The sequence below is a fragment of the Staphylococcus sp. HMSC14D10 genome (assembly GCF_001808125.1).
In the GTDB taxonomy this organism is placed as follows: Bacteria; Bacillota; Bacilli; order Staphylococcales; family Staphylococcaceae; genus Staphylococcus; species Staphylococcus haemolyticus.
Genome location: NZ_KV792255.1, coordinates 57,672 through 115,342, shown reverse-complemented (window position 1 = coordinate 115,342; position 57,671 = coordinate 57,672). Strand labels below are relative to the sequence as shown.

Annotated in this window: 51 protein-coding genes, 3 pseudogenes and 1 riboswitch (1 of these 55 only partly in view); of the genes and pseudogenes, 37 read left to right on the top strand and 17 right to left on the bottom strand. The window is 32.4% G+C overall.

Translation table 11 applies throughout. From position 1 onward, the window contains the following. On the top strand, positions 1 to 559 hold the 3' portion of the coding sequence (locus HMPREF3134_RS07265; protein ID WP_070441853.1) for a glycosyltransferase family 2 protein. The gene continues 431 nt to the left of window position 1, outside the view; only the last 559 of its 990 coding nucleotides appear in the window; its start codon lies beyond the left edge, outside the window; its stop codon occupies positions 557 to 559. Positions 560 to 609: 50 nt separating this feature from the next. Here the strand turns inward: HMPREF3134_RS07265 and HMPREF3134_RS07260 are convergent, their stop codons facing one another. The 4 genes from HMPREF3134_RS07260 to queC form a co-directional block, all read right to left on the bottom strand. Continuing rightward, positions 610 to 1,221, bottom strand: coding sequence for a DUF2273 domain-containing protein (locus HMPREF3134_RS07260; RefSeq protein WP_070441850.1), 612 nt, complete (start codon positions 1,219 to 1,221; stop codon positions 610 to 612). Between the two features lie 104 nt (positions 1,222 to 1,325). Then, positions 1,326 to 2,042, bottom strand: a complete 717-nt coding sequence (gene queE / locus HMPREF3134_RS07255; RefSeq protein ID WP_070441847.1) for a 7-carboxy-7-deazaguanine synthase QueE — start codon at positions 2,040 to 2,042, stop codon at positions 1,326 to 1,328. Beyond that, positions 2,042 to 2,461 (bottom strand): 6-carboxytetrahydropterin synthase QueD, encoded by a 420-nt coding sequence (queD, locus tag HMPREF3134_RS07250; protein WP_037548465.1) that lies wholly within the window; start codon positions 2,459 to 2,461, stop codon positions 2,042 to 2,044. Before queD ends, queE begins: the two co-directional genes overlap by 1 nt. A gap of 1 nt (position 2,462) precedes the next feature. Then, positions 2,463 to 3,134 (bottom strand): 7-cyano-7-deazaguanine synthase QueC, encoded by a 672-nt coding sequence (gene queC, locus HMPREF3134_RS07245; protein ID WP_070441844.1) that lies wholly within the window; start codon positions 3,132 to 3,134, stop codon positions 2,463 to 2,465. A gap of 159 nt (positions 3,135 to 3,293) precedes the next feature. Next, positions 3,294 to 3,340: riboswitch (PreQ1 riboswitch) on the bottom strand. Positions 3,341 to 3,495: 155 nt separating this feature from the next. Here queC and HMPREF3134_RS07240 point away from each other — a divergent pair. From HMPREF3134_RS07240 to ltaS, 7 genes are all read left to right on the top strand, one after another. After that, positions 3,496 to 4,089: an anthranilate synthase component II gene (locus tag HMPREF3134_RS07240; RefSeq protein ID WP_070441841.1), complete on the top strand. Its 594-nt coding sequence runs from the start codon at positions 3,496 to 3,498 to the stop codon at positions 4,087 to 4,089. Continuing rightward, positions 4,073 to 5,218: a chorismate-binding protein gene (locus HMPREF3134_RS07235; RefSeq protein ID WP_070441838.1), complete on the top strand. Its 1,146-nt coding sequence runs from the start codon at positions 4,073 to 4,075 to the stop codon at positions 5,216 to 5,218. The genes HMPREF3134_RS07240 and HMPREF3134_RS07235 overlap by 17 nt, the downstream gene beginning before the upstream one ends. After that, entirely contained in the window at positions 5,219 to 5,827 is a 609-nt protein-coding gene (locus tag HMPREF3134_RS07230) for an aminotransferase class IV (RefSeq protein ID WP_070441835.1), read from the top strand. Between the two features lie 57 nt (positions 5,828 to 5,884). Further along, a complete protein-coding gene (locus tag HMPREF3134_RS07225) occupies positions 5,885 to 6,091 on the top strand; it encodes a hypothetical protein (protein ID WP_070441832.1) in 207 nt (68 codons plus the stop codon). 24 nt (positions 6,092 to 6,115) lie between these two features. Next, positions 6,116 to 6,832, top strand: coding sequence for a 5-oxoprolinase subunit B family protein (locus HMPREF3134_RS07220; RefSeq protein ID WP_070441830.1), 717 nt, complete (start codon positions 6,116 to 6,118; stop codon positions 6,830 to 6,832). After that, a complete protein-coding gene (locus HMPREF3134_RS07215) occupies positions 6,820 to 7,824 on the top strand; it encodes a 5-oxoprolinase subunit C family protein (protein ID WP_070441827.1) in 1,005 nt (334 codons plus the stop codon). The genes HMPREF3134_RS07220 and HMPREF3134_RS07215 overlap by 13 nt, the downstream gene beginning before the upstream one ends. Positions 7,825 to 8,364: 540 nt before the next feature. Continuing rightward, entirely contained in the window at positions 8,365 to 10,302 is a 1,938-nt protein-coding gene (ltaS, locus tag HMPREF3134_RS07210; RefSeq protein ID WP_070441825.1) for a polyglycerol-phosphate lipoteichoic acid synthase LtaS, read from the top strand. A gap of 218 nt (positions 10,303 to 10,520) precedes the next feature. Here ltaS and HMPREF3134_RS07205 read toward each other — a convergent pair whose 3' ends face one another. Then, a complete protein-coding gene (locus HMPREF3134_RS07205; protein ID WP_070441822.1) occupies positions 10,521 to 11,339 on the bottom strand; it encodes a ZIP family metal transporter in 819 nt (272 codons plus the stop codon). A gap of 119 nt (positions 11,340 to 11,458) precedes the next feature. Between HMPREF3134_RS07205 and HMPREF3134_RS07200 the strand changes: the two genes are divergently transcribed. From HMPREF3134_RS07200 to HMPREF3134_RS07170, 7 genes and pseudogenes are all read left to right on the top strand, one after another. Further along, positions 11,459 to 13,339, top strand: a complete 1,881-nt coding sequence (locus tag HMPREF3134_RS07200) for an ABC-F family ATP-binding cassette domain-containing protein (protein WP_070441819.1) — start codon at positions 11,459 to 11,461, stop codon at positions 13,337 to 13,339. A gap of 14 nt (positions 13,340 to 13,353) precedes the next feature. Beyond that, positions 13,354 to 15,132 carry a DNA helicase RecQ gene (recQ, locus tag HMPREF3134_RS07195; RefSeq protein WP_070441816.1) on the top strand — a complete coding sequence of 593 codons (1,779 nt, stop codon included), beginning with the start codon at positions 13,354 to 13,356 and terminating at the stop codon, positions 15,130 to 15,132. A 184-nt stretch (positions 15,133 to 15,316) separates the two neighbouring features. Beyond that, a pseudogene (locus HMPREF3134_RS07190) lies at positions 15,317 to 16,284 on the top strand (ABC transporter ATP-binding protein). After that, positions 16,281 to 17,795 (top strand): ABC transporter permease/substrate-binding protein, encoded by a 1,515-nt coding sequence (locus HMPREF3134_RS07185; RefSeq protein WP_070441814.1) that lies wholly within the window; start codon positions 16,281 to 16,283, stop codon positions 17,793 to 17,795. The pseudogene HMPREF3134_RS07190 and the gene HMPREF3134_RS07185 overlap by 4 nt, the downstream one beginning before the upstream one ends. Positions 17,796 to 17,962: 167 nt before the next feature. Further along, on the top strand, positions 17,963 to 19,477 hold the full coding sequence (locus HMPREF3134_RS07180) for a peptide MFS transporter (protein ID WP_070441811.1): 1,515 nt from the start codon (positions 17,963 to 17,965) through the stop codon (positions 19,475 to 19,477). A gap of 109 nt (positions 19,478 to 19,586) precedes the next feature. Beyond that, positions 19,587 to 20,642 carry a histidinol-phosphate transaminase gene (hisC, locus tag HMPREF3134_RS07175; protein ID WP_070441808.1) on the top strand — a complete coding sequence of 352 codons (1,056 nt, stop codon included), beginning with the start codon at positions 19,587 to 19,589 and terminating at the stop codon, positions 20,640 to 20,642. 174 nt (positions 20,643 to 20,816) lie between these two features. Beyond that, entirely contained in the window at positions 20,817 to 21,350 is a 534-nt protein-coding gene (locus tag HMPREF3134_RS07170) for a 5' nucleotidase, NT5C type (RefSeq protein ID WP_070441805.1), read from the top strand. 72 nt (positions 21,351 to 21,422) lie between these two features. Here HMPREF3134_RS07170 and HMPREF3134_RS07165 read toward each other — a convergent pair whose 3' ends face one another. From HMPREF3134_RS07165 to HMPREF3134_RS07150, 4 genes are all read right to left on the bottom strand, one after another. Continuing rightward, a complete protein-coding gene (locus HMPREF3134_RS07165) occupies positions 21,423 to 22,349 on the bottom strand; it encodes a diacylglycerol/lipid kinase family protein (RefSeq protein WP_070442012.1) in 927 nt (308 codons plus the stop codon). A gap of 292 nt (positions 22,350 to 22,641) precedes the next feature. After that, positions 22,642 to 24,147: an S-Cys-Gly-3M3SH uptake peptide MFS transporter gene (locus tag HMPREF3134_RS07160; RefSeq protein ID WP_070441802.1), complete on the bottom strand. Its 1,506-nt coding sequence runs from the start codon at positions 24,145 to 24,147 to the stop codon at positions 22,642 to 22,644. A 296-nt stretch (positions 24,148 to 24,443) separates the two neighbouring features. Next, positions 24,444 to 24,944, bottom strand: a complete 501-nt coding sequence (gene queF / locus HMPREF3134_RS07155) for a preQ(1) synthase (RefSeq protein ID WP_011276427.1) — start codon at positions 24,942 to 24,944, stop codon at positions 24,444 to 24,446. A gap of 26 nt (positions 24,945 to 24,970) precedes the next feature. Next, positions 24,971 to 25,834: a DMT family transporter gene (locus HMPREF3134_RS07150; protein WP_070441799.1), complete on the bottom strand. Its 864-nt coding sequence runs from the start codon at positions 25,832 to 25,834 to the stop codon at positions 24,971 to 24,973. Between the two features lie 787 nt (positions 25,835 to 26,621). Here HMPREF3134_RS07150 and nrdI point away from each other — a divergent pair. From nrdI to HMPREF3134_RS07110, 8 genes and pseudogenes are all read left to right on the top strand, one after another. Then, positions 26,622 to 27,020 carry a class Ib ribonucleoside-diphosphate reductase assembly flavoprotein NrdI gene (nrdI, locus tag HMPREF3134_RS07145; RefSeq protein WP_070441796.1) on the top strand — a complete coding sequence of 133 codons (399 nt, stop codon included), beginning with the start codon at positions 26,622 to 26,624 and terminating at the stop codon, positions 27,018 to 27,020. Further along, on the top strand, positions 26,983 to 29,088 hold the full coding sequence (nrdE, locus tag HMPREF3134_RS07140; protein WP_070441793.1) for a class 1b ribonucleoside-diphosphate reductase subunit alpha: 2,106 nt from the start codon (positions 26,983 to 26,985) through the stop codon (positions 29,086 to 29,088). Before nrdI ends, nrdE begins: the two co-directional genes overlap by 38 nt. Before the next feature lie 127 nt (positions 29,089 to 29,215). Continuing rightward, positions 29,216 to 30,184 (top strand): class 1b ribonucleoside-diphosphate reductase subunit beta, encoded by a 969-nt coding sequence (gene nrdF / locus HMPREF3134_RS07135; RefSeq protein ID WP_011276423.1) that lies wholly within the window; start codon positions 29,216 to 29,218, stop codon positions 30,182 to 30,184. A 248-nt stretch (positions 30,185 to 30,432) separates the two neighbouring features. Beyond that, positions 30,433 to 31,401: an ABC transporter permease gene (locus HMPREF3134_RS07130; protein WP_070441790.1), complete on the top strand. Its 969-nt coding sequence runs from the start codon at positions 30,433 to 30,435 to the stop codon at positions 31,399 to 31,401. Continuing rightward, positions 31,391 to 32,350 (top strand): iron chelate uptake ABC transporter family permease subunit, encoded by a 960-nt coding sequence (locus HMPREF3134_RS07125; RefSeq protein WP_070441787.1) that lies wholly within the window; start codon positions 31,391 to 31,393, stop codon positions 32,348 to 32,350. The genes HMPREF3134_RS07130 and HMPREF3134_RS07125 overlap by 11 nt, the downstream gene beginning before the upstream one ends. Further along, the gene (locus HMPREF3134_RS07120) at positions 32,347 to 33,129 is read left to right on the top strand and encodes an iron ABC transporter ATP-binding protein (protein WP_053017746.1); all 783 of its coding nucleotides are present in this window, start codon (positions 32,347 to 32,349) and stop codon (positions 33,127 to 33,129) included. The genes HMPREF3134_RS07125 and HMPREF3134_RS07120 overlap by 4 nt, the downstream gene beginning before the upstream one ends. 115 nt (positions 33,130 to 33,244) lie before the next feature. Continuing rightward, entirely contained in the window at positions 33,245 to 34,282 is a 1,038-nt protein-coding gene (locus HMPREF3134_RS07115) for a ferrated catecholamine ABC transporter substrate-binding lipoprotein SstD (RefSeq protein WP_070441785.1), read from the top strand. A 154-nt stretch (positions 34,283 to 34,436) separates the two neighbouring features. Next, positions 34,437 to 35,472: pseudogene (locus tag HMPREF3134_RS07110) on the top strand (siderophore ABC transporter substrate-binding protein). Between the two features lie 57 nt (positions 35,473 to 35,529). Here the strand turns inward: HMPREF3134_RS07110 and HMPREF3134_RS07105 are convergent. From HMPREF3134_RS07105 to HMPREF3134_RS07095, 3 genes are all read right to left on the bottom strand, one after another. After that, entirely contained in the window at positions 35,530 to 35,844 is a 315-nt protein-coding gene (locus HMPREF3134_RS07105) for a CHY zinc finger protein (protein WP_029376644.1), read from the bottom strand. A 32-nt stretch (positions 35,845 to 35,876) separates the two neighbouring features. Next, positions 35,877 to 36,800: a UDP-N-acetylmuramate dehydrogenase gene (murB, locus tag HMPREF3134_RS07100; RefSeq protein WP_070441782.1), complete on the bottom strand. Its 924-nt coding sequence runs from the start codon at positions 36,798 to 36,800 to the stop codon at positions 35,877 to 35,879. Positions 36,801 to 36,889: 89 nt separating this feature from the next. Beyond that, the gene (locus HMPREF3134_RS07095) at positions 36,890 to 37,405 is read right to left on the bottom strand and encodes a GrpB family protein (RefSeq protein ID WP_070442009.1); all 516 of its coding nucleotides are present in this window, start codon (positions 37,403 to 37,405) and stop codon (positions 36,890 to 36,892) included. A 109-nt stretch (positions 37,406 to 37,514) separates the two neighbouring features. Between HMPREF3134_RS07095 and HMPREF3134_RS07090 the strand changes: the two genes are divergently transcribed. The 3 genes from HMPREF3134_RS07090 to HMPREF3134_RS07080 all read left to right on the top strand — a co-directional run bounded on the left by HMPREF3134_RS07090 (position 37,515) and on the right by HMPREF3134_RS07080 (position 40,275). After that, entirely contained in the window at positions 37,515 to 38,390 is an 876-nt protein-coding gene (locus HMPREF3134_RS07090) for an EMYY motif lipoprotein (protein ID WP_070441779.1), read from the top strand. 132 nt (positions 38,391 to 38,522) lie between these two features. Further along, positions 38,523 to 38,843 (top strand): bacillithiol system redox-active protein YtxJ, encoded by a 321-nt coding sequence (ytxJ, locus tag HMPREF3134_RS07085; RefSeq protein WP_011276412.1) that lies wholly within the window; start codon positions 38,523 to 38,525, stop codon positions 38,841 to 38,843. A gap of 310 nt (positions 38,844 to 39,153) precedes the next feature. Continuing rightward, the gene (locus HMPREF3134_RS07080) at positions 39,154 to 40,275 is read left to right on the top strand and encodes a glycerate kinase (RefSeq protein WP_070441776.1); all 1,122 of its coding nucleotides are present in this window, start codon (positions 39,154 to 39,156) and stop codon (positions 40,273 to 40,275) included. Positions 40,276 to 40,350: 75 nt separating this feature from the next. Here the strand turns inward: HMPREF3134_RS07080 and pepT are convergent, their stop codons facing one another. The 4 genes from pepT to HMPREF3134_RS07060 form a co-directional block, all read right to left on the bottom strand. Beyond that, positions 40,351 to 41,580 carry a peptidase T gene (gene pepT, locus HMPREF3134_RS07075; protein ID WP_049426463.1) on the bottom strand — a complete coding sequence of 410 codons (1,230 nt, stop codon included), beginning with the start codon at positions 41,578 to 41,580 and terminating at the stop codon, positions 40,351 to 40,353. A 14-nt stretch (positions 41,581 to 41,594) separates the two neighbouring features. Further along, on the bottom strand, positions 41,595 to 42,089 hold the full coding sequence (locus HMPREF3134_RS07070; protein ID WP_049426462.1) for a threonine/serine exporter family protein: 495 nt from the start codon (positions 42,087 to 42,089) through the stop codon (positions 41,595 to 41,597). 16 nt (positions 42,090 to 42,105) lie between these two features. After that, positions 42,106 to 42,867: a threonine/serine exporter family protein gene (locus HMPREF3134_RS07065; protein ID WP_049426461.1), complete on the bottom strand. Its 762-nt coding sequence runs from the start codon at positions 42,865 to 42,867 to the stop codon at positions 42,106 to 42,108. 223 nt (positions 42,868 to 43,090) lie between these two features. Continuing rightward, positions 43,091 to 44,161 carry a GGDEF domain-containing protein GdpS gene (locus HMPREF3134_RS07060; protein ID WP_053024242.1) on the bottom strand — a complete coding sequence of 357 codons (1,071 nt, stop codon included), beginning with the start codon at positions 44,159 to 44,161 and terminating at the stop codon, positions 43,091 to 43,093. A gap of 363 nt (positions 44,162 to 44,524) precedes the next feature. Here HMPREF3134_RS07060 and HMPREF3134_RS07055 point away from each other — a divergent pair, with 363 nt between their 5' ends. Next, on the top strand, positions 44,525 to 45,610 hold the full coding sequence (locus tag HMPREF3134_RS07055) for a glycosyltransferase family 4 protein (RefSeq protein WP_070441775.1): 1,086 nt from the start codon (positions 44,525 to 44,527) through the stop codon (positions 45,608 to 45,610). A gap of 60 nt (positions 45,611 to 45,670) precedes the next feature. Here HMPREF3134_RS07055 and HMPREF3134_RS07050 read toward each other — a convergent pair whose 3' ends face one another. Further along, positions 45,671 to 46,312, bottom strand: coding sequence for a YigZ family protein (locus tag HMPREF3134_RS07050; protein WP_070441774.1), 642 nt, complete (start codon positions 46,310 to 46,312; stop codon positions 45,671 to 45,673). Positions 46,313 to 46,455: 143 nt separating this feature from the next. Between HMPREF3134_RS07050 and fakB1 the strand changes: the two genes are divergently transcribed. The 10 genes and pseudogenes from fakB1 (at position 46,456) to HMPREF3134_RS07000 (ending at position 57,636) form a co-directional block, all read left to right on the top strand. Continuing rightward, positions 46,456 to 47,322, top strand: a complete 867-nt coding sequence (gene fakB1, locus HMPREF3134_RS07045) for a fatty acid kinase binding subunit FakB1 (RefSeq protein WP_070441771.1) — start codon at positions 46,456 to 46,458, stop codon at positions 47,320 to 47,322. A 145-nt stretch (positions 47,323 to 47,467) separates the two neighbouring features. Then, entirely contained in the window at positions 47,468 to 48,724 is a 1,257-nt protein-coding gene (locus tag HMPREF3134_RS07040; protein WP_176744134.1) for a DEAD/DEAH box helicase family protein, read from the top strand. Then, the gene (locus tag HMPREF3134_RS07035; protein ID WP_070441766.1) at positions 48,717 to 49,391 is read left to right on the top strand and encodes a ComF family protein; all 675 of its coding nucleotides are present in this window, start codon (positions 48,717 to 48,719) and stop codon (positions 49,389 to 49,391) included. Before HMPREF3134_RS07040 ends, HMPREF3134_RS07035 begins: the two co-directional genes overlap by 8 nt. A gap of 61 nt (positions 49,392 to 49,452) precedes the next feature. After that, the gene (gene hpf / locus HMPREF3134_RS07030) at positions 49,453 to 50,031 is read left to right on the top strand and encodes a ribosome hibernation-promoting factor, HPF/YfiA family (protein WP_011276401.1); all 579 of its coding nucleotides are present in this window, start codon (positions 49,453 to 49,455) and stop codon (positions 50,029 to 50,031) included. Positions 50,032 to 50,461: 430 nt separating this feature from the next. Further along, the gene (gene secA / locus HMPREF3134_RS07025) at positions 50,462 to 52,999 is read left to right on the top strand and encodes a preprotein translocase subunit SecA (RefSeq protein ID WP_070441763.1); all 2,538 of its coding nucleotides are present in this window, start codon (positions 50,462 to 50,464) and stop codon (positions 52,997 to 52,999) included. A gap of 103 nt (positions 53,000 to 53,102) precedes the next feature. Further along, positions 53,103 to 54,219 (top strand): peptide chain release factor 2 gene (prfB, locus tag HMPREF3134_RS07020; protein WP_141738632.1). Its coding sequence is split into 2 segments (ribosomal slippage): positions 53,103 to 53,174 and positions 53,176 to 54,219, totalling 1,116 coding nucleotides; the frame shifts between segments, so codons are not numbered across the junction. Positions 54,220 to 54,475: 256 nt separating this feature from the next. Beyond that, positions 54,476 to 55,336 carry a COG3942 and LysM peptidoglycan-binding domain-containing protein gene (locus HMPREF3134_RS07015; RefSeq protein WP_070441761.1) on the top strand — a complete coding sequence of 287 codons (861 nt, stop codon included), beginning with the start codon at positions 54,476 to 54,478 and terminating at the stop codon, positions 55,334 to 55,336. A gap of 401 nt (positions 55,337 to 55,737) precedes the next feature. Continuing rightward, positions 55,738 to 56,553, top strand: a pseudogene (locus tag HMPREF3134_RS07010) (oxidoreductase). A gap of 208 nt (positions 56,554 to 56,761) precedes the next feature. Then, entirely contained in the window at positions 56,762 to 57,403 is a 642-nt protein-coding gene (locus HMPREF3134_RS07005) for a YfbR-like 5'-deoxynucleotidase (protein WP_011276397.1), read from the top strand. Between the two features lie 5 nt (positions 57,404 to 57,408). Continuing rightward, positions 57,409 to 57,636 (top strand): CsbA family protein, encoded by a 228-nt coding sequence (locus tag HMPREF3134_RS07000; protein WP_011276396.1) that lies wholly within the window; start codon positions 57,409 to 57,411, stop codon positions 57,634 to 57,636. Positions 57,637 to 57,671: the final 35 nt, after the last annotated feature.

Sequence of the window (57,671 nt, the reverse complement as noted above, 5' to 3'; positions counted from 1 at the left end):
GATAAATAGCTTTGTCGAAGACATTGAATTCATAGATGGTGTCGGTGACTTTAGATTATTGAGTCAGCGTGCAGTTAAAGCAATGGCTTCTCTTAAAGAATATAATCGCTTTTCAAAAGGTTTATTTGAATGGATTGGTTATAATACTAAAATCTTTACATATCAAAATGTAGAACGAGAAGCGGGTCATTCTAAATGGACATTCACTAAATTATTAAATTATGGTATTGATGGGCTAATTTCATTTAATAATAAACCTTTACGTGCGATGATTTATCTAGGAATGACGATATTCAGTTTAAGTATCGTTTATATCTTGTATCTGCTGATAGGTATAATGGTCAATGGCATTAATAATCCTGGTTATTTTACAACGATAGCTGCGGTATTACTTATTGGCGGAATTCAATTGATTTCTATTGGTGTAGTAGGTGAATATATTGGACGAATTTACTATGAAGTTAAGCAACGACCTAAATATATTGTGCAAGCATCAAATTTAAAAGAACCAACGCACGATCTCAAAGTAGTAGAGCAAGAGAAAGAAAAAGTACATTAATAAAAATCAAAATAAACGCTTGAAGTTTTAAATGATGAAACTTCAAGCGTTTAATTATTTTCTATATGATGTTTTAAATTAGTATTTTTAAGTTGCCATGCTAGATAGATACCTAAAAGAATATAAATGATTAAGAAGATATACCAGAATGGTGTCAAAATAGTTAATAATACAATCGAAATTATAATAAGCATATAGCCTATAGTAATTGGAAATTTAAGCTTTTTTATAAATTTAAAAATTCCAAGTTCTCCTCTAGAGAAAGTACCTAAAAATATCGCACTAGCACCTATTAAGAATATTGTTGGCGCTAAGTATGGAACAGACATGTAAATGGATTGATCACTTGATTCATAGGTAATAAATAATGAGCAACTTATTATGATAGAAAATATCAAGGCAATCGATTTATACTCATAAATAATAAGTGTATAGTGTTGATGATTCAAGTAATATTGAAGTCCCAACCAACATATAAAAAAAGCGATTGAGCATAATGTTATAAAATTAAATTTGTCGATGACGATAGCATTAATTAAAGCGTTAATCGTTATTGCTATTAATACGGAGCTAAATTTAAGTTGCTTGAATTGGTGCTTATATAAGTCAAAGCCGAGTACACCAAGCACTACGGCGATATTAATCAATACATATATAATCATGCTGTACTCCTATCTCACATAGTTCATTAGAACATTATACCAATTAAAACAAACTTAATCATTTCAAAACACTTAAAAAATATTTTTCATTTATAAAGTAATTATTAAACACCTTTTTTGTTACTCCACAGTAACGTATGCAACTGTGGTAAAACATAAACTTGGTTCATATCATTACTAGCCATCACTCTATCAACCAATGCTTCATAACGACTCAAAAGTTTCTCTGTATGGTTGTCAACATCATCATCTAGGTAGGGGTTACCTACTTGTAAGTAAAAAGGAATGTTTGGGTATCGGTGATGTATCATTTTGGCGAATTCGTAATCATCATCATCAAAAATAACTACCTTTAAATTAAGCGTTGATTCAATGCATTGTTCGATTACACTATCTAATATGTCAATGTTAGTTTTCATATTGGAGCTTGGTGGTTTAGGACTTATAGTTAAATCGTTAATTTGTCTCATCCATGGTTGGAATTTACTTCCTTGAGTTTCTAAAGCAGTGTATATCTGTTTTTCTTCAAATAAATCCACTAAATCTTGTATACCTTTAATTAGTGCTGGGTTACCTCCAGATATCGTAACGTGATCAAAACGGTCACCGCCGATTTTTTTCAGTTGATTATATATTTCTTCAGCTGTCATTAACTGAATGTCTTCTTTAGCACTTCCATCCCAAGTGAAAGCAGAGTCACACCAACTACAACGATAATCACAGCCTGCAGTTCTAACAAACATCGTTTTGCGACCTATAACACGTCCTTCACCTTGAATCGTAGGTCCAAAAATTTCTAGTACTGGAATTTTAGCAGCCATTATTTATACTCCTTTGGGCGATATACGACATAACTAGTCGGCGTTTCACGTAGATAAACTTGAACACATTGAGGTTGATTATCACAGTTTTGTAGATGAGTTTGGACCATTTTATATATTGTTTGAGCTACAACTTCAGTTGAAGGACTCTTATCTTTAAGTTGAGGTAAATCATTTAATAAGTAGTGATCGAATTGGTCGTGGATTAGTTTTTTTAAATCACTAAAATTGATTAAGAAACCATTATGATCGAGTTTATCCCCTGCAATTGTTAAATTAACAAAGTAAGTATGTCCATGTGTTCTCATACATTTACCGGCATCTTCACTTGGAATGTAATGCGCAGCTGAAAAATTAAAATCTTTATTAAGTTCAAAACTATAGGGGTGGGTAACTGACGGATAAAGTTGTTGAATCATTTTAATTCGCTCCTTTTATTTCTAAATAATGTTGTAGACCACGTTGTCTTAATTGACATGCTGGACATTCTCCACAACCATCACCAATAACACCGTTATAGCATGTAAGTGTATTGTGTCGAATATAATCTAGAACACCTAATTCGTCACTAAGTTCCCATGTCTGTGCTTTGTCTAACCACATTAAAGGGGTATGAATAACAAAGTCTTTATCCATAGATAAACTAAGCGTTACATTCATTGATTTAATAAAGCTATCACGACAGTCTGGATAACCTGAAAAGTCCGTTTCACAAACCCCGGTAATAATATGTTTGGCATTGCGTTGATAAGCTAATGCACCAGCAAATGATAAGAATAATAAATTACGTGCTGGTACAAACGTGTTTGGAATACCGTCTTCACCAGTTTCAATGTCCATATCATGTTGTGTTAAGGCGTTTGGAGTTAATTGTGATAATAGTGACATATCTAAAATATGATGTTTTAAATTTTGCTCTTTTGCGATGCGTGTAGCAACTTCAATTTCTGCATCATGTCGTTGACCGTAATTAAATGTTACCAATTCAACATCTTTAAAATGTTTTTTAGCGTAAAATAAACACGTTGTGCTATCTTGCCCTCCGCTAAATACTACAATGGCTTTGTCCTTGTTTAAATTTTGATTTGTCATGAATATTCTCCTTTTTTGAAAAGATTAGATCATACTTTATGCCGTCTCTAACCTAGCCATGAGAACATAAAAAAGTCTATCTCTATAAAAAAGATAGACTTAGAAACATTTCAATTAGTTATATAAAAGTAATGTTACCTTCAAACTAAATATTTCGATTATTGTCTAGTTTTTTATAGAGGGTTTCAGCTAGGAACCTCTTTTGAGTTTTTAGTACGCTAGTTAGCGTAATATATTCACTTCTTAAAATCAAGCTATATTTTAAAGCAATATAAATAGTAAACCCTTACATTTCCAAATAATTATTAATTATAATAAGGTTATAGATGAAGTTATTTAACATAGAGTTGGAGCGACATAAATGATTATAGTTATAGATAATAAAGATTCATTTACATATAATTTAATAGATTATTTTAAGACAGAAACTGATAAAGAGATAGTTGTATACGAGGTAGATGACGTTTCCGTTGATTTATTAAGGTCATCTAACGTAGAGGCAATTGTCATCTCGCCAGGTCCAGGTAAACCTAGTGACTATCCAATTTTAACTGAAATTATGAATCAATTTGAGGGTGGAATTCCTATATTAGGTGTCTGTTTAGGTTTCCAATTTATTTATGAATATTATGGAGGTACAATTATTCATGGATTAAAGCCGGTTCACGGTCATACCACAACATTAACTCATAGAGGAACTGGACTATTTAAAGGACTACCTCAATCGTTTGAAGTAATGAGATATCATTCACTCATTGCAGATAAAAATCATATTCCTACCGTTTTAAATATGACAGCTTATAACGAAGAGGGGATTATAATGGCTTTTGAACATAATAAATATCCTATTTATGGCGTTCAGTATCATCCTGAATCTATTTTAAGTGAATATGGTCATGAACAGATACGACTATTTTTAGAAAAGGTGGAGATAGACTATGAAAATCGCATTTAATTATCGATACTATACGACACCTGACCATTTTGAAACAGTAGCATTGAATTTTGACACGTATGCCTCTAAAAAGGTGGCTTACACTTTGAATGACATCGGTGCAGTGGTTCGCTTTGCTCAAGATGAACAATCAAACGGACGTTACGTAGCACTTTATCTTACATATGAAGCGGCAAAATTTTTTAATCAAGAAATGGCTACGCATGAATTGGATAATAATCAAGTCATAGCTCTTGCATATAGTTTCAATCCTAATATGGCTAAACATCTGTCTAACAATCTTTCACAAAGCTACATACCTAAACATAAGTTTCGCTTTTTGGAGAGTGATGCAGAAATGCAAGATAAGATTAAACAAGTTCAAGACGCAATCACTGATGGAGAAACGTATCAAGTGAACTATACAACACGTTTAGTTAGTGATATCCATTACCCAATCTCTGATTTATATTATTATTTAACTCAGACAAATAATGGTGGTTATACTGCATTATTAGATTTAGAAGAGATTAAAGTTGCCTCAATTTCTCCTGAATTATTCTTTCAAAAAGGGGCATTTAATAACCAAGAAAATGTAGTCGTAAGTAAACCGATGAAAGGGACAATGCCACGTAGTATTAATAAAGATGAAGATTTGATGAATTATGACATATTGAAGAACTCTCTTAAAGATCGTGCTGAAAATGTAATGATTGTTGATTTATTGCGTAATGATATTTCTAGAATTTCTAAGCCAGGAACTATACACGTTAATAAGCCATTCTTTATAGAAAGTTATAAGACTGTTTATCAAATGACGAGTATGGTCTCGGGTCGATTAGAAGCCGAAACGAGTTTGACTGATATTTTAAAAGCGCTGTTTCCATGTGGTTCCATTACGGGCGCACCGAAACTTAATACGATGTCATACATTAAAGCGCTTGAGTCTAATCCTAGATATATTTATTGTGGCACAATTGGATTATTATCTCCGGATGATAAAATGATATTTAATATTCCAATTAGAACGCTTGAGTATCGAAATGAGAAAGTTCATTACGGTGTAGGTGCAGGTATTACAATTGATTCTATACCTGAAAAAGAAGTACAAGAGTTTCGAGATAAAACAAAGATATTGGAGGTGTTATAAATGAACTTGTTTGAAACGATGCGTCTGGAAAATGGTGAAATTCCAAGACTTCAATATCATATTAATCGAATACAACAATCATGTGGACGTTTGGGTTATGCCTTTTCAAAGGAGAACTGGTTACATCTTGTAAAAGAGGTTATAAAAAATCATCAACAGGGCACGTTCCGGCTTAAAATAGAAATAGATAAAACTGGCGATATGAATTATGTAATTAAACCTTTATCTCAAAAGTCGCTGTTTACGGCTAAATTTCAGCAAGTTCAAACGCATTATAACGAACGATATATCATTAACAAAACTACAGAACGCCAGCATTTAGCACACAATCATGAGACAGATTTAATATTATTATATGATGAAAAAGGTAAAATTCTGGAATTTGATATTGGTAATATCATGATAGAGGAAGATGGTACATACTATACGCCGAGTTATGACAACGACTTTTTATTGGGGTGCATGCGTCAATCTCTTATAGATGAAGGAAAACTTTCAATCAAAAATTATACTAAAACAGAACTCAGCGAGAAATTAAATAATCAGCAGGTACGTATCTATTTACTAAATAGTTTACGAGAGGTTGCCGATGTGTCTATTTATCTATAAAATAATATTGGAAGTATATGCGTATTTATTGATAAAAACGAACTAACGGAGTGAATTATGGCAATATTATGGATTGTAATTATTGTGATTTTAAATGTGATAAGTAAATATTTAGCAGATCGATATTTAAATAATAATGCACTCATTAAGGCACGTATTGTGGCAACCGTTACCGTTTTAATTCAATGTGTATTCATTTATTTTTTAATTAATTCAATCATTCCTTATGTGGTTGATTTTCTAAATATATTTTATCATCACTAAATATAATTATTTTGAGGTGGAGTTATGAAGATTTATAGTCAGGGAGATCAAGCAATTGTAATTGCGGTTGAAAAAGAAGTATCTAAAAATGTAACAACTGAGTTAATCGCAGTACGTAATCATTTATTAAAGAAAGATTTACCATTTATAACTGAAATTGTTCCTACTGAATCAGATATGATGATTTGCTATGATGCTCGAGATATGATTAAACATCATAATATTACTTCACCTTTTCAATATATGAAGGCATTAGTAACATCTATACAAGAAGAAATAAAACAATTAGAAATGAACAAAGATGAGAGCACGACCTATGAAATTCCTATTATTTATGGTGATGAATTTGGTCCCGATTTACAGGACTTGCTAGAGTATTACAAATTAACAAAAGATGAATTTATTCAATTACATTCTGATAATGCTTACTTTGTCTCTATGATGGGCTATGCTCCTGGCTTTCCATATTTAACTGGAATGAATGAAGCATTGTATGTTAATCATACAAGTAATAAGAAGAAACTTGTTACTGCAGGTTCAGTTATTATTGAAGGAAAAAAATGTGGGATTGTTACAACTGATACATATAATGATTGGTTAGTGATAGGGTACACGCCTATGACGTTATTTACCCCTGAACAAGAAGATTTTACACTGCTAAAATTAGGAGATAATGTCACTTTCAAACCAGAAAAACGCAAAGATATTGAATTAGGAGAATTTAAACCATGTCAATCATAATAGAAAAAGCCGGATTGTTTAGTAGCTTTCAAGATTTCGGGCGTCATGGATATGAATATGCAGGTGTTATTCCGTGTGGAGCTTTAGACACGCTAGGTCATGAAATAGCAAATCGTCTTGTCGCTAATGACAAGAATGAAGCAACACTTGAAATGACACATATTATGGCGAAAATTCGATTCACCGAACCTACTTTAATTGCATTAACAGGTCAAAATTTTGAAGCTTATACACAAAACCTGCGAGTAAAACCTTATAAACTATACCTTTTAGGTAAAGATGATGTGTTATCTTTTAAAGAAACAAATAAAACGTCACGTGTATATCTTGCTATAGGTGGAGGATTTAAATTAGACAATTGGCTAGGTTCGAATTCTACAGATTTAAATGTTCACATTGGTGGCTATCACGGGCGTAAACTTGAAAGTGGCGATGAAGTTGAAATGAAAAGAGAATATACTGAACGTCATCATAAGTTGTTTGAAAATCTAAAAGAAAAGCGTACTACTGATTGGGGGATTGATGGTTATGCATTGTCGTTCAACTATATCTCTGACGTGTTTCATGTTATCGCTAATAAAGGTACTGAAGACTTTGATAAGGAAACGCAATCCCATTTTATTAAAGGCGAATATAAAGTAACTAATAAATCAAATCGTGTTGGTATGTTATTAGATGGTGAGAAGATAAAAGCATATTACGATGATATGCCTGCACATCAATCCGTTAAAAGAGGAACGATTCAAGTTAAAAGAGATGGTACACCGATTATCTTATTAAACGATCATTATACAATAGGAAGTTACCCCCAAATTGGAACGATTGCGAGTTATCATTTGACTAAACTTGCACAGAAACCACAAGGGTCACGTTTGAAATTCCAATTTATTGATATTGAAACCGCTGAAAAAAATGTTGTAAAATTTAGCAATTGGATGAATCAACTGTTTCACGGCATTGAATTCAGAATGCAATTAGAAATGATGAAATAACTGTTAATAATTAATTAAATGTACGACTTATTTAGACGGTTTTTTTAATAGATTGAGTAGGTCTATAGTCTGATTAAAAATATCATATAAGAAACTATAATAAATAAATCAGTGCGTCATCATTATACTTATATATATATTTGTGACAAACTATTGAGATGTCGATATATAAAGATGTTTTTTCTTGATAAATGAGTAAAAATACTATATATTTATATATTGAACTACGGGCAATATTACAATAATATTACAAAGTTCATAATTTGTTAATATTTTATTAATAATTAAATAGAATAGCATCCAACATTGTATACATAAGGCATTACTAACGGATAGTTCGTCAATGGGACAAATATGTAAGAGTGAATTATCGTTTGTATTTAATGTATGTGTATGACATATTCTTAATAAATTAAAATAGCGAAATTTAAAAATTAGTAAGTAATTGCATAACGGTCATATTTGAGTAAGTGTTTAAGTCTTCGGTTAAGTCTTTAACATTTCTTCAAAGTTGAATAACTATAAATGGAGGAAACATACATGAGTTTACACAAAAAGAAAATAAGTCTTTTTGCGTTTTTCTTACTGACTGTTTTTACAGTGACATTGAAGACGTATTTTTCATATTATGTTGATTTTTCTTTGGGTGTTAAAGGACTAGTTCAAAACTTAATACTATTGATGAATCCATATAGTTTAATCGCGCTTATTTTAAGTGTGTTCTTATTTTTTAAAGGAAAAAAAGCATATTGGTTCATCTTTATTGGAGGATTTTTACTATCATTCTTGCTATATGCAAATGTAGTTTATTTTAGATTCTTCTCAGACTTTTTAACATTTAGTACACTTAATCAAGCGGGGAATGTTGAGTCTATGGGTGGTGCTGTTGGGGCATCATTTAAATGGTATGACTTTGTTTACTTTATAGATACTATTATTTATCTATTTATCCTTATTTTCAAAGGAAGTTGGTTAGATAAGCGTGTCTTCAGTAAAAAGTTTGTACCGGGTGTAATGGCTGCTTCAGTAGCATTATTCTTCTTGAACTTAGCTTTTGCTGAAACAGATCGTCCTGAGTTATTAACACGTACGTTTGACCATAAATATTTAGTGAAGTATTTAGGTCCATATAACTTTACAGTTTATGATGGCGTTAAAACGATCCAGAATAACCAACAAAAAGCATTGGCTTCTGAAGATGACCTAACTAAAGTATTGAATTACACGAAACAAAAAAATACAACACCAAATTCAGAGTATTTTGGTGCTGCTATGAAGAAAAATATTATTAAAATACATCTAGAAAGTTTCCAAACCTTTTTAATCAATAAAAAGGTTAATGGTAAAGAAGTAACACCGTTCTTAAATAAATTATCGACAGGTAACGAAGATTTTAGATATTATCCAAACTTCTTCCATCAAACTGGTCAAGGTAAAACATCAGACGCTGAGTTCACAATGGATAACAGCCTTTATGGTTTACCACAAGGTTCTGCATATTCATTAAAAGGTGATAATACTTACCAATCATTACCTGCTATATTAGATCAAAAGCAAGGTTATACTTCTGATGTTATGCACGGTGACTACAAAACATTCTGGAACCGTGACCAAGTTTATAAACATTTTGGTATTGATAAGTTCTACGATGCAACATATTATGATATGTCTGACGATAATATTGTTAACTTAGGTTTAAAAGATAAACCGTTCTTTAAAGAGTCAGCAGAATATCAATCTAAAATGAAAGGACCATTCTATTCACACTTAATTACATTAACAAACCACTACCCATTCACATTGAGTGAGGAAGATGCAGATATTGATAAACCTAATACAGGTGATTCAACTGTTGATGGTTACATTCAAACAGCGCATTATTTAGACCAAGCACTTGAAGAGTACGTAACAGATCTTAAGAAGAAAGGTTTATACGACGATTCAGTTATTATGATTTATGGTGACCATTATGGTATTTCAGAGAACCATAATAATGCGATGGAAAAATTATTAGGTGAAAAGATTACGCCAGCGAAATTTATGGACTTAAACCGTACAGGTTTCTGGCTAAAAATTCCTGGTAAAGAAGGTACAGTAGATAAGACATATGCTGGTCAAATGGATGTTATGCCTACTATATTACATTTAGTAGGAATTGACTCTAAAAACTTCTTAATGTTTGGTACTGACATGTTATCTAAAGATCATAATGATGTAATTCCATTCCGTAATGGTGATTTCATTACGAAAGATTACAAATATGTAAACGGTAAAGCATATTCTAATAAAACTAATGAATTATTAGAAACGGAACCTAAAGATTTAGATAAGAATAAGAAACAGGTTGAGAAAGATTTAGAAATGAGTGACAATGTCTTAAATGGTGACTTGCTCAGATTCTATAAAAATCCTGATTTCAAAAAAATTGACCCGTCTAAATATGAATACAAAACTGGTCCTAAAGGGAACCAAAAATAATCAAGTAGAGTCTATAATATAAAATTTCTAGACTAATGAAAAAAGACAATTTCTATTGAAATAAATAGAAATTGTCTTTTTTAATATGATTTTGATTATGTGCAACATGTTGAGTTGCAATATATAGTTGATGCTATAGATACATGTCTTAAATGATGCTGTCATTTAAATAATTGCTGATTAATAGTTAATTTAAATATCTGTGATAATTGCAAATTTTATCCAAGCGCTACATCTAAAATCATCATAATTGTAAAGCCTAACATTAGACTTAGTGTTGCTAAATCCGTGTTGTTACCAGATTGTGAGTCAGGTATAAGTTCTTCAACAACAACGAATATCATAGCTCCAGCTGCAAAAGCTAATGCATAAGGTAAAACAGGTGTAATAACTAAAATCAATGCAGCGCCAATAGTAGCAAAGATAGGTTCTACAATCGCAGAAGCTTGTCCGTAATTAAACGCTTTCCAACGAGACGCGCCTGCCGCTCTAATAGGCATAGATAATGCTGCACCTTCCGGAATGTTTTGTATTCCTATACCAATTGCTAACCCTAAAGCACCTAGGAATGTAGCTTGACTATTTCCAGTTGCTATACCACCAAAAGCAACACCAATCGATAGTCCTTCTGGAATATTATGTAACGTAATAGCTAGTACTAATAATGTATTCTTACTTAAAGAAGTCTTAACACCCTCGCGGTACTGACTCTTATCGCCAATTCTTTGATGTAAATGAGGAATAACTGAATCGAGGACACGTATAAAGATACCACCAAATAAAAAGCCAATTGCAGCAGGTAACCAAGCAGGTAAACTACCATCTTTACCATAGTCAATAGAGGGTTGTAATAAAGACCAAAAGCTGGCAGCTATCATAATGCCCGCAGCAAATCCTTGCATAGATGTTAGTATTCGTTCATTTACGGATTTAAATATAAATACAGAAGCAGCACCTAATGCTGTGAGTAGCCAAGTAATAATACCTGCTAAAAGCGCCTGTAAATAAGGCGGTAAATTTTCGAAAAAGTCAATCATAACTCTTGTCTCCTTGTATCATTTAAGCCTAAAAAGGTGTATAATATATAGAACTGATTTAAGCTTATCAAAAATATTTAAAAAATTCGATATTTCGATTTGGAAAAGGAAGTAGATGCATGGAAGCGTATAAAATAGAGCACTTAAATAAATCATATGCGGATAAAATCATTTTCGATGATTTAAACCTATCTATTTCTGAACATGAAAGAATAGGATTGGTTGGAATAAATGGTACTGGTAAAAGTACTCTACTTAAAGTTATCGGGAATATAGATGATGATTATACAGCTGATATTACGCATCCTAATCAATATCGTATACGATATTCTTCTCAAAAGCAGGATCTAGATGGAGATATGACTGTTTTTCAAGCTGTACTTAGCTCAGACACAACGACTCTTCAAATTATAAAAGCTTACGAAGAAGCAGTTAATGCATATACACAACAACAAGATGACGCGCATTTTCAAAAGATGATGGAAGCACAAGAGGCTATGGACCGAAATAGTGCATGGGATTATAATGCTGAAATTAAAACCATATTATCTAAACTAGGTATTAATGATACGACTAAAAAGGTGAACGAACTGTCAGGTGGTCAACAAAAACGTGTTGTGCTAGCTAAAACGCTTATTGAACAACCTGATTTATTATTATTAGACGAACCTACAAACCACCTAGACTTTGAATCCATAACATGGCTAATTAATTATGTGAAGCAGTACCCTCATACTGTATTGTTCGTAACCCATGATCGTTACTTTTTAAATGAAATTGCGAGTAGAATCATTGAATTAGATCGAGGTAAATTAAAATCTTATCCAGGTAATTATGAAGATTACATAGCAATGCGAGCAGAAAATGAAATTATTGAACAAAAACAACAAGAAAAACAAAAGGCTTTATATAAACAAGAATTAGCTTGGATGAGAGCTGGCGCCAAGGCAAGAACGACAAAGCAACAAGCAAGAATCAATCGTTTTAATGATTTGGAATCAGAAGTACAAGCTCAACACGTTCAAGATAAAGGGCAACTGAATCTAGCGTATTCAAGATTAGGCAAACAAGTGTATGAGTTGGAACAACTTTCAAAACAAATTAACGGCAGAACATTATTTGAAGACATTACTGAAATTATTCAAAGTGGGCAACGTATTGGTATAGTTGGGCCAAATGGAGCTGGAAAGACCACGTTATTAAATATTTTAAGCGGAGAAGAGAACGATTATACAGGCACACTTAAAATTGGCCAAACTGTAAAAGTAGCATACTTTAAACAAACAGAAGAAACGTTAGATAGAGATATACGTATGATTGATTATCTACGAGAAGAGAGTGAAGTGGCTAAAGAGAAGGATGGAACTTCAATTTCTGTAACTCAATTACTAGAACGTTTCTTGTTCCCAAGCTCAACACATGGTAAGAAGATATACAAATTATCAGGCGGAGAGCAAAAACGCTTATATTTATTAAGATTACTCGTGCATCAACCTAATGTACTGTTACTGGATGAACCGACAAATGACTTAGATACAGAAACATTAACTATTTTAGAAGATTATATTAGTAGTTTCGGTGGTTCAGTTATAACTGTTAGTCACGATCGCTATTTTTTAAATAAAGTCGCTCAAGAGTACTGGTATATTCATGACGGAAAGATGGAACGTATTGTAGGTGCCTTTGAAGATTATGAGTCTTATAAGAAAGAGCAGGATAAATTAGTTGCACTAGAGAAACAAGCACAACAACCAAAACAAAAAACAACGGTGCGAAAAAAATCAGGGTTGTCTTATAAGGAAAAACGAGAATACGAAACTTTAATGGATCGTATAGAACAAACTGAAACACGCTTAGAAGAAATAGATGAAGAGATGATTGAGGCCAGTGCTGATTATGCCATAATCAAAGAATTAAATGAAGAGAAAGAACAATTAGAACTAACATATGAAACAGACATCACGAGATGGAGTGAATTAGAAGAACTAAAAGAGCAATAAGGGGAATGTAAAGTATGGAAGCAACATTATCGCATTATTTTGGGTATGACAAGTTCAGACCTGGTCAAAAAGAAATCATAACTAAAATAATGGATCATCATAATGTTTTAGGTGTATTACCTACAGGTGGTGGTAAATCAATTTGCTACCAAGTTCCTGGATTAATGTTAGGTGGAACGACAATTGTAATTAGTCCACTAATATCTTTAATGAAAGACCAAGTTGATCAACTTAAAGCAATGGGGATTAAAGCAGCATTCTTAAATAGTAGTTTAACTAAGAAGCAACAAAAAGAAATCGAAGATGATTTAATGAAAGGTCATATTCAGTTTTTATATGTTGCGCCAGAACGTTTCGATAATCAATATTTTTTAAGTTTATTAAGTCGAATTGATATTCATCTTATCGCATTTGATGAGGCACATTGTATTTCTAAGTGGGGGCATGACTTTAGACCTAGTTATCAAAGTGTAATTAAGAAAGTATTCACGTTACCTCAAAACTTTACAATCGTTGCACTAACAGCAACAGCTACTGCAGAAGTACAGCAAGATATTATGGAAAAGTTAAACATCGATAGACGAGATGAAGTAAAAACAAGTACGAAACGTCGGAATCTTATTTTTAAAGTGAATCCTACCTATCAACGTCAGAAATTTGTTGTAGATTATGTGCAGAAACATAAAGAACAAGCAGGAATTATCTATTGCTCTACACGTAAACAAGTTGAGGAATTACAAGAAGTATTAGATGTTATCAATGTTTCTTCGGCAATTTATCATGCGGGTTTAACAAATAAAGAACGTGAGACTGCTCAAAACGAATTTGTATATGATAAAGTGAAGGTTGTTATAGCGACAAATGCTTTTGGTATGGGGATAGATAAATCAAATGTTAGATACGTTATACACTATAATATGCCAGGTGATTTAGAATCATATTATCAAGAGGCAGGCCGTGCAGGTCGTGATGGACTAGAAAGTGAATGCATTCTTTTATTTAGTGAACGTGATAAAGGATTGCATGAATATTTTATTACAGTTTCACAGGCTGATGAAGATTATAAAGATAAAATGGGTGAGAAACTCACTAAAATGATTCAATACACGAAAACGAAAAAATGCCTTGAAGCGACTGTGGTACATTACTTTGAACCTAACGAAAAATTAGAAGAGTGCGGGCAATGTAGTAGCTGCATTCAACAAAATAAAACATATGATATGACGCAAGAAGCTAAAATGATCATTAGTTGTATCGCACGCATGCGTCAAAAAGAAAGCTATAGCGTAATCATTCAAGTATTGCGTGGAGAAACAAGTGATTATATTAAATATAATGATTATGATAAGTTGACGACACATGGTTTGATGAAAGATTATACCACTTCGGAATTAAGTCATTTAATTGATGAATTGCGTTTCAAAGGGTTTTTAAACGAAAATGATGAAATCTTAATATGTGATGAAAGTGTTAAAAAGTTACTTAACAATAAAGAGAAAGTATTTACGACACCATTTAAACAAAAATCCAAAGAAAAAGTCTATATCAATACAGTTGAAGGCGTAGATCGAGCATTATACAGTGAATTAGTTGAAGTTCGACGTAAGTTAAGTGAGAAATTGGATATTGCACCGGTTAGTATTTTTTCTGATTACACGTTAGAAGAGTTTGCTAAACGCAAGCCAGAATCCAAACAAGAAATGATATCAATAGATGGTGTTGGTAGCTATAAATTGAAACATTATTGTCCAAAATTCTTAGAAATTATACATTCATATAAAGCGAGTATATAAAGTGAAAGGTAAGGTTGTTACTATTTCTGTAGCGAACCTTACCTTTATTCTATTATCACATTATTAATTTTAAATGTAATTTCTATATTTAGATTAATTTAATATGAATTCCTCATTAAACATGTTTAAATAGGGAATAAGAATGCAGACTATTTGAATAAGTAGAGCAAATGAAGGTGACTAAATGATTGAATTTAAAAATGTAACAAAACGCTATGGGGATAATGTGGCAGTTGATGATGTAAGTTTTAAAATAAATGAGGGTGAGTTTTTTGTAATCATAGGTCCATCAGGGTGTGGTAAAACAACTACTTTGAAAATGATTAATAGACTTATTCCGTTAAGTGAAGGTTATATTTATTTTAAAGATAAACCAATAAGCGATTATCCTGTTTATGAAATGAGATGGGATATTGGATATGTGTTGCAACAAATCGCACTTTTCCCTCATATGACCATTAAAGAGAATATTGCACAGGTTCCACAGATGAAAAAATGGAAAGATAAAGATATAGATCAACGTGTTGACGAATTACTTGAAATGGTTGGTTTAGAACCTGAAAAATATCGAGATCGTAAACCAGATGAATTATCAGGTGGTCAAAGACAGAGGGTTGGTGTAGTAAGAGCATTAGCTGTAGATCCACCAGTTATATTGATGGATGAACCTTTTAGTGCACTGGATCCAATCAGTCGCGAAAAACTACAAGATGATTTAATAGAATTACAAACTAAAATCAAAAAACAATTGTATTTGTAACGCATGATATTCAAGAAGCTATGAAGTTAGGTGATCGAATTTGTTTACTTAACAATGGACATGTTGAGCAAATAGATACACCACAAGCATTCCGTAATCAGCCTAAAGGTAAATTTGTAGAAGAGTTTATGGGAAGCCATTTAGAACAAGATAAAGAAAGCTTACAGTTGAAAGATCTTAATATTACTTCGCCACTTACAGAAAAAGAAACACACCATGATTATCCGGAAATCAATAGTGATGTGCAATTACGTTCAGTTTATTCTACATTAGCCCAACATGAAGCGGTTATTGTTAATGATATATCAACCTCCACGCAATCACTCTTAAAACGTGAAGATATCTTTAAGTATTTATCTGAGATAGACAATGACAAGGGGGTTAAAGCATGAGCGAATTATTTAGCACACTCAATGATCGTAAAGGCGAAGTACTTACGACCATCTTGGAACATATCCAAATTTCATTTATTGCACTGCTAATCGCAATTTTAATCGCCGTGCCATTAGGGATTGCTTTAACAAAGACGAAGCGGTTATCTGAAGTCGTTATGAACATAGCTGCTATATTACAAACCATTCCGTCATTGGCATTATTAGGGTTAATGATTCCAATATTTGGTATTGGTCGCGTGCCAGCTATTATTGCATTAGTTGTGTATGCACTGTTGCCAATTTTGAGAAATACATATACTGGCATTAAAGAAGTTGATCCGTCTCTTATTGAAGCAGCAAAAGGTATTGGTATGAAACCGATGCGTCGTTTGACTAAAGTAGAATTGCCAATAGCTATGCCAGTGATGATGGCCGGTATTCGTACTGCTATGGTTCTAATTATCGGTACAGCAACTTTAGCCGCATTAATTGGTGCTGGTGGACTAGGGGATTTAATTTTACTAGGTATTGACCGTAACAATACGTCTCTAATCCTTATCGGAGCGATTCCTGCTGCACTACTCGCAATTATGTTTGATTTAATACTACGTTATATGGAGAAATTATCTTATAAGAAACTACTAATCACTGTAGGTGCAATGATTCTTATTATACTATTAGTCGTTGTTGTACCTCTTTTCGGTAAAAAAGGTGACACAATTACGCTTGCAGGTAAATTAGGTTCAGAACCTTCAATTATTACGAATATGTACAAAATTTTAATTGAGGATGAAACGGATGATACAGTTGATGTTAAAGATGGTATGGGTAAAACATCATTCCTATTTAATGCATTAAAATCAGACGACATCGATGGATATTTAGAATTTACAGGGACAGTTTTAGGTGAATTAACTAAAGAAGATTTAAAATCCAAAAAAGAAGATGCAGTATATCAACAAGTTAAACAAAGTCTAGAGAAGAAATATGACATGACGATGTTAAAACCTATGAAATATAATAATACGTATGCTTTAGCGGTGAAGAAAGACTTTGCTAAAGAAAATAATATTAAAACAATCGGTGATTTAAAAAAGGTTGAAGATAAAATTAAACCAGGGTTCACTATGGAATTTAATGATCGACCTGATGGTTATAAAGCTGTGTCGAAAGCTTATGGTCTCAACTTATCTAATGTTAAAAAAATGGAGCCTAAATTACGTTATACTGCAGTAGAAAAAGATAACATTAATTTAATTGACGCTTATTCAACAGATGCAGAATTAAAACAATATGATATGGTAGTTTTAAAAGATGATAAACACGTATTCCCACCATATCAAGGTGCACCAATGTTTAAAGAAAAATTCTTAAAACAACATCCAGAAATTAAAAAACCGCTCAACAAATTAGAGGGTAAAATTTCAGATGAAGAGATGCAAGAAATGAATTACAAAGTTACCGTGAAAAATGAAGATCCATATAATGTTGCGAAACATTATCTTAAAAAAGAAGGTTTAGTAAAATAAATAGTCACGTGAAAATGTTGGAACAAGACAACGAATTAATCATGAGTTCGTTGTTTTGTTCTTTTTTTACAGAGCAAAATTTGTAAATACAATTGTAATCTGAATTATTTTTAATTACACTATTCTATAAATACACAAAAAGCGTGTATGTTTTTAGGAGGGAGAATGTGAATACTAGAAATTATTCGAGACAAGAAATTGTTAAGAGTGTGCCTCAAAAGGGATTCTTTGGACATCCCAAAGGTTTAAGTACACTATTCTTTACTGAATTTTGGGAGCGATTCAGTTACTATGGTATGAAAGCGATTCTAGCTTATTATCTCTACTATTCAGTTAGTAAAGGTGGCTTCGGCTTACCGCAGGGTATAGCGTTACAAATCGTATCATTATATGGTGCACTCATCTATATGTCTGGTACCATCGGGGGTTGGATAGCAGACAGAATCATTGGTACAAGACATGCATTATTTTATGGCGGCATATTAATTATGTTTGGTCACATCATGTTAACGATACCAGGTAGTTTAACAGTAGTAATGATAGCACTATTACTTCTTATTATTGGTACAGGTTTATTGAAACCTAATATTTCAACTACAGTTGGTGAATTATATGACCATAATGATAGACGTTTAGATGCTGCTTTTACTATTTTCTATATGGGTATCAATTTAGGTAGTTTTCTATCACCATTTGCGACAGGTTACTTACAAACAAGACTAGGGTTCCACTTTGGTTTTGCGGTAGCAGCTATAGGGATGTTCATCGGATTAGTCACTTATTTTATTACAAATAAAAAGAATCTAGGATTGGCTGGTTTAAGCGTTCCTAACCCACTTCGAAAAGAAGAAATCAAAAAATTATCAATTATTACTGGTACTGTCGTAATAATTTTCGCAATTATCCTACTTATCTTGCAATTTATTGGAAAATTGAGTTTATCTAGTTTCAGTGTCATTGTAACGATTATAGGTATCGTGTTACCAATTTGTATTTTTGTTTATATGTTATCAAGTAATAAGACGCACAAAGAAGAGCGTTCTAGAATTTATAGTTACATACCGTTGTTTATTACGTCTGTTGCATTTTGGATGATTCAAGAACAAGGTTCGACCGTTTTGGCTAACTTTGCTGACCAGAAGACAGAACTTAGCTTAGCTAAATTGACTAATGGTGTGTTAGATTTCAACATACCAGCAGCTTGGTTCCAGTCTGTCAATCCAGTATTTATTATTATGTTAGCACCTGTCTTTGCTAGTTTATGGACTAAATTAGGCAGACATAATCCAAATACAGTATATAAATTTGCATTGGGTGCCATCTTTGCAGGTTTATCATATTTAGTTATGATTATACCTTTGAATAGTGATGCGCATTTGATTCACCCTATATGGTTAGTGTTAAGTTTCTTCTTAATCACGTTAGGTGAATTATGTATCTCACCAGTAGGGTTATCTGTAACATCTAAACTAGCACCTGCAAAGTTCTCTGCACAAATGATGGCATTGTGGATGCTCAGTAACGCCACTGCACAAAGTCTCAATAGCCAAATCGTTGTATTATTTAAGATTATTAGTGAGAAAGAGTTCTTCTTATACTCAGGATTGTTTACACTGCTTATTGGTGTTATCTTAGTAGCTATTTCTCCAATGGTTAAGAGAGCGATGAATGGTGTACATTAAGTTAATATAAATTATAACTAGTCAATGACTTGTAATTTAACAATTTTAGGGGGAACAGGTTTATAATTGAATAAACATTTTTAATTTTTTGAAAAAGGAGTGGTTGGCAATGAAACAACAATTAAATCAATTAGCAGCGTATCAACCAGGATTATCACCACAAGCACTTAAAGAAAAACACGGTATAGAAGGAGAATTATATAAACTTGCTTCAAATGAAAATTTATACGGTCCTTCTCCAAAAGCAAAGCAAGCAGTTCAAGCACATTTGGATGAGTTATTTTATTATCCTGAGACTGGTTCACCTTCATTACGTAAGGCAATTAGTGAACATTTGAACGTGGATCCTTCTCGAATTCTATTTGGTGCGGGGTTAGACGAAGTTATCTTGATGATTTCAAGAGCAGTGCTAACGCCTGGAGATAAAATTGTTACAAGTGAAGGCACATTTGGACAATATTATCATAATGCAATTGTAGAATCTGCTGAAGTTGTTCAAGTACCTCTACTAAATGGTGGGTTTGATTTAGAGAATATTATTAAAGAGGTCGATGAAGAGACTGCTTTAGTGTGGCTATGTAATCCGAATAATCCGACTGGAACCTATTTCGATCATGATGAATTGGAACTCTTTTTAGAACGCGTACCTAGTCATGTGCCTGTATTGATTGATGAAGCTTACTTTGAATTTGTGACAGCAGAAGATTATCCAGATACATTGAAATTGCAAGAACGCTTTGATAATGCATTCCTGTTAAGAACATTTTCTAAGGCATATGGATTAGCTGGGTTGCGTGTAGGATATGTCGTAGCTACAAATGAAGCTATTGAAAAGTGGAACATCATTCGACCACCATTCAATGTCACTCGTATTTCAGAATACGCAGCGATTGCAGCATTAGAAGATCAAGCTTATTTGAAAGATATTACAGCTAAAAATGCTAAAGAACGTGAAAAATTCTTTGAGATACCACAAAGTGAACATTTCTTACCTAGTCAGACGAACTTTGTATTTGTTGCAACTAAAAAAGCACAAGAATTATATGAAGCGTTACTAAAAGTGGGGTGTATCACACGTCCGTTTCCAACTGGCGTTCGTATTACAATAGGATTCCCAGAACAAAATGACAGAATGATTGAAGTATTAAAACATTTTGATTATTAAGTTGGTCAAATACGTAAGTTCTTTAACTTACAATGATTAGTTGAGTTTTAGAAGTACATCATAAGTTGATTATGCAAGGGGGGCTACAATAGATTCTAAATGTCTTGTAGCACTCCCTTTTAAATTTTTGCTATACTTTAGAAGTATATAGGTGATGATTAAGGGAGAGATAGTATGTCTAGAAAATCTATAGCAATAGATATGGATGAAGTATTAGCAGACACGTTAGGTGCAATTATTGAAGCGGTTAACGTAAAAACGGAATTAGGAATTACAGTTGAGTCTTTAAATGGACAAAAGCTTAAAAATGTAATACCAGAGCATGATGGTTTAGTTCGTGATATTTTAAGAGCGCCAGGCTTCTTTAGAAACTTAACTGTTATGCCTCATGCACAAGAAGTCGTTAAGAAATTGACTGAGCAATATGATGTTTACATTGCTACTGCAGCTATGGATGTTCCAACTTCATTTCATGATAAATATGAGTGGTTACTTGAATTCTTTCCATTTTTAGATTCGCAGCAATTTGTCTTCTGTGGTCGTAAAAATGTAGTGAAAACTGATTATTTAATAGATGATAATCCTCGTCAATTACAAATATTTGAAGGTGAACCAATCATTTTTACTGCGTCTCACAATGTTAGTGAAGAACGTTTTAAACGTGTTAACGGTTGGAAAGATGTAGAAGCATTCTTTCTAGGGGAGTAGTTAAAATAAGCGATTAAGGTATGATAATCCAATCATTAACCTTAATCGCTTTTATATTAGTATAATAAATTCTTATTGTTCAGCATTCTCTGGAAAAGTTAGAATCTGAAGTGCTTTTGGTAGAACTTCAATTGTAATTGGCGTTTCAAGACTAATTTCACCGTCAATATCTACTTTCATAACTGGATCCGTCGATAATGTAATATGTTTACCGGCTATGTGATCAATTCCATTTGTAATTTCATTCCAATCCATACTATCGCGTTTTTTGAACACATCATTGAGAATAGTAAAACTTTGTTTATCAAAAATAAAACTATTCACTTTACCATCTTGAGGTGATAAATCCATAAGTGGTATTCTACTGCCACCGATATTAGGACCGTTAGCAACGACTAGCATAGAGGTATTACCATTAAGTTCTTTATCATCTACAGTTAATGTATAATCAAAATCTTCTGGATTCATTAATGTTTTAACAGTTGAACCAACATAGCTTAATTTACCGAAGATATCTTTACGACCTTCTTGCACGTTTTCCGCGTTTTGAACTATAAGTCCTAATCCCACAAAGTTAAGCACATAAGTGCCATTCACTTTCATAACATCATATGATTCCAAGCGAGACATTTTAAGTTGTTCACTAGCTTTACTAAAGTTAGGGTTCAAGTTTAATGTTTTAGTGAAATCATTAAATGTACCTCCTGGAATAATTCCAATAGATACATTTAGGTCATTTGCTAAAACGCCATTAACTAATTCATTAACTGTACCATCGCCACCTAGGATAAAAACGATATCAACATCACTACTATATTCTTGATTTTTAATTCTTTCACAATACTTAATAATGTCGCCTTCATTTTCACTTAGTTGAATTGATAGGTGTTTGCACATAGTAGTAAGTGATTTAGTTACTTCTCCTAAACCTTCATATATATCTTTGAGACCACTATGTTCATGGTAAAAAAGAACACCATGATTAAATTTTTGACCCATACGTATGCCTACTTTCATTTATTTACTCTGATTTATCATTTGTTTACCCGAAATGTTATTTACTTAATTATAATTTGAGTAAAACAAGTGCTTAAGTATTTATCATTACATTTTTTTAGTTGATATACAAAGAAAAGGACAAGATAAAATTTATTTTCAAATGCCTTGTCATCTTCTCAATAAGGATAATTTAAATAAAAAAGCACCTTCATAGCTATAAAATTACTATGAAGATGCTTAAAGATAATTATTTGTTTTGTTTAAATGTCATCTTTTAACAATACAAAGGTGATTAATGAATACCTTTCATTGCTTTTGAAATTTTAGGAGTGAAAGCTAAGATGATTACTGTAATTACGATAGCAACGCTTCCTAAGAAGATGAAATAATTCGTTTGCCCTAAAGGCTTGATTAATTTAACTAATGTACCATTAAGTGCTTGTGCAGATGCGTTTGTTAATAACCAAACACTCATCATTTGAGCATTAAATGCTTTAGGTGCTAATTTAACAGCCGCACTATTACCAGTAGGTGATAAACATAATTCACCAATCACACATACAACGTATGATAGGATAACCCAGTTTACTGAGAAGTGTGTATCACCATAACTCATACCGATAAGTCCCATTAAAATGTATGAAGCACCAGCTAATAGCGTACCAATTCCAAATTTTACTGGAAGGCTTGGTTGTTTTTTACCCATTTTCAACCAAATCGCAGATACGATTGGTGCGAATAAAAGAATAAATAATGGGTTAATTGATTGGAACCATGCTTCACCGAAATTAGTTGTCCAACCGAATAAATTCATTTTCATATCAGAACGTTCTAAACCATAAATGTTTAATACGTTTGATCCTTGTTCTTGTATTGCCCAGAATAACATTCCTAAAATAAATAACGGAATGAATGCTTTAACACGAGAACGCTCTATATCTGTAACATCTTTACTTCGAATCATAGTAGTGAAGTAAATGATTGGTAGAGCTATACCAAGTACTAGAACCGTATTACTAATAAGATTGAAGGATAAAGTATTTGTGAAATATGTAACTAATAGTACAATAGCAATGACTGCTACAATGATACCTACAATTAATCCATATTTTTTCTTTTCTTCAGAAGATAGCGGGTTGGTTGGATTCATACCAATAGAACCTAAATTCTTTTTATTGAAAATCATATACCATACTAAACCTAATGCCATACCAATCGCTGCAATTAAGAAACCACCATGATAGTTTTTCACGTCTAGGAAATGTTGCAGAATGATAGGTGAGATAAGTGCACCTAGGTTAACTGACATGTAGAATATAACGAAACCGGCATCCATACGAGTATCATTCTCAGGATATAAGCGTCCAACTATGTTTGAAATATTTGGTTTCATTAAGCCTGAACCAATAATGATAAAGAACATTGATGCAAATAAACCGAACATTGCGAATGGTAAACTTAGACAAATATGTCCGATGATAATGAGTACTGCACCAATCAAGGTTGCCCCTCTAGTACCGAATAGTCTATCTGCGACCCATGCACCAGGAATTGAAGACATGTAAATTAATGCGCCATAGACTGACATGATAGACATTGCAGTCGTTTGATCAATTCCTAAACCACCATTTTTAATTTGATCATACATGTAGAAAATAAGCATGGCACGCATGCCATAATAACTAAATCTTTCCCAAAATTCTACAAAGAATAGTACCCCTAAACCACTAGGGTGTCCGAAGAACCCTCGTTGAGGTATTGTTTGAACAGCTTGTTCATGGGAATTGTTTGTTGCCATATGTATCCCAATCCTTTCTTTAAAGACTGAAGTTTAAAATCATGAATATGATAGGTGTAATTGATTAATTTCTTAAAAATAGAAATTATCAGAAATTTCAGTCGATGAGTTGATGATTTAAAATTGTATGCGAATAAGTTGCTTTATTTAAATCATCTTACTCTTTTGGAATTTTAGATGATAATAATAAAATACGCTTTAATTCACTAATAGGCAATAGTAAATTTAAATAAAATCTCACAAATAATGAAAAAATCCACTAAATTGTTTGACAATTTAGTGGTTAAGTTAATCTTTTATCTGTTATCTATTTTTTCTGGATATAAATCATGATTCATTAATCGGTGTTCAGCCATCTTCTCATATTTAGAATTTGGGCGTCCATAATTAGTGTATGGATCTATTGAAATACCGCCTCGTGGAGTGAATTTGCCCCAAACTTCAATATAATGTGGGTCCATTAAGTCAATTAAGTCATTCATAATGATATTCATACAATCCTCATGGAAATCCCCATGATTTCTAAAGCTAAATAAGTACAATTTCAATGACTTAGATTCTACCATTTTAATATTTGGAATGTACGAAATATAAATCGTTGCGAAATCTGGTTGACCTGTAATTGGGCAAAGAGATGTAAATTCAGGACAATTGAATTTTACGAAGTAATCGCGTCCTTGATGTTTATTATCAAATGTTTCCAAAACTTCTGGTGTATAGTCAAATTCATATTTATTATTTTGATTACCTAATAAAGTAATATCTTGTAGTTCTTCTTTTTGACGTCCTTGAGTCAATTGAATCACTCCTTAGTGTTAGATCGTTATTTTGTTATAGCGGTTTGTCGTCGTGCCTTTTCGAACATATAATAGCTTGCACCAATAATAATGACATAACCGATAAGGGCATAGAAATCAGGTGTTTCACCGAATAATATAAATCCGAATATAGCCGTAAAAATGATTGAAGCATACGTAAAGATAGAAATATCTTTTGCAGGTGCAAAACTATAGGCTAGTGTAATACCGATTTGGCCAACTGCAGCAGAAAGACCTGCCCCTAAAAGATAAATTATTTGTATTGTCGTCATTGGCTCATAAGTTGCGATTGAAAACGGTATTAAAACGACAACTGAAAATAATGAAAAATAAAAAACAATAGTATATGGTGCTTCTCTGTTACTTAATGCACGAACACATGTGTACGCAGAGGCAGCAAAGATACCTGAAAATAATCCAGCTAAAGAAGTAATCATTGTTGAAGAAAACTCTGGTTTAACGATAAATAACATACCTAAGATTGCTACAATCATAGCAATGATTTGATATTTTCGAACTTTCTCATTAAGAAAAATTAAACTGAGTAGTATCGTCCAAAAAGGATTAAGTTTCATCAGTGTATCCGCATCGCTTAATACCATATGATCTATAGCGTATATATTTAATAAGACACCTATAAGGCCTAGTGTAGATCGAGAAATTAAAAGGGGTTGGCTACTTAATTTCCCAAACATAGGTTGTTTATATTTAAATATGAAGAATAATGGTATGAACATTGCAACAAAATTTCGAGCTAGGGATTTTTGAAATACAGGTAAATCTCCGGCGAGTCTAAAAAAGACTGACATAAAACTAAAACCGACAGCTGAAATTAAAATTGCAATAATACCTTTAACTTTTGGATTCAAGGTTAATCGCCTCATTTGTAATAAATTACCGTATATATAGTAGCATAATTCAAATGCTAATGCATGAATACTTGAAAATAATACCAAGATGTATTATTATCTAGATACGAACAAACGTTCTGTTTGTATTAAAAACACGTTAAATACTATTTTTTTACAAATGTTATATTCGTGTTTTTGAAGCAAAATATAATTAACATTTGAATAATTGCGCAAAATATATTGATAATTTAAATGATTGGACTTCAAGAATGCCGACAATTCAATAGTTTATTTAGATGCTAAAAATGCAACTAAAACACATCAAATATTCAAAAATAATTATTTGCGTCAATTTAAGTTGGTCTGATGCACATTCAAACGTTTTTCCGAACTTTTGTCACGAAATAGTTACTTTTAATTAAGAGAGCAATTCTGTATAATGAAACACAGAATATAGTACTAAAACATGAAATGAACCACAACATGTTGTGGTTGTATAAAAAGTTTGTGTTATACAAATTATTCATTTTAAAGGCAATTTCACACTGATTTTAAGTTGAAATTCCTAATTTAATACTATTAATACGAACGAGCATATAGATGAAATAGTCTTGAAATTTTAGTCTAAACACTACATGTAGTGGCTAGAAATGAAAGTCACTTCTTTTAGTATATTAATCATCAGCTAGTTAACATCCAATTAAATGTCTAAAATATGCCGTATTTATTGTCTAACAAGTTTTCTTATCTATTAAGAGAACTTCTTTTTAATTAATATTATGGATTGACGAAAGAAGGCGTTCCAATGAAAGTAGTTTATTTTTCTTTTTCAGGTAATGTAAGAAGATTTATTAAACGAAGTGAAATTTCAGATGTAATGGAAATTACTAAGGATAATTGTACAGATCCATTTGAAGAACCTTATATTTTAGTTACGGGAACAATTGGATTTGGTGAAGTGCCTAAAGAAGTACAATCGTTTTTAGAAGTTAATCATCATAATTTACGCGCTGTCGTGGCAAGTGGTAACCGTAACTGGGGACAAAACTTTGCGAAAGCGGGTAGAACAATTTCCGAAAAATACCATGTACCTTTATTAATGAAATTTGAAGTACAAGGTTCTAATAAAGATGTTATTGAATTTAAAAATAAGGTGGGGCATTTCAATGAAAATTATGAACGAGAAAAAGTACAATCATATTGAACTAAATAATGAAGTTACGAAACGTAAAGAAAATGGTTTCTTTACCTTGGAGAAAGATCAAGAAGCATTAGCGGTTTATCTAGAAGAAATCCATGATAAAACAATTTATTTTGACAGTGAGATTGAACGTTTACACTATCTAGTAGATAATAATTTTTATTTTAATGTCTTCGACAAATATAGCGAAGAAGATTTAGTTGAAATCACTGAATTCGCAAAATCTATCAACTTTGAATTTGCAAGCTATATGTCTGCTAGTAAGTTTTATAAAGATTATGCGCTAAAAACTAATGATAAATCACAATATCTAGAGGATTATAATCAACATGTCGCAATCGTTGCACTATATTTAGCGGATGGTAATAAGCAGCAAGCGAAACAATTTATCTTAGCAATGGTTGAGCAACGTTATCAACCTGCAACACCAACTTTCTTGAATGCTGGTCGCGCACGTCGTGGTGAATTAGTATCGTGTTTCCTATTAGAGGTAGATGATAGCTTGAACTCTATCAATTTCATTGATTCTACTGCCAAGCAATTAAGTAAAATTGGTGGTGGTGTAGCAATAAATCTTTCTAAATTACGTGCACGTGGTGAAGCCATCAAAGGTATTAAAGGTGTAGCCAAAGGGGTGTTACCAGTTGCCAAAGCATTAGAAGGTGGATTTAGCTATGCTGATCAACTTGGCCAACGTCCAGGTGCAGGTGCAGTATATTTAAATATCTTCCATTATGATGTAGAAGAGTTCTTAGACACTAAAAAGGTAAATGCTGATGAAGACTTACGTTTATCAACAATTTCTACTGGTCTTATAGTGCCGTCTAAATTCTTTGATTTGGCAAAAGAGGGCAAAGATTTCTATATGTTTGCGCCACATACGGTTAAACAAGAATATGGTGTAACACTCGATGATATTGATTTAGAAAAATACTATGATGACATGGTTGCAAACCCTAATATCGTTAAGAAGAAAAAAGACGCAAGAGAAATGTTGAATATGATTGCCCAAACACAATTACAATCAGGTTACCCATACTTAATGTTTAAAGATAATGCTAACAAAGTACATGCCAATTCAAATATTGGTCAAATTAAAATGAGTAATTTATGTACAGAAATCTTCCAATTACAAGAGACATCAGTGATTAATGATTATGGTATCGAAGATGAAATTAAACGTGACATATCTTGTAACTTAGGTTCTTTAAACATTGTAAATGTGATGGAAACAGGTAAAATTAAAGATTCTGTTCACACAGGTATGGATGCATTAACAGTAGTTAGTGATGAAGCAAATATTCAAAACGCACCAGGCGTGAGAAAAGCTAACAGTGAGTTACACTCTGTCGGTCTAGGCGTAATGAACTTACACGGCTATTTAGCTAAAAATAAAATAGGATATGAATCAGAGGAAGCTAAAGACTTTGCAAATACTTTCTTCATGATGATGAACTATTATTCAATCGAACGTTCAATGGAAATTTCGAAAGAACGTGGTGAAGTATATCAAGACTTTGATCAATCAGATTATGCCAGTGGTAAATACTTTGAGTTTTATACTTCTCAAGAATTTGAACCTAAATTTGAGAAAGTGAAACGACTATTTGATCACATCGATATTCCAACTGCTAAAGATTGGAAAGCATTACAAGAACAAGTTCAACAGCATGGTTTATATCATGCATATAGACTTGCAATTGCACCTACACAAAGTATTTCATATGTACAAAATGCAACAAGTTCAGTTATGCCAATTGTTGATCAAATTGAACGTCGTACTTATGGTAATGCTGAAACATTTTATCCAATGCCATTCTTGTCTCCTGAAACAATGTGGTATTATAAATCAGCATTCAATACTGACCAAATGAAATTAATAGATTTAATCGCTACGATTCAAACACACGTGGACCAAGGTATTTCAACAATTTTATATGTGAATTCTGAAATTTCAACACGTGAATTATCAAGATTATATGTTTATGCTCACCATAAAGGGCTTAAATCGCTATATTATACTCGTAACAAATTATTGAGTGTAGAAGAATGTACAAGCTGTGCTATCTAATTTAAGAAACTTAAGATAACAAAATTTGAAAAGGAGGAAGGTTGTAGAGTCAAAACTTAAAAATGACTCTCAACTTATCCTCTAAACGAATGAGATTTGCTTTTTAGTAATTAAGGAGGATTTATAAATGAAGGCCGTCAATTGGAATACCCAAGAAGATATGACGAATATGTTTTGGCGTCAAAATATTTCTCAAATGTGGGTAGAAACAGAATTTAAAGTATCAAAAGATATTGCAAGTTGGAAGACACTAACTGAAGACGAGAAGAATACATTCAAACGTGCGTTAGCAGGATTAACAGGATTGGATACACATCAAGCAGATGATGGTATGCCGTTAATTATGTTACACACAACAGACTTACGTAAAAAAGCAGTGTATTCATTTATGGCAATGATGGAACAAATTCATGCGAAAAGTTATTCACATATATTTACAACTTTACTTCCATCTAGTGAAACAAACTATTTACTAGATACTTGGGTAATAGAAGAGCCTCATTTAAAATATAAATCTGATAAAATTATTGAAAACTATCACAAATTGTGGGGCAAAGAAGCCTCTATATATGATCAATATATTGCAAGGGTATCAAGTGTATTTTTAGAAACCTTCTTATTCTACTCTGGTTTCTATTATCCTTTGTATTTAGCTGGACAAGGTAAAATGACTACTTCTGGTGAAATCATTAGAAAGATTTTACTAGACGAATCAATCCATGGTGTGTTTACAGGATTAGATGCTCAAAGTTTACGTAACGAACTATCTGAAAATGAAAAACAAAAAGCAGATAAAGAGATGTATAAATTATTAGAAGATTTATACGCTAATGAAGTATCTTATACACATATGTTATACGATGATATCGGCTTAAGTGAAGATGTATTGAACTATGTCCAATACAATGGAAACAAAGCATTATCTAACTTAGGCTTTGAACCATACTTTGAAGAAAAAGAATTTAATCCTATCATTGAAAATGCATTAGATACTACAACTAAAAACCATGATTTCTTCTCAGTTAAAGGTGACGGATACACATTGGCATTAAATGTAGAAGCCTTACAAGACGAAGATTTCATTTTTGATAATTAATTATCAAAGACTAACATTAATAAGCCACTAGATTCAGTGTTGTTGATAACAACTACGAATTTAGTGGCTTATTTTTGTATCAAAAAGAGTACATCGTATTTGAACAAAAATAAATATTTACTTATGTATAAAAATACTATTGAAATTCACGTCTGTAATCTTTAATATTAATATTAACAACAATGATAATCATTATCGGTGATAACGATTATCATTTAATACATATAGCAAGATGAGGAGAATTATTAGTGAAGTTTTTATTTAAGGGTTATGTTTTACTTATTTTATTAGTTTGTTTAACTATAGTCTCCTTATTTGTTGGAGTGAGTCAGCTTTCTCTTTCAGATATTTTCCACTTAAGTGAAGAGCAACAAAATATTTTGTTCTCAAGTCGTATTCCACGGACGGTTAGTATCCTACTTTCAGGTAGTTCACTCGCGTTAGCAGGATTAATTATGCAACAGATGATGCAAAATAAATTTGTAAGTCCAACTACGGTAGGAACAATGGAGTGGGCCAAGTTAGGTATTTTAATTTCGCTAATCTTTTTTCCGAAAGGTCACATCCTAATCAAGTTGCTATTTTCAGTAGGATTGAGTTTAGCAGGGACATATTTATTTGTGAAGTTAATTAATTTGATTCGTGTTAAAGAAGTTATATTCGTACCATTATTAGGAATTATGATCGGTGGTATTGTATCTAGCTTTACTACTTTTGTTGCGTTAAGAACCAATGCATTACAAAGTATTGGCAACTGGATGAATGGTAACTTTGCAATTATCACAAGCGGACGTTATGAAGTGCTTTATCTTGTAGTTCCATTACTCATTATCGCATTTATTTTTGCGAATCATTTTACGATTGCTGGTATGGGGAAAGACTTTAGTCATAATTTGGGTGTAAGTTATGAAAAAATTATAAACATTGCATTATTTATTACAGCAGCATTGACGGCTTTAGTTGTTGTTACTGTAGGTACTTTGCCATTTTTAGGTCTCATTGTACCTAATATTATTTCAATGTATAGAGGGGACCATCTGAAAAATGCACTTCCACATACGTTGATGTTAGGGTCAATATTTGTATTATTCGCTGATATCATCGGTAGATTAATCGTTTATCCTTATGAAATTAATATTGGATTAACGATAGGTGTATTTGGGACAGTGATATTCCTAATCTTACTAATGAAAGGTAGAAAGCATTATGCAAATTAGTTCTAACAAGAAAATCATCATATTAATTATTGCGACAATTTGCATGGCAGCATTTTACTTATTAGTAGGTTTAGACTTTGAAATTTTTCAATATCAATTTCAGAATCGATTAAGAAAATTAATACTTATACTCATTGTTGGTGGTGCTATAGGGGCATCAGTTGTTATATTTCAAGCGATAACAACGAATCGATTATTAACACCATCAATCATGGGTCTCGACTCTGTTTATCTATTTGTAAAAGTGTTGCCAGTTTTTTTAGTCGGTACGCAAGCAGCAGTGGTTACAAATGTGTATTTAAACTTTTTTGTGACGTTAATTGCGATGGTCTTATTTTCATTATTGCTTTTTGAAGGCATGTTTAAATTAGGACATTTCTCAGTATATTTCATTTTACTTGTAGGAGTCATCTTAGGAACATTCTTCCGAAGCATTACTAGCTTTATTCAGCTAATCATGGATCCTGAGTCATTCTTAGCGGTTCAAAGTGCCATGTTTGCGAGTTTCGAAGCCTCAAACTCACGATTGGTATTAGTATCTATATGTTTATTGCTTGTCTTAATTATTATTACCGTGATAATGCGTCCATATTTAGATGTACTACTACTTGGAAGAGCACAAGCAATCAATTTAGGTGTTTCTTACGAGACAATGACGCGCTTGCTACTCATATTAGTGGCACTATTAGTTTCTATTTCCACTGCTTTAGTTGGTCCTGTTACATTTTTAGGATTACTAACTGTAAATTTAGCCCATGAATTAATGAAGACATATGAACATAAATATATATTGCCAGCGACGATATTAATTAGTTGGATTAGTTTATTTATGGCGCAATGGATCGTTGAGAATTTATTTGAAGCGACAACAGAGTTTAGCTTAATCATTGATTTAATCGGTGGAAGTTACTTCATTTACTTACTTATCAAAAGGAGAAGTGCAAATTGATTGAAATTAAAAATTTAGACAAAGCTATACAGAATAAGCCAATTTTAAAAAATATTAACGTCGACATTCAAAAAGGTAGACTAACATCGCTTATAGGACCTAATGGCGCCGGTAAAAGTACTTTACTGTCTGCTGTTAGTCGTCTGTTTGAGTATGAAAAGGGAACAATTAAGATTGAAGGTAAAGCTGTCGTAGATTATAAAAATGATGATTTAGCTAAAAAATTAAGTATTTTAAAACAAACAAATCATACAGAAATGAATATAACAGTTGAGCAATTAGTTAATTTTGGTCGATTTCCATATTCAAAAGGTCGTATGAAGAAAGAAGATTATGAACAAGTTGAATATGCCCTAGACTTATTGCAACTCCAGAATATTCGTCATCGAAATATAAAAACGTTATCTGGTGGTCAAAGACAACGTGCTTATATTGCAATGACAATTGCTCAAGATACAGATTATATATTATTAGATGAACCGTTAAACAACCTAGATATGAAACATTCTGTACAGATTATGCAGACGTTACGCCGCCTCTGCAAAGACTTAAATAAAACGATTGTCATTGTTCTACACGATATAAATTTTGCTTCATGCTATTCAGATGACATCATTGCACTAAAAAATGGTGAAATTGTCAAAGCAGATACAAAAGATAACGTTATACAAGCTGAGATTTTAAAACAATTATACGAGATGGATGTTCATATCGAAGAAATTAGAGGACAACGAATTTGTTTGTATTACGATGAAGACACTTTTGACTCACTTTTATAATTAAATAATTTAACCTGATATTTCAAAGGGGTGATGCTATTCGAAGACGTAGACAAGAGAGAAGTTCAATTGATGAGCAGCATAAAGATTAAATATTTTTAGAGGAGTCGTACATATGAAAAAAACAGTCTTATTTTTAGTATTATCTTTAGTATTAGTTTTATCAGCTTGTAGTAATGAATCAAGTAGTAACGATTCAGGTTCTAAGAGTGATAGCAAAGATTCAAAAGAAACTGTGAAAATTAAGAATAATTTCGAAGCTTCAGGTAAAGAACGAGATGGTAGTGACGCTAAGAAAGTAAGCAATACTGTTGAAGTTCCTAAAAATCCTAAAAATGCAGTAGTCTTAGATTATGGTGCTTTAGATGTACTTAAAGAATTAGGTGTGGCTGATAAAGTAAAAGGCTTACCAAAAGGTGAAAACAACGAATCATTACCTGATTTCTTAAAAGAATTTAAAGATGATAAATATGTTAACACCGGAAATCTTAAAGAAGTTAATTTCGACAAAGTAGCTGCTGCTAAACCAGAAGTTATATTTATCTCAGGTAGAACGGCAAATCAGAAGAATTTAGATGAATTCAAAAAAGCTGCACCAGACGCTAAAATCGTTTACGTAGGTGCGGATGAGAAAAACTTAGTTAAAGACATGAAGAAAAACACTGAAAACTTAGGTAAAATTTACGACAAAGAAGATAAAGCCAAAGACATTAACGAAGACTTAGATGAAAAAATATCTGAAATGAAAGATGAAACTAAGAAGTTCAATAAAACTGTAATGTATTTATTAGTAAATGAAGGTGAATTATCAACATTTGGTCCTAAAGGTCGATTTGGTGGTTTAGTATTTGATACATTAGGCTTTAAACCAGCAGATGAGAATGTTAGCAATAGTCCACATGGTCAAAATGTAAATAATGAATATATTAGCAAGCATAATCCAGATGTTATTTTAGCAATGGACCGTGGTGAAGTTGTAGGCGGAGAATCAACTGCTAAAAAAGTGTTAAGTAATAATGTTATTAAAGACGTTAATGCAGTTAAAAATGATAAAGTATATCAATTAGATCCTAAATTATGGTACTTTGCTTCTGGTTCAACTACAACAACTATGAAACAAATTGATGAATTAGAAGAAGTAGTCGATAAATAAATTGATGGTATAAGTTTTCAATATCGCCCAGAATAGGGCGATATTTTTTTGACTAAAATTAGTGTTGAAAATTATTTTATAATAAAGTAATATAATTTTAAGTGATATTGATAATCGTTATCACTTAATAATGCAACTAGAGAATGTTGCAACGATGAAGAAAATAATTTTGTTTTTATTATTAAGTCTTGCTTTAGTCTTAACAGCGTGTGGTAAAAGCTCTGACGGTAACAATGATACTTCGAAGAAGAATGACAATAAAGACATAGTTCAAATTGAAAATAATTATAAGACAAGAGGCGAGAAAAAAGATAAAAGTGATGCCAAAGAAATTAAAGAAACTGTTGATTTGCCGAAGAATCAAAAACGTGCAATTGCCTTTGATTATGGTGCCGTTGATGTATTAAAAGCGTTTGGCGTTCAATACCGCATTATTGGATTGCCTAAAGGTGAGAAAAATGCTGCGTTACCTGAATTTCTTTCAGAATTCAAAGATGATAAATACATCAATACTGGTAATTTAATACAAATTAATTTTAATAAAATAGCTAAAGCTAAATCAGAGGTCATTTATATTTCTGGAAGAACAGCAACAGTGAAGAATATAGATGAACTTAAAAAAGCTGCACCAGACGCTAAAATCGTTTATGTTGGTGCCAGTGAGAAAAATTATATAAATGATATGAAATCTGTAACAACTAAATTAGGAAAAATTTATGGTAAAGAAGATAAAGATAAATCATTAATTGAAGAGTTGAATGAAAAATAGCGGATACAAAAGCGAAAGTTGAAAAATTAGATAAGAAAACAATGTATCTTTTAGTTAATGAAGGTAAATTATCTACATTTGGACCAGGTGGTAGATTTGGAGATTTAATCTACGATACATTAGGATTTAAACCTACAGATGAGCATGTCAAAGCAAGTCCACATGGCCAAAATATTAATAATGAGTATATTACAAGTAAAAATCCTGATATTGTCTTAGTATGGATAGAGGACAAGTTGTAAGTGGCAAATCAAGTGCAAAACAAACGTTATCTAATGATGTAATTAAAGATGTAAATGCAGTTAAAAATGGTAATGTTTATGAATTGGATCTTAAACTATGGTAGTTTAGCGCTGGTTCAACTTCAACAATAATCAAACAAATTGATGAATTAAATCAAATCTTGAAAAAATTAAAATAATAAAAACTCAAAGTATAAAGGCTTAGTAACAATTGAAAGATTGTTACTAAGCCTTTATTATAATTCAAAATATAAATGATAGTGGAATTTACAACGACTATTAAAATGTGCTTGGCATTTAGGACATAGCTCTGTCATCATATAATCTTGAATAGACATTTCATGTTTACATACACCACACATAATTGCCTTTTCATCAAATTCTTGTTCTGACCATCTTTTGATAGGATGTGTTTCGTGTTCTTCGTGACATTGATAACACGGATAATATTTATTGCAGCATTTGAATTTTATTGCTATAACATCTAAAAAAGTATGGTAATGTGTGCATCGTGTTTCATTGTCTACAAGTGAGCCATAAACCTTTGGCATCATTCATCGTCTCCCATCAACATATATAGTTGCTATTCTTCAGGATGCTCTCCAATAATTCGAACTTCACGATGAAGTTCGACATCGAATTTTTCTTTCACTACTTTTTGTACGTGATGAATTAAATCTTCATAATCAGTAGCTGTTCCATTATCTACATTAACCATGAATCCTGCATGTTTTTTAGAAACTTCTACGCCACCAACACGATAACCTTGTAAATCTGAATCTTGTATTAATTTTCCTGCAAAATGACCCGGTGGTCTTTGGAACACACTACCACATGATGGGTATTCTAGTGGTTGTTTAGACTCACGACGTTCAGTTAAGTCATCCATCTTCGCTTGAATTTCGTCTGATTTTCCTGGTTCAAGTGTAAAAGCAGCTTCAAGTACAACTAAATGTTGCTTTTGTACAATACTATTTCTGTAATCTAATTCTAATTCTTTATTAGTAAATTGAATTAAATCACCTTCTTCATTAACACAAAGCGCGTAGTCGATACAATCTTTGATTTCACCACCATATGCGCCAGCATTCATGTAAACAGCTCCTCCGACAGAACCTGGAATGCCACAAGCAAATTCTAAACCTGTTAACACATGGTCTCTAGCAGCACGTGAAACATCTATAATTGCAGCACCGCTTCCAGCAATAATAGCATCATCAGAAACATTAATATGCTTTAATGATAATAAGCTAATAACAATACCACGAATGCCACCTTCACGAATAATAATGTTTGACCCATTTCCGAGGTATGTGACCGGGATATCTTTTTCTTTAGCGTATCTTACAATAGCTTGTACATCCTCATTTTTAGTGGGAGATAAATAAAAGTCTGCATTTCCACCTGTCTCGGTGTATGTATATCGTTTTAAAGGTTCATTTACTTTAATAATATCTTCAGGTATTAAGGATTTTAAATCTTGTAAGATGTCTTCTTGCTTTAACATAAGTACATCCTTTCTTCTCTTCTATAATCTAATTTTTATTATAGCAATTTTATAGATGATTTGCGAAAACGACAACAGAATTCAAAGTTTTACAACTTTTGAAATATATCTTCAAAGTATTTCTGTTTTTGATTTTCGTATGGTCTTATATAATTAACATGTTGGACAATAGAAGTCTTTTTTTCTGAAAAGTGACGTGCTATATCTGATTGTGTTGCAAGTACTTTGTCTACTTCAATATACTGTTCGAATAAGGGTGTGTCCATTTGAATAATGTGTAGGCGAATGGTTTGTCTCAAATCAATCATATTATTGAATTTAGCCATCATAACTTTCTTCTTATAGGGGTGATGGAGACGATAAAAGCCTAAATAATTTAATCGTTTCTCATCTAGAGCTGTGATATCATGTAAATTATTTACACCAACTAAAACATCTAAAATGGGCTCAGTTGCATAATTAAAATGACTTGTGCCTCCAATATGTTGCGTGAACTTTACAGGAGAATCTAGTAAGTTGAATAATGATGTTTTAGTTGTTTGATATAATGTGTCATATTCAGATTGAGTGTCGCCATGAATAAAAGGTTGAACGGTTGAGTACATTCGTATCTCCTTTAAATTATAAGTTTTGACAAATTCTGAAATACTATAACACAAATCATTTTCAATATAAATAGCTTTAGGTATAATACGTGTTGATAGGAGTGCATTTATGAAGAAATTAGCAATACTTTCTATAATGTTGATATGTGGCATATTGCTCTCATCGTGTGGCAATCAAAGTAGCGCGGACTTAAAGGATTTTCAAACACAACTTAATAAGGTTGAAGATGAGAAGAAAGATCTTAAAACTGTAATGGACAAGATTCACTTGAAACAATTGGATCAATTGAGCAAGACGGACACCACTGATAAGAATAAAAGAGAGTTTGAAGCACTACAAAAAGATATTAACAAACACTTAATTCCTCAATTTAAAAAATATGAAAAGTCAGCTAAACAATTACCAGCTGAACATCAAGATGTTAAAGACTTAAAGAACAAGTACTTAGAAAATGCAAAACAGGAAAAACAATCTATATATGATATTAAAACCTTTGTAGATTTATGTAATAAGTCAATTAAGGCGAATGAAGATATCTTGGATTATACAAAGTTATTTGAAAGTAATCGCTCACAAGTAGAAACGCAAATTAAAAAGGCAACTAATCAAAAAGATGCCAATCAGTTAACATCTAAAATTGAAAGTAACAATCAAAATCTTAAAGAAGCTGCACAAAAATACTTAGAAAGTGATGATACTAATTCTAAGAAAGCAATTGACGAACATATTAAACCGTTAATTGAGAAGCAAATTACAGAATTAAACCAAACCAATATTACTGACCCAAAAGTCAACAGTGCTCGCAAAAATGCGATTGAAATGTATTATAATTTATTGAATTACTATGACACGCGAGAAACTACCATTGAAATAGAGAAAAAACTTTCTAAAATTGATGTAGAAAAGTTACCGAAAACGGGTAAAGAATTAAGTAAGGATAAAAGTGGTTTTTCCGAAGACTTGAAAAAGTTAAAAAAGCAATAGATAGACATAGTTGATAAAATTATAATTTTTGGTTAACAATGGACTTTGAAATGTGTATAATTGAACCCATTGAGTAGTTTATAAAGATTATAAAGAGCAACATGGGCATAAATAATTTTAGAGGTGAATAGAATGGCTATAAAGCTGAGTTCGATTGACCAGTTTGAGCAAGTACTTAAAGATAATAAATATGTATTTGTATTAAAACATAGTGATACTTGTCCAATCTCAGCAGATGCATACGATCAATTTAATAAATTTTTATATGAAAGAGATATGGATGGCTATTACTTAGTCGTTCAAGAAGAAAGAAAACTTTCTGACTATATCGCTGAAAAGACAAATGTGAAACATGAATCGCCACAAGCATTCTATTTTATTGATGGTGAAGCAACTTGGAATGCTAGTCACAGTGATATTAATGTATCTTCATTAGCTCAAGCTGAAGAATAACAACTATCAACAATTAAAAATAGTAAACGTGTTTAGGTTAAAAATAATAGTTTAGACTGCATTATAAAGTGCAGTAGCTGACAAATCTGAGAGACTGGCCACACAATGGCTTCTCAGCTCTAGTCATCCATGCAGGAGTGGGCAATGAATTCTAGATGAATTCCGTATCACTCCTGTTTTTATTTATCTATTTGCAACAGCTATTATTATGAAAAGTAGAGACAACCCATGTATAATGTGAAAGTGAAGTCGAATGTATAACATCTAAATCAATATATAAATAAAGAAAATGGCATGAGGTGATTAACAGATGAAAATATTAGTAGCAATGGATGAATTTAACGGTATAATCTCAAGTTATCAAGCGAATCGCTTCGTTGAAGAAGCGGTAGCCAGTCAAATTGAAGATGCTGATATTGTACAAGTGCCATTATTTAATGGGCGTCATGAACTAATGGATTCGGTGTTCTTATGGCAATCAGGTACGAAATATAGAGTAAATGTGCATGATGCGGATATGAAGGAAGTTGAAACAGTTTATGGTCAAACTGAACAAGGATTAACTATAATTGAGGGGAATTTATTTATAAAAGGACAAAAACCGGTTGAACAACGTTCAAGTTACGGTTTAGGAGAAGTAATTATAGATGCACTGAATAATGGAGCCGATAACATTGTTATTTCACTTGGTGGCATCGATAGTTTCGATGGTGGTATTGGAATGATGCAAGCTTTAGGTGTTCAATTCTATAATGATGAAGGAGAACTTCTAGATGCACGTGAAGGTGCTCAAGTGATTAAATTTATTCGTCGAATAGATTTTTCTGCAATACCTCAAAATTTCAAAGATGCACATATTAAATTGATGTCTGATTTTTCTAGTAAATTATATGGTAAGCATAGTGAAATTATGAAGACTTATGAAACACATCAAATGACACGAGAAAAAGCGGCAGAAATAGATAATTTAATTTGGTACTTCAGTGAGCTTGTTAAAAATGAAATGAAAATTGCTATGGGTCCTATCGAAAGAGGTGGCGCTGGTGGTGGTATTGCAGCATTATTAAATGGATTGTACGATGCTGAAATATTAACAAGTCATGAATTGGTTAACCAAATAACACATTTAGATGATTTAGTTTCTCAGGCAGATTTAATCATCTTTGGTGAAGGTGTTAAAGAAGAGGATCACTTACTTGAAACAACGACTTTAACGATTGCAGAATTAGCGCAAAAACATAATAAACCTGCTATTGCTATTTGTGCGACTGATGACAAATTTGATGTCTTTAATCAGTACCATGTTACAGCAATGTTTAATACTTTCGTAGAGATGCCAGAAAGATACACAGACTTTAAAATGGGTATACAAATTCGACACTTTACTGTTCAAGCACTTAGATTATTAAAAACGACATTAAATAATGTATAAATGAATAACTAACAAAAGGCAAACCGCAATTACCTATATAAGCATGGTAATTGTGGTTTGCCTTATTCATTATGTTTATTTATGGTGATGTGTGACTTCTTGAGCAATACCAATGATGACTTGCACTGCTTTCTCCATTACATCGATTGACGCATATTCAAAAGGTCCATGGAAATTACCGCAACCTGTAAATATATTAGGAGTTGGTAAGCCTTTAAATGATAATTGTGAACCATCAGTTCCACCACGAATAGGTGCAGTGTTTGGTTCTATACTTAAATCATTGAACACTTTTTTAGGAATATCAATAATATATGGATGTGGTTCAATCTTTTCAGCCATATTATAATATTGATCTTCTATATCTACTTTCACTGGGAAATCTTCATAATGGACATTAATATCGTCACGAATTTCTAATAATTTTTTCTTACGTAATTCGAATGATTCTCTATCATGATCACGAATGATATAATGTAATGTTGTTTTTTCAACATTACCTTCGAATTTCATCAAATGATAAAATCCCTCATAGTCTTCCGTGCGTTCAGGAACTTCGCCAGCGGGTAGTAGACTATGAAATTGATGGCCTAATGAGATAGCATTGACCATGATGTTTTTAGCAGATCCTGGATGGACATTCACACCATGTGTAGTTATCTTAGCCTCAGCGGCATTAAAACTTTCAAATTGTAATTCTCCAAATTCACTGCCGTCCATTGTATAAGCGAAATCTGCATTGAAACGTTCCACATCGAATTTATGAGGACCTCGTCCAATTTCTTCGTCTGGCGTGAATGCGATACGGATTCGACCATGGTTGATTTCTGGGTGTTCTATTAAATATTTTACTGCTTCCATGATTTCGACAACTCCAGCTTTATCATCTGCACCTAACAGTGATGTGCCGTCAGTAATCATTAGCGTATGACCTACAAGTTTTTTTAATTCTGGAAAAGTTTCTTGACTCAATACTCGACCAGTATCACCTAATTTAATTGTTTTACCATCATATTGTTCTACAATTTGCGGATTCACATTGCTGGCATTAAAATCTGGTGATGTATCAACATGTGCCAGGAACCCAACGGTAGGGACGTCGAAAGATACATTGCTTTCTAACGTCGCAAATAAATATCCATTGTCGTCGAGATCCGTTTCTAAGCCAAAACCTTCAAGTTCTTGTTGTAATAAACGCAATAAATCCCATTGCTTCTCAGTTGAAGGTGTAGTTGAAGATTCCGGATTAGATTGTGTATCAATTTTTACGTAACGTGATAATCTATCTATAAGCTGTGCTTTCATAGCAAGACATCCCCTTAGACTCTATTATTCATATTATAAGATTTTCTATATGTTTTACCTTTAATTTTATCATAATACTGCTTTATACGTGTGTAAATATAGTAGAGGATTTCTGCTACTAAAATGCCGAATGCGATTGAACCAGAAATAAGTGTAACTTCTAAGAAAGTATTCACTGCTTGCGTATAATCATTTGAGACTAGATAACGTGTTGCTTCATATGCAGTTCCACCTGGAACAAGTGGAATAATTCCGGGCACTATAAAAATGATAACAGGGTGCTTATAACGACGACTCATAATATGGCTAAGTAACCCGAGTATTAAACTTCCTAGAAATGAGGCACCTACTTTTCCTAAATCCATATCTACAGTGAATTGATAAATTGTCCATGCTACAGCACCTACAAAACCACATGCTGCGAGTAGTCGCTTCGGTGCATTGAAAATAATTGAGAAGAGTACTGTAGAAATGAAACTAATAGTAAAATGGAATAAATAAAATAACATTTATAAACAGCCTTTCTTAAATAATTAGTAAAACGATGGCTACACCAGCACCGATGGCGAATGAAGTTAATGCAGCTTCCACGCCTCTAGACATTCCAGCTAATAATTCACCAGCCATTAAATCTCGAATTGCATTACAGATTAATATACCAGGTACAAGTGGCATTACACTTGAAATGGTAATGATATTTTGATTCGTGGCAATACCAAGTTTGGTAAATGTGGCTGCAATCGTGATGACGACAGCGGAAGCAACGAATTCTGAGAAGAATTTAATTTTAATAAAACGCTGTACTAAACTAAAAGTAAGAAAAGCAGCTCCACCAGCTATAACAGCAATCCAGCAGTCAGATGCTACACCGCCAAACATGAATAAAAAGAATCCGCAGGCAATTGCAGCAGCAAAAAAGTTTAGTAAAAATGAATATTGCAATGATGCTCGGCGCAAATGAATTAATTCAGATTTTGCTTCATCAATGGTTAATTCATTTTTGGAAATTTTTCTAGATAAACTATTAGTGAGTGCGATTTTTTCTAAATCTGTAGTACGTTCACGGATTCTAATAAGTCGTGTATTTGTTCGATCATTGAGTGAAAAGATAATGGCTGTTGATGTTACAAAGCTATATGTATCATGTAAACCATAACTATGAGCTATACGATTCATCGTATCTTCAACACGATAAGTTTCCGCACCAGCTTCTAGAAGAATTCTACCAGCTATTAAAACTACATCAATCACTTTATTTTCATCGATAATAGTGATTGAATCTGACATAAACGGCACCTCCGTAACATTAGATAATTGAATTTATTTCAATAGACAATTTGAAGTGTACAACTTGCACACGCAACTTGCAATAGTACGTTTAGTATTCACACCACATCTAGGCCGTTGCTAACATGAAATTAAGTATAATTACATATAAAAAGTCAACATATTTAGATAACCAGATATATTAATAATTTGGTTAATCAATATGTTGACTTCTTTTACGTTTCTATAATTTAATGATTGGATTAAACATCACTTGATTACGACCTTCATTCTTAGCAACGTGAACCATATCATCGGCATCTTTGAAGACTTTTCTTTGTGATTTATGGTCATCTTGCGATAGGTAACCTACACCAATAGAGACAGATAATTTTATGACTTCCTTATTTGGTAAGTGGAATGAAGACTTTTCAACACCTGTTCGAATATTTTCAGCTAATTTAACGCTTTGATCCAATGAGTAATTACGAATCACGACTGAAAATTCTTCGCCACCATTACGAAAAATTTGAAACTGCTTTGGTACATAATTCTTTAATAACTGTGACATTTGTTTGAGCACAGCATCTCCAGATTTATGTGAATACGTATCATTTACATCTTTAAAACCATCTATATCAATTAATAATAAGGCAAGACTTTCATTTTTATCCTCAGCAATCTGAGATACATGATTTAAATGTCTATCAAATTCTTTTACATTACCTAGTCCAGTAAGATAGTCAAACTTATCTTCATTCTCATAGCGTGTGACTAATGAAAAGAAGTGCCACATATCAACAAATGTAATTGCAGAAGCGATGGTTAAAACGAATGAAATTGGGACTAAAAATGCGATTTCAGTAAGATCATATAGCGGACTAAAGATAGATAAAATAAGTAAAATAATAACACTAATCAAATTTAAAACGACTAAAGCTACAATGTCATTTTGTTTTAAAAAAGGTCCAACCATACTTACAATGATACCTATTACTATAAGTACTACACCATAAAGAAGTGAGTTTCCGAATGCGAACACTTCTACTAAAGCAACGATAACTGCCGATACAAGTGTATAGCCCATATTAGTAAAGCGTCCTAAAAATAACAATGGGACAAATGTTAAATGAACTAAATACTCTTGATGGAATGGAATTGGATAAGCTGCAAGTAGCAATGCAACAATCGTCATTAATACAGTGACATAGCCTTTTGAAAAGACCATTATTTTATTTTCGGAATATTGTAATCGATGAAATAAATAAATGCCAGCTACCATAACTGCAACATTATAAATGATAGATTCAATCATATTGGAATCGACTCCTTTAATTTAACCATTAGTTATTGTAAGTGAAAACTTACCATTTGTCATTAAGTTGTATCAGATAACATAAATAAAATAGATAGAATATTTGAACTTTTATATTCAAATGAATACTGAAATGATATGATATAAATTGATTATCTTTACAAAAAATTTACAATTAATTAAAAATAAAGATTAATTTGAAGAAATAGTATAAAATAGTTGAAGTTTAATGAACTATTTAAAGAATAGTTAGTAAATTACAACTATAGTCCAATACAAAATTGATTTGAAAATTGTTTAAATAGAATGAATAGATAACTTGCAAATGTGTAAAATTAAAAGAGATTTATTGAAGGTGAACTGATGTATACTTTACTACTTATTGCTGTAACATTGGTAATCAGTTTAATATTAACACCTATGATTATAAAGGTCTCTATTAAATTTGATTTAGTAGATAGGCCAAATTTTAGAAAAGTACATACAAAACCAGTTTCAGTATTGGGTGGTACTGTTATACTACTTTCTTTCTTAATAGGAATCTGGCTTGGGCATCCGATTGAAAGAGAAGTTAAGCCCTTAGTTATGGGGGCTATAGTTATGTATTTAGTAGGATTAATTGATGATATTTATGATTTAAAGCCTATTTTAAAATTAATTGGTCAAATTGTCGCAGCTTCAATCGTAGCATTTTATGGAATTACAATAGATTTTATTTCGTTTCCTATGGGCCCGACAATTCATTTTGGAATATTAAGTATACCGATTACCATTATTTGGATTGTGGCGATAACTAATGCTATCAATTTAATTGATGGTTTAGACGGACTGGCCTCTGGAGTATCTGCAATTGGTCTTATTACAATTGCTTTTATTGCGATTTTACAGGCTAATGTATTTATTATCATGATTTGTAGTGTACTAATAGGATCATTATTAGGATTTCTATGTTTCAACTTTCACCCAGCTAAGATCTTTTTAGGGGATAGTGGTGCACTACTGATAGGATTTATCATTGGTTTTGTATCCTTACTTGGCTTTAAGAACATCACATTTATTTCATTGTTTTTCCCAATTGTGATTTTAGCTGTACCATTTATTGATACGTTATTTGCAATGATTCGAAGAATGCGAAATGGTCAGCATATTATGCAAGCAGATAAGTCGCATTTGCATCATAAACTTTTAGCTTTAGGATATAGCCATAGACAAACAGTATTATTAATTTATTCAATAGCGATTTTATTTAGTTTATCAAGTATCATTTTATACTTATCTCAACCTTTAGGTGTACTCCTAATGTTCATTTTAATTGTTATCACAATTGAATTGATTGTTGAATTTACAGGTTTGATTGATGATAGTTACCGTCCGATACTTAATTTAATAACAAAAAAGAATGAACAACATCACGGTGATAATGGTGTAGATCAACATGATAAAAAATAAAGCCTTGTTTGTAATAACTACTTAAATGATTAGGTAGTGTTATACAAACAAGGTTTTTTATTAATTAGTGGGTATATCAAATGGTAATTTCTTTACGTCTGCTTCATGCAATTCAAAATTACCAGCTGTGTTCTTATTTAAAAATGCAATAAAGTCATCGTATTCAGTTTGTACGACATCAATTTGATAACTAACCTTATCGGTATAAGTGGTATCTCTTAGAAAGTACGTTGTAGAGGCCAATTCATATTCTAACTTTCCAGTTAAATCATAATTGATAGTCACGGTAGTAGGAATAGCATCACGTAGTTCTACACGTCCTACATCATAAATGATGTCTCTAACAGCACCACTATATGCCCGTATAAGTCCGCCACCACCAAGTTTAATACCCCCAAAGTATCGAGTAACAACGACACAAACATTATGTACATCTAATTTTTTTAATATATCAAGCATAGGGACACCCGCAGTGCCACTTGGTTCACCATCATCATTGGCTTTCTGAATATTCATTTGATCACCAACTGTATAAGCTGAACAGTTATGCGTAGCCTCTTTATGTTGTTGCTTAATTTCGTTTATGAATGCTTTAGCTTCATCCTCTGATGAAACAGGTTTGATGTGTGCGATGAATCTAGATTTATTAATGACATTTTCAATCGAATGTTCCTGTTTAATCGTAATAATATGATTGCTCAAAGATGTTCACCTCCAATAAATAAAAAGAATATTTGACCTTTATTATACACGCTTCATTTTAAATGAATAAATATCTGATTATGAATTTCTTTTTCAATAAAAATAATTTATAATAGCTTTGAGTATAATTGAGGAGGACTACTATGAAAATCGCATTAATGGCAGATTCAACTGGGTATCTACCACAAGACTTTATGGACCAATATGAGATACCTATTGCACCATTAAGTGTTGCATTTGATGATGGAGAAACGTTTACTGAGAATGATAACGTACCAATTGAACGTTTTTATAATAAAATGGCCTCATCTAAAACATTCCCAACAACAAGTCAACCGGCTATTGGGGAATGGATTGAGAATTATGAGAAGTTAAGAGATAAAGGCTACACTGATATTATTGTGATTGCTTTATCAAGTGGTATAAGTGGCAGCTATCAATCAGCTACACAAGCTGGAGAAATGGTAGAAGGTGTCAATGTTCATACGTTTGATAGTAAATTGGCAGCGATGATTGAAGGAAGTTATACAATCTATGCTAAAGAACTCATTGACAAAGGATTTACACCAGAAGTAATTATTGAAGAATTACAAGAAATCCGAGAACAAGCTGGCGCTTACTTAATTGTTGATGATCTTAAGAATTTACAAAAAAGTGGACGTATAACTGGTGCTCAAGCATGGGTTGGAACATTATTAAAAATGAAACCTGTACTTCGTTTCGAAAAAGATGGCAAAATTCATCCTTTTGAAAAGGTACGTACTAAAAAACGTGCACTTAATACATTAGAAGAGAATATCTTTGAAATTATTAAAGACATTGATGAAGTGACCGTTTTTGTAATCAATGGTGATAAAATTGATGAAGGTAAAGACTTTTATAACCATTTAAAAGAGACATATCCAAACATCAATATCCAGTATTCAGAATTTGGACCAGTTATTGCATCTCACCTTGGTTCAGGCGGATTAGGTTTAGGATATTTCCCAAGAAAAATCGAAATTAATTAATTGTTTATAATTTAAGTCTAAAAGCGTTTAAGAAAGTATTGTTTAGCACATAGTGTTTCAATACTTTTTTAACACCTTTTAGGCTTATTTATTTTATAAGGAGTGATTCGTAATAAAATTCTACGGAAAGTTAGTTAGTACAGATGTGACGTTAAGTGATGAGACAGTTACTCAAGTTACACCTGGTATTATCGCTACAGATGATGGTTATCAATGTCTTCAATGTGGCAATATAGACAAACGTTATATGTATGAATATGAAACACCTTTTTCAGAAGAACGTATTATTTATTGTAGGTATTGTATACAATTAGGGCGCATGGACAATATTACAGAATTTAGGATTACGCAAAGTGAGAATGCTATTTCTGATGGATATTATGACTTACCCTTTCAATTATCAGAACAACAACAATATGCTTCAGAAGCCATTGTACAAGCAATTAAAACGCTTCAACCATTATTATTATATGCGGTTACTGGTGCGGGTAAGACTGAAATGATGTATGAAGGTATACGGGTAGCACGCCAACTTGGGTTTAATGTAGCCATAGTATCCCCAAGAGTAGATGTTGTAGTAGAAATTAGTTTGCGCATTAAAGAAGCATTCAATTCAGAAGACATAGATGTATTACACCAAAGTAGCCAACAACAATATAATGGTCACTTCATTGTTGCAACCGTTCATCAATTGTTTAGATTTAAATCTCACTTTGATGTTATATTTATCGACGAAGTTGATGCCTTTCCTTTATCAATGGATCCTCGGCTTATGGAGGCAATTCGATTATCATCAAAACAAAAACATAGCCACATATTTATGACGGCAACACCTCCGAAAGAGCTGTTGAATCGTTTGTCTTCAGAGCAAATCATTACCTTACCTGCACGTTTCCATAAACATCCACTACCAGTCCCCAATTTCACATATTTCAAATTAAACGTTAAGCATATACAACTTAAATTGAAAAGAATTTTAATGAATCAAATTAACGAAAAACGATACACACTAGTATTCTTTAACAATATTGAATTGATGGTAGAGACGTACCAACACTATCGTTACCACTTTTCAGATTTAATCTATGTTTCAAGCAAAGATGTACTACGATTTAGCAAAGTTCAAGCACTACGAAACGGTGAACATGCTATTGTTTTTACGACAACAATTCTAGAAAGAGGTTTCACAATGGCACAATTAGATGTCATTGTCATCAACGCACATACTTTTGAAAAGGCTGCACTTATTCAAATTGCGGGTCGGGTTGGTCGTAAACAAGAAGCACCTACAGGAAAAGTGATATTTATGCATGAAGGTGTAAGTATAGCTATGATACAAGCTAAAAGAGAAATTAAAAAAATGAATCGATTAGGTATAGAACGTGGGTGGGTAATTGGTTAAATGTATACAATGCGGATTGCCAATATATGAATCGCTTAATGTTTTTAACTTTTATCGAGTACCTCAACGTATGTGTTCATCATGTCTAGAAATGTGGGATAGTGTGAAATTAATTAAGAATGACCAACGTTGTCCTAAGTGCTTAAATTATCGGGATAATAAAGAAAATGACTGCTTGGATTGTCAATTTTTAGCTAAAAATTTTAAACTAATGGAACAGCTTTATTGTGACTACCAATATTCCGGTATTATGAAAGAAATGATACAACAATACAAACTAATGAAAGATTATTATTTAGCTGAGGTTATAGCCTCACAACTCAACTTACCAAAAACATCTTGTGATCTGATTGTACCTATTCCATCTCCAATTGAACGAGACACTCAAAGAACATTTAACCCAGTCGCAACAGTATTAGAAAAAATGGGGATTCAATATTCGAACCTATTGGCAACTGAATTGCGTCCCAAACAGTCAAAACTTGGGAAAGTAGAGAGAGCAAGAGCTATGAATCCTTTTTATATTAAAGAAGATGTGGATTTAACTGATAAAGAAATATTACTCGTTGATGATATTTATACAACAGGATTAACAATTCATCACGCAGGGTGTAAATTATACGATAAAAATGTCAGAAAATTCAAAGTGTTTACGTTTTCAAGATAGGTTAAACGTGGTATTATAATAGTAAGAATTACCAACATAAGAGGTTAAAGGAGAGATAGCTATGATTAGATTTGAAATTCATGGAGATAACCTCACTATTACAGATGCCATCCGCAACTATATTGAGGACAAAATTGGTAAACTTGAACGTTATTTTAACGATGTGCCTAATGCAGTCGCACACGTAAAAGTAAAAACGTATCAAAATTCAACAACTAAAATCGAAGTAACAATTCCATTGAAGAATGTTACATTAAGAGCAGAAGAAAGACATGATGATTTATATGCAGGTATTGATTTAGTTACTAGCAAATTAGAACGTCAAGTACGTAAATATAAAACACGTGTTAATCGTAAGCATAAAACGCATGGAGAACCAGAAGCGTTTGTAGCTGAAGTACAAGAAGCACCGCCAGAAAATGTTGATGACGTTAATGCTGAACCAACAAATGATAGTGAAATTGAGATTATCCGTTCTAAACAATTTAGCTTAAAACCAATGGATTCTGAAGAAGCAGTATTACAAATGGAATTATTAGGACATGATTTCTATATCTTCACTGATCGTGAAACAGATGGTACAAGTATTGTTTATAAACGTAAAGACGGTAAATATGGATTAATTGAAACGACTGAATAATTGATTAATAGTAAGTTATTAATTTAAATCAATTTTGAAATATATTTATGGTGTTAAGTTCACAATGACAATTTGCAGATATAACTAAGCTGAGAAGGTAATAATAATAAAATACACTCAGTTATAGTTATTCTTATAAGGGTGGGACGATGAATTCAAAATGAATTCTGTTCCACTCTTTTTTGTAACTAATATTATAGTAATTCGTGGACGCTAATATCATGCTGTGCTAATGTAATGAGGTAATTGGATATTTAAATAATAAATTAGGCTTAGCGATTCAAATTAGGGGAAAAAGGAAGTAAGTTATTTAAGTTGCGCACAATTAAGCGTCGCACTTATATGAGTATTTAAGTATAAATTCTAAAGTATAAATGATATGATAAATTGTTGTAAGCCAAACAGTTTTTAAGCTAAAGGAGCGGACGTAATGGGATTTTTATCAAAAATTGTTGACGGCAATAAAAAAGAAACTAAACGTCTAAGTAAAATAGCCGATGAAGTACTTTCATTAGAGGAAGATATGGCTATCTTAACTGATGAAGAAATTAAAAATAAGACGAAGCAATTTCAACAAGAAGTACAAGAAATTGAAGATGTAAAAAAACAAAATGACTATCTAGATAAAATCTTACCTCAAGCATATGCTTTAGTAAGAGAAGGGGCAAAACGTGTCTTTAATATGACACCTTATAAAGTGCAAGTAATGGGTGGTATCGCCATTCATAAAGGTGATATCGCTGAAATGAGAACCGGTGAAGGTAAAACTTTAACAGCGACGATGCCTACGTATTTAAATGCGCTTGCAGGTCGTGGTGTGCACGTAATCACAGTTAACGAATACTTATCTAGTGTTCAAAGTGAAGAAATGGCAGAGTTATATGAATTCTTAGGCCTAACTGTGGGATTAAATTTAAATAGTAAATCAACGAATGAAAAACGTGAAGCCTATGCTCAAGATATTACTTATAGTACGAATAATGAATTAGGATTTGATTATTTAAGAGATAATATGGTGAACTATGCCGAAGAACGTGTAATGAGACCATTACATTTTGCAATCATCGATGAGGTAGACTCTATTTTAATTGATGAAGCTAGAACGCCTTTAATTATCTCTGGGGAAGCAGAAAAATCTACGTCATTATATACACAAGCGAATGTGTTCGCCAAAATGTTAAAAGCTGAAGATGATTATAAATATGATGAAAAGACAAAAGCAGTGCATTTAACTGAACAAGGTGCAGACAAAGCTGAACGTATGTTTAAAATTGAAAATTTATATGATGTACAGAATGTGGAAGTTATTAGTCACATTAATACAGCATTAAAAGCACACGTAACATTACAACGTGACGTGGACTACATGGTTGTTGATGGAGAAGTACTCATTGTTGACCAATTTACTGGACGTACAATGCCTGGTCGTCGATTCTCTGAAGGTCTTCACCAAGCGATAGAAGCTAAAGAGGGCGTTAAAATTCAAAATGAATCGAAAACAATGGCATCCATTACTTTCCAAAACTATTTCCGTATGTATAATAAATTAGCTGGTATGACTGGTACTGCAAAAACAGAGGAAGAAGAATTCCGTAATATTTATAATATGACGGTTACACAAATTCCTACGAATAAACCTGTTCAACGTGATGATAAATCTGATTTAATTTACATTAGTCAAAAAGGTAAATTTGATGCAGTCGTTGAAGACGTAGTCGAAAAACATAAACAAAGTCAACCCGTTCTTTTAGGTACTGTTGCGGTTGAAACAAGTGAATATATCTCTAATTTACTTAAAAAACGTGGTATTAGACACGATGTATTAAACGCTAAAAACCACGAACGTGAAGCGGAAATTGTTGCAAATGCAGGACAAAAAGGTGCTGTGACAATAGCGACAAACATGGCTGGTCGTGGTACTGATATTAAACTAGGTGAAGGTGTAGAAGAAATTGGCGGTTTAGCAGTTATTGGTACTGAACGACATGAATCTAGACGTATAGATGACCAATTACGTGGTCGTTCTGGTCGTCAAGGTGATAGAGGGGATAGTCGTTTCTATTTATCACTTCAAGATGAATTAATGGTTCGTTTCGGTTCTGAAAGACTTCAAAAAATGATGAACCGTTTAGGCATGGATGATTCGACTCCTATTGAATCAAAAATGGTATCCCGCGCTGTTGAATCTGCTCAAAAACGTGTTGAAGGTAACAACTTTGATGCACGTAAACGTATACTTGAATACGATGAAGTTTTACGTAAGCAACGTGAAATTATCTACAATGAAAGAAACAATATTATCGATTCAGAGGATAGTTCACAATTAGTTAATGCAATGTTACGTTCTACATTACAACGTGGTGTGACCTATCATATAAGTGAAGAAGATGACAATCCTGACTACGCTCCGTTTATTAATTACGTTAATGATGTCTTTTTACAAGAAGGCGATCTTAAAGAAGAAGAAATTAACGGTAAAGATTCTGAAGACATCTTCGAAGTAGTTTGGTCTAAAATTGAAAAAGTATATGAAAGCCAAAAAGCCAAAATTGGTGACCAAATGGCTGAATTTGAGCGTATGATATTACTACGCTCTATAGATACTCACTGGACAGATCATATTGATACTATGGATCAATTACGTCAAGGTATCCATTTACGTTCATATGCACAACAAAATCCACTTCGTGATTATCAAAATGAAGGTCATGAGTTATTTGATATGATGATGCAAAATATTGAGGAAGATACATCTAAATTCATCCTTAAATCTGTAATTCAAGTTGATGAAAATATAGAAAGAGAGAAAACAACTGACTTTGGAACAGCTCAACATGTCTCTGCTGAAGATGGCAAAGAGAAAGCTAAAAAGCAGCCTATTGTTAAAGGCGACAAAGTTGGTCGTAATGACCCATGTCCATGTGGTAGTGGCAAGAAATATAAAAATTGTCATGGAAAAGAAGAATAGGTTTTATGTTTAATAATAAGTGGGAGTTGTGAAAAAGAATTCACGCTCCTACTTTTTACATATCCTATCAAATATGAATTAGGTAAGAATAGGAGAGATAAATATGGAATTATCTGAAATTAAGCGAAATATAGATGAATATCGTAACAACTTAGCACAAATTAGGGGGTCTCTTTGACTTTGAAAATAAAGAGACAAATATTCAAGAATATGAAGAAATGATGACTGAACCTGACTTTTGGGATGATCAAAATAAAGCACAAGATGTTATTGATAAAAATAATGCATTAAAATCAGTTGTAAATGGTTATCATGAATTAGAAGAAGAAGTTGAGGATATGACGGCAACTTGGGAATTATTACAAGAAGAGTTAGATGGTGATGTAAAGAGTGATTTAGAACAAAATGTTCTCGACTTCAAAGAGAAAGTTGATCAGTTTGAATTGCAATTATTATTAGATGGTCCACATGATGCGAATAATGCAATTTTAGAATTACATCCGGGTGCTGGTGGTACTGAATCACAAGACTGGGCTAGTATGTTACTACGTATGTACCAACGTTATGGTGAACAACAAGGGTTTAAAGTTGAAACTGTTGATTATTTACCAGGTGATGAAGCGGGCGTCAAAAGTGTCACATTGTTAATTAAAGGGCATAATGCGTATGGTTATTTAAAAGCCGAAAAAGGAGTTCATAGACTAGTTAGAATTTCTCCATTTGATTCATCTGGGCGCCGTCACACGTCATTTGCCTCATGTGATGTCATTCCGGAATTTAATAATGATGAAATTGAAATAGAAATTAATCCTGACGATATTACAGTAGATACATTTAGAGCATCAGGTGCTGGAGGTCAGCATATAAATAAAACAGAATCTGCAATTCGAATTACACACCATCCAACAGGCATCGTAGTCAATAACCAAAATGAACGTTCACAAATTAAAAACCGTGAAGCAGCGATGAAAATGTTAAAAGCTAAATTATACCAATTAAAATTAGAAGAGCAAGAACGTGAAATGGCTGAAATACGTGGTGAACAAAAAGAAATTGGTTGGGGAAGCCAAATTCGTTCATATGTTTTCCATCCTTATTCTATGGTAAAAGATCATCGAACAAATGAAGAGACTGGTAAAGTTGATGCAGTCATGGATGGGGAGATTGGACCATTTATTGAATCGTATTTAAGATATACAATGAATCAAAGTGACAATTAATGTAATAGAATTGAAAATAGGAGTGAGATAGAGTTCGTTTTGAATTCATTGTCTTACTCCTTATTTTTTGAGAATCTAAATAATAGCTAAGTAAATGTAAAATGTAATGTTATTTATTACTAGAGTATACAATTTCTTATGTTATTTAAGCCCTTTTTAACCTTTATATTACAAGCCGATAACATTGAACTTCTACAATATATGTTGTGCTACAGTATAAAAGATTAATAATATAAAACAACAAAGGAATGACAACATGATTAATAAGACTCTTACAGTAACATTGACTTCTATTGCAGCTTTAGCAGGTTTAAGTGGTTTAGCTAATGCACAAGAATATACAAATTCAACACATACAACTTCACAACAATCAAATACTTACAATAGTCAAGTGGAGCAAGAAACAAATCTAGGATTAACAAATAAAGATATCGTTAAAGTTAAAGATGGTGATACATTATACCAAATTGCGTTATCACATCACTTATCACTTGAACAATTATATAACTTTAACCCAGGTGTAACTGCATTAATTCATCCAGGTGACTTAATTGCAGTAAGTGAAAAAGGTGCAGCAAAATTAGAAAATAAAGAGATCAATTATGCACAAACTTATGCAGAAACAACAGCATTTAATCAATCAGATGTAGTAACTCAATCGGTAAGTGCTAGCACAACAAATGAGACTGGTTACAATATTGTACCTACAAGTGCACCTACAAATACTATGCACGATTCATACCACTCATCAGTGAATACACCAGTATCGTATCAACATGTTACAACTGCCAATCAAGGTAACCGTTATAGTTTCGGAAATTGTACATACTATGCATTTGATCGACGACAACAATTAGGACGCTCAATTGGTAGTTATTGGGGTAATGCTAATAACTGGGCATACTCAGCAAAAAATGCCGGATTAACAGTAGATAATCGCCCTGAAGTAGGTGCTATTTTCCAAACAACTGCTGGTTATTATGGTCATGTAGGTGTCGTGGAACATGTTAATCAAGATGGATCAGTATATGTTTCAGAAATGAACTGGAATGGTCATTATAACCATGTTACAAATAGAACAATTACAAACACTTCAAGCTATAATTTTATTCACTAACAAGTTTATAGACATTAGTTTTAATATATTCAGATGTCAGAGTTCAATGGCTATGCAATTTAGCATAGTTATTGAACTCTTTTTTTGAATAATGCCGTTTTATAGAAATTTATAGGAAGATTAAACGAATTAGCGCGGCATAGTTAGAGCAAGGGGTGTTTTATTTTATATAAATGGTTAGGAACCGCTTTCTGTACATTTTAGGAAAACAATCTAATCTTTAATTAAAATACTTATCACAATACATTCCTGTGTAACTAGTATATATTGGTTAATAAAAGAAAAATGAAATAATTGTTATGTATTGAAGTAAGCTCAATATAAGCGAATTTTTAATAATAGATTTGTGCTTTTTACGCATAATCGTGTTTTCAAAATAGAATATAAAGGTGAAATCATTTATGGGAAAAGTCATTTTAATTACAGGAGCAACAAGTGGTATTGGTTATAAAACAGCAGAATATTTAGCAGTACAGGGAAATATAGTTTATGGCGCTAGTCGTAGGATAGAAAGTCTTGAAAATATAAAACAGGTGAACCCATTAAAATTAGATTTAACAAATGAAGCTTCAATCAAAACGGCAATCGATACTATTATCGAAAACGAAGGAAGAATTGATGTACTCGTTAATAATGCCGGTTATGGTTAATATGGTGCAATCGAAGATGTCACAATTGAATAAGCGAAACGGCAATTTGAAGTAAATATATTTGGTTTAGCACTTATTACACAGCTAGTTTTACCACATATGAGAGCGCAAAAATCAGGACATATCATTAATATTTCATCTATGGGTAGATGACTTACAACTTATTTTGGCGCTTGGTATCATGCTACGAAATATGTATTAGAAGCCTTTAGCGATGCTTTACGAATGGAAGTAGAGGAATTCGGGATAGAAGTATCTATTATTGAACCAGGTGGGATTAAAACAGATTGGGGGATCATCGCTGCTGATAAATTAGCTGATTCTACAAAAGGCGGTGCCTATGAAGCTACTGCGATGAAAGTGACTCAAAGTATGAAAAAGCAATATCATTCTAATATGCTTTCAAATCCAATGGTAGTAACAAAAGCGAATTCAAAAGCAATAGACAGTAATAAACCTAAACCGCGTTATCTAACAGGATTTGCAGCTAAACCCCTTGAATTTTTACATGCTATATTGCCAACCAAAGTATTTGATAAAATGACGAAAGCTTCAAATTCAATATAACGAATCGTAATATAATCATTCGACAAATTGTATACTTAAGACACCTCGATAGTTCATTTAAGCGTGAAACTATGCTGAGGGTCTTATTTTTTTATACTTTTTCAACATTTTACAATGTATAAAGAATTGACACTTCTCATAGAAATGTTGATTGATATAATAAATGTAAGTATAATCTTTATTTAATAGAGTATGGAGGTAAGGTAAAATGGGTGTTCATCAATATTTTAAGAGACTTTCTGATTTAGAGAAATTAATTCGCTTACCAGGTAAATTTAAATATTTTGAACATAATGTTGCTGCTCACTCTTTTAAAGTTACCAAGATTGCACAATATTTAGCGACTGTAGAAGAATATCATGGTAATACTATTGATTGGAAAAGTTTATATGAAAAGGCACTGAATCATGATTTTGCCGAAGTGTTTACTGGTGACATTAAAACACCAGTGAAGTACGCTAAAACGGAATTGAAAATGTTGTTTTCTCAAGTTGAACAAGATATGGTGGACACGTTTATTAATGAAGAAATACCTGAACCTTATAAAGATATTTATCGAGAACGACTACAAGAGGGGAAAGATGATTCGTTAGAGGGTCAAATTTTATCAGTAGCAGACAAAATTGATTTATTGTATGAAACGTTCGGCGAAATACAGAAACGTAATCCCGAGGACTTATTCTTTGAAATTTATGAACACAGCTTGGAAACAATCATGCAATTTGATCACTTAAGTTCTGTTCAAGATTTCATAGAAAATGTCATACCTGAAATGCTAACTGAAAACTTCATTCCTCGAGCAGAATTGCGAGAAACTACAATGGCGATTTTAAATCGAAAAAATGGGTGAGATAAATGATTTGGTACGCTTTAGCTGCATTTTTTCCATGTGTATTAGTCGTGTTGTTTAGTGTCATAACTCGAAGTAAATGGGTGGGTGTTATTGTGACATTGATTTTGATAGCTGCTTCAATTTACAAAGGATTCTTTCATAATGAATGGATAATCTTTATCGATGTAGTATCCCTATTAGCTGGATATGTCATTATAGATAACCTTGAATTTCATAAGCATCAAGACTAAATACTATCAAACAGAGCTTTTGAATGTTACTGTAA

Bases quoted from the DNA above. Each gene is read 5' to 3' on its own strand.
- HMPREF3134_RS07260 (WP_070441850.1), bottom strand. From the start codon at position 1,221: ATGATTATATATGTATTGATTAATATCGCCGTAGTGCTTGGTGTACTC.
- queE (WP_070441847.1), bottom strand. From the start codon at position 2,042: ATGGCTGCTAAAATTCCAGTACTAGAAATTTTTGGACCTACGATTCAA.
- queD (WP_037548465.1), bottom strand. From the start codon at position 2,461: ATGATTCAACAACTTTATCCGTCAGTTACCCACCCCTATAGTTTTGAA.
- queC (WP_070441844.1), bottom strand. From the start codon at position 3,134: ATGACAAATCAAAATTTAAACAAGGACAAAGCCATTGTAGTATTTAGC.
- HMPREF3134_RS07240 (WP_070441841.1), top strand. From the start codon at position 3,496: ATGATTATAGTTATAGATAATAAAGATTCATTTACATATAATTTAATA.
- HMPREF3134_RS07235 (WP_070441838.1), top strand. From the start codon at position 4,073: ATGAAAATCGCATTTAATTATCGATACTATACGACACCTGACCATTTT.
- HMPREF3134_RS07230 (WP_070441835.1), top strand. From the start codon at position 5,219: ATGAACTTGTTTGAAACGATGCGTCTGGAAAATGGTGAAATTCCAAGA.
- HMPREF3134_RS07225 (WP_070441832.1), top strand. From the start codon at position 5,885: ATGGCAATATTATGGATTGTAATTATTGTGATTTTAAATGTGATAAGT.
- HMPREF3134_RS07220 (WP_070441830.1), top strand. From the start codon at position 6,116: ATGAAGATTTATAGTCAGGGAGATCAAGCAATTGTAATTGCGGTTGAA.
- HMPREF3134_RS07215 (WP_070441827.1), top strand. From the start codon at position 6,820: ATGTCAATCATAATAGAAAAAGCCGGATTGTTTAGTAGCTTTCAAGAT.
- ltaS (WP_070441825.1), top strand. From the start codon at position 8,365: ATGAGTTTACACAAAAAGAAAATAAGTCTTTTTGCGTTTTTCTTACTG.
- HMPREF3134_RS07205 (WP_070441822.1), bottom strand. From the start codon at position 11,339: ATGATTGACTTTTTCGAAAATTTACCGCCTTATTTACAGGCGCTTTTA.
- HMPREF3134_RS07200 (WP_070441819.1), top strand. From the start codon at position 11,459: ATGGAAGCGTATAAAATAGAGCACTTAAATAAATCATATGCGGATAAA.
- recQ (WP_070441816.1), top strand. From the start codon at position 13,354: ATGGAAGCAACATTATCGCATTATTTTGGGTATGACAAGTTCAGACCT.
- HMPREF3134_RS07185 (WP_070441814.1), top strand. From the start codon at position 16,281: ATGAGCGAATTATTTAGCACACTCAATGATCGTAAAGGCGAAGTACTT.
- hisC (WP_070441808.1), top strand. From the start codon at position 19,587: ATGAAACAACAATTAAATCAATTAGCAGCGTATCAACCAGGATTATCA.
- HMPREF3134_RS07170 (WP_070441805.1), top strand. From the start codon at position 20,817: ATGTCTAGAAAATCTATAGCAATAGATATGGATGAAGTATTAGCAGAC.
- HMPREF3134_RS07165 (WP_070442012.1), bottom strand. From the start codon at position 22,349: ATGGGTCAAAAATTTAATCATGGTGTTCTTTTTTACCATGAACATAGT.
- HMPREF3134_RS07160 (WP_070441802.1), bottom strand. From the start codon at position 24,147: ATGGCAACAAACAATTCCCATGAACAAGCTGTTCAAACAATACCTCAA.
- nrdI (WP_070441796.1), top strand. From the start codon at position 26,622: ATGAAAGTAGTTTATTTTTCTTTTTCAGGTAATGTAAGAAGATTTATT.
- nrdE (WP_070441793.1), top strand. From the start codon at position 26,983: ATGAAAATTATGAACGAGAAAAAGTACAATCATATTGAACTAAATAAT.
- nrdF (WP_011276423.1), top strand. From the start codon at position 29,216: ATGAAGGCCGTCAATTGGAATACCCAAGAAGATATGACGAATATGTTT.
- HMPREF3134_RS07125 (WP_070441787.1), top strand. From the start codon at position 31,391: ATGCAAATTAGTTCTAACAAGAAAATCATCATATTAATTATTGCGACA.
- HMPREF3134_RS07115 (WP_070441785.1), top strand. From the start codon at position 33,245: ATGAAAAAAACAGTCTTATTTTTAGTATTATCTTTAGTATTAGTTTTA.
- HMPREF3134_RS07105 (WP_029376644.1), bottom strand. From the start codon at position 35,844: ATGCCAAAGGTTTATGGCTCACTTGTAGACAATGAAACACGATGCACA.
- murB (WP_070441782.1), bottom strand. From the start codon at position 36,800: ATGTTAAAGCAAGAAGACATCTTACAAGATTTAAAATCCTTAATACCT.
- HMPREF3134_RS07095 (WP_070442009.1), bottom strand. From the start codon at position 37,405: ATGTACTCAACCGTTCAACCTTTTATTCATGGCGACACTCAATCTGAA.
- HMPREF3134_RS07090 (WP_070441779.1), top strand. From the start codon at position 37,515: ATGAAGAAATTAGCAATACTTTCTATAATGTTGATATGTGGCATATTG.
- ytxJ (WP_011276412.1), top strand. From the start codon at position 38,523: ATGGCTATAAAGCTGAGTTCGATTGACCAGTTTGAGCAAGTACTTAAA.
- HMPREF3134_RS07080 (WP_070441776.1), top strand. From the start codon at position 39,154: ATGAAAATATTAGTAGCAATGGATGAATTTAACGGTATAATCTCAAGT.
- pepT (WP_049426463.1), bottom strand. From the start codon at position 41,580: ATGAAAGCACAGCTTATAGATAGATTATCACGTTACGTAAAAATTGAT.
- HMPREF3134_RS07070 (WP_049426462.1), bottom strand. From the start codon at position 42,089: ATGTTATTTTATTTATTCCATTTTACTATTAGTTTCATTTCTACAGTA.
- HMPREF3134_RS07065 (WP_049426461.1), bottom strand. From the start codon at position 42,867: ATGTCAGATTCAATCACTATTATCGATGAAAATAAAGTGATTGATGTA.
- HMPREF3134_RS07060 (WP_053024242.1), bottom strand. From the start codon at position 44,161: ATGATTGAATCTATCATTTATAATGTTGCAGTTATGGTAGCTGGCATT.
- HMPREF3134_RS07055 (WP_070441775.1), top strand. From the start codon at position 44,525: ATGTATACTTTACTACTTATTGCTGTAACATTGGTAATCAGTTTAATA.
- fakB1 (WP_070441771.1), top strand. From the start codon at position 46,456: ATGAAAATCGCATTAATGGCAGATTCAACTGGGTATCTACCACAAGAC.
- hpf (WP_011276401.1), top strand. From the start codon at position 49,453: ATGATTAGATTTGAAATTCATGGAGATAACCTCACTATTACAGATGCC.
- secA (WP_070441763.1), top strand. From the start codon at position 50,462: ATGGGATTTTTATCAAAAATTGTTGACGGCAATAAAAAAGAAACTAAA.
- HMPREF3134_RS07015 (WP_070441761.1), top strand. From the start codon at position 54,476: ATGATTAATAAGACTCTTACAGTAACATTGACTTCTATTGCAGCTTTA.
- HMPREF3134_RS07005 (WP_011276397.1), top strand. From the start codon at position 56,762: ATGGGTGTTCATCAATATTTTAAGAGACTTTCTGATTTAGAGAAATTA.
- HMPREF3134_RS07000 (WP_011276396.1), top strand. From the start codon at position 57,409: ATGATTTGGTACGCTTTAGCTGCATTTTTTCCATGTGTATTAGTCGTG.